General features: G+C 31.4%; 53 protein-coding genes and 1 other annotated feature (2 of these 54 running past the window's edge). Of the genes, 18 read left to right on the top strand and 35 right to left on the bottom strand.

What is annotated here, in order from left to right; translation table 11 throughout:
- Together BSD9I1_RS11520 and BSD9I1_RS11525 are read right to left on the bottom strand one after the other, a co-directional pair.
- Positions 1-79, bottom strand: partial view of a hypothetical protein gene (locus BSD9I1_RS11520; protein ID WP_186430428.1) — the 5' portion only. Its footprint begins 77 nt before the window's first position; the window shows 79 of its 156 coding nt (coding positions 1-79); the start codon lies at positions 77-79; its stop codon lies off the left edge, out of view.
- Positions 80-158: 79 nt separating this feature from the next.
- Positions 159-359, bottom strand: a complete 201-nt coding sequence (locus BSD9I1_RS11525) for a hypothetical protein (protein WP_186430429.1) — start codon at positions 357-359, stop codon at positions 159-161.
- A gap of 368 nt (positions 360-727) precedes the next feature.
- On the opposite strand from BSD9I1_RS11525, the gene BSD9I1_RS11530 reads away from it, so the two are divergent.
- Entirely contained in the window at positions 728-1,333 is a 606-nt protein-coding gene (locus tag BSD9I1_RS11530; protein ID WP_186430430.1) for an FMN-dependent NADH-azoreductase, read from the top strand.
- A 99-nt stretch (positions 1,334-1,432) separates the two neighbouring features.
- On the opposite strand, the gene BSD9I1_RS11535 is transcribed toward BSD9I1_RS11530, so the two are convergent.
- Together BSD9I1_RS11535 and BSD9I1_RS11540 are read right to left on the bottom strand one after the other, a co-directional pair.
- The gene (locus BSD9I1_RS11535; protein ID WP_186430431.1) at positions 1,433-2,089 is read right to left on the bottom strand and encodes a TrkA family potassium uptake protein; all 657 of its coding nucleotides are present in this window, start codon (positions 2,087-2,089) and stop codon (positions 1,433-1,435) included.
- A gap of 13 nt (positions 2,090-2,102) precedes the next feature.
- On the bottom strand, positions 2,103-3,449 hold the full coding sequence (locus tag BSD9I1_RS11540) for a TrkH family potassium uptake protein (RefSeq protein WP_186430432.1): 1,347 nt from the start codon (positions 3,447-3,449) through the stop codon (positions 2,103-2,105).
- Between the two features lie 312 nt (positions 3,450-3,761).
- On the opposite strand from BSD9I1_RS11540, the gene BSD9I1_RS11545 reads away from it, so the two are divergent.
- The 4 genes from BSD9I1_RS11545 to BSD9I1_RS11560 all read left to right on the top strand — a co-directional run bounded on the left by BSD9I1_RS11545 (position 3,762) and on the right by BSD9I1_RS11560 (position 8,280).
- A complete protein-coding gene (locus BSD9I1_RS11545) occupies positions 3,762-5,606 on the top strand; it encodes an ATP-binding protein (RefSeq protein WP_186430433.1) in 1,845 nt (614 codons plus the stop codon).
- Positions 5,607-5,625: 19 nt separating this feature from the next.
- Positions 5,626-6,201, top strand: coding sequence for a response regulator (locus BSD9I1_RS11550; RefSeq protein ID WP_186430434.1), 576 nt, complete (start codon positions 5,626-5,628; stop codon positions 6,199-6,201).
- Between the two features lie 225 nt (positions 6,202-6,426).
- Entirely contained in the window at positions 6,427-7,278 is an 852-nt protein-coding gene (locus tag BSD9I1_RS11555; protein ID WP_186430435.1) for a TerC/Alx family metal homeostasis membrane protein, read from the top strand.
- 153 nt (positions 7,279-7,431) lie between these two features.
- The gene (locus BSD9I1_RS11560) at positions 7,432-8,280 is read left to right on the top strand and encodes a TerC/Alx family metal homeostasis membrane protein (RefSeq protein WP_186430436.1); all 849 of its coding nucleotides are present in this window, start codon (positions 7,432-7,434) and stop codon (positions 8,278-8,280) included.
- A gap of 37 nt (positions 8,281-8,317) precedes the next feature.
- On the opposite strand, the gene BSD9I1_RS11565 is transcribed toward BSD9I1_RS11560, so the two are convergent.
- Positions 8,318-9,037 (bottom strand): response regulator transcription factor, encoded by a 720-nt coding sequence (locus tag BSD9I1_RS11565; RefSeq protein ID WP_186430437.1) that lies wholly within the window; start codon positions 9,035-9,037, stop codon positions 8,318-8,320.
- Positions 9,038-9,228: 191 nt separating this feature from the next.
- On the opposite strand from BSD9I1_RS11565, the gene BSD9I1_RS11570 reads away from it, so the two are divergent.
- Entirely contained in the window at positions 9,229-10,551 is a 1,323-nt protein-coding gene (locus BSD9I1_RS11570) for a YjiH family protein (RefSeq protein WP_186430438.1), read from the top strand.
- A 101-nt stretch (positions 10,552-10,652) separates the two neighbouring features.
- On the top strand, positions 10,653-12,557 hold the full coding sequence (locus BSD9I1_RS11575) for a sensor histidine kinase (RefSeq protein WP_186430439.1): 1,905 nt from the start codon (positions 10,653-10,655) through the stop codon (positions 12,555-12,557).
- A gap of 90 nt (positions 12,558-12,647) precedes the next feature.
- On the opposite strand, the gene BSD9I1_RS11580 is transcribed toward BSD9I1_RS11575, so the two are convergent.
- The 3 genes from BSD9I1_RS11580 to BSD9I1_RS11590 all read right to left on the bottom strand — a co-directional run bounded on the left by BSD9I1_RS11580 (position 12,648) and on the right by BSD9I1_RS11590 (position 15,868).
- On the bottom strand, positions 12,648-12,860 hold the full coding sequence (locus BSD9I1_RS11580; RefSeq protein ID WP_186430440.1) for a hypothetical protein: 213 nt from the start codon (positions 12,858-12,860) through the stop codon (positions 12,648-12,650).
- Positions 12,861-12,970: 110 nt separating this feature from the next.
- A complete protein-coding gene (locus BSD9I1_RS11585; RefSeq protein ID WP_186430441.1) occupies positions 12,971-13,528 on the bottom strand; it encodes an NADPH-dependent FMN reductase in 558 nt (185 codons plus the stop codon).
- A 162-nt stretch (positions 13,529-13,690) separates the two neighbouring features.
- Positions 13,691-15,868, bottom strand: a complete 2,178-nt coding sequence (locus BSD9I1_RS11590; protein ID WP_186430442.1) for a type IA DNA topoisomerase — start codon at positions 15,866-15,868, stop codon at positions 13,691-13,693.
- Positions 15,869-16,282: 414 nt separating this feature from the next.
- Here BSD9I1_RS11590 and BSD9I1_RS11595 point away from each other — a divergent pair, with 414 nt between their 5' ends.
- Positions 16,283-18,526 (top strand): UvrD-helicase domain-containing protein, encoded by a 2,244-nt coding sequence (locus tag BSD9I1_RS11595; RefSeq protein ID WP_186430443.1) that lies wholly within the window; start codon positions 16,283-16,285, stop codon positions 18,524-18,526.
- 109 nt (positions 18,527-18,635) lie between these two features.
- On the opposite strand, the gene BSD9I1_RS11600 is transcribed toward BSD9I1_RS11595, so the two are convergent.
- Together BSD9I1_RS11600 and BSD9I1_RS11605 are read right to left on the bottom strand one after the other, a co-directional pair.
- Positions 18,636-19,760 (bottom strand): radical SAM protein, encoded by a 1,125-nt coding sequence (locus BSD9I1_RS11600; protein WP_186430444.1) that lies wholly within the window; start codon positions 19,758-19,760, stop codon positions 18,636-18,638.
- A gap of 280 nt (positions 19,761-20,040) precedes the next feature.
- Positions 20,041-20,757, bottom strand: coding sequence for a DUF434 domain-containing protein (locus BSD9I1_RS11605; protein ID WP_186430445.1), 717 nt, complete (start codon positions 20,755-20,757; stop codon positions 20,041-20,043).
- 139 nt (positions 20,758-20,896) lie between these two features.
- On the opposite strand from BSD9I1_RS11605, the gene BSD9I1_RS11610 reads away from it, so the two are divergent.
- Positions 20,897-21,076, top strand: coding sequence for a hypothetical protein (locus BSD9I1_RS11610; RefSeq protein ID WP_186430446.1), 180 nt, complete (start codon positions 20,897-20,899; stop codon positions 21,074-21,076).
- 125 nt (positions 21,077-21,201) lie between these two features.
- Here BSD9I1_RS11610 and BSD9I1_RS11615 read toward each other — a convergent pair whose 3' ends face one another.
- Positions 21,202-22,842: a cell wall-binding repeat-containing protein gene (locus BSD9I1_RS11615; RefSeq protein WP_186430447.1), complete on the bottom strand. Its 1,641-nt coding sequence runs from the start codon at positions 22,840-22,842 to the stop codon at positions 21,202-21,204.
- A gap of 190 nt (positions 22,843-23,032) precedes the next feature.
- Between BSD9I1_RS11615 and BSD9I1_RS11620 the strand changes: the two genes are divergently transcribed.
- Complete coding sequence (locus BSD9I1_RS11620) at positions 23,033-23,680, top strand: flavodoxin family protein (protein ID WP_186430448.1); 648 nt, start codon at positions 23,033-23,035, stop codon at positions 23,678-23,680.
- 199 nt (positions 23,681-23,879) lie between these two features.
- Positions 23,880-24,737 carry a TerC/Alx family metal homeostasis membrane protein gene (locus BSD9I1_RS11625; protein WP_186430771.1) on the top strand — a complete coding sequence of 286 codons (858 nt, stop codon included), beginning with the start codon at positions 23,880-23,882 and terminating at the stop codon, positions 24,735-24,737.
- A 74-nt stretch (positions 24,738-24,811) separates the two neighbouring features.
- Here the strand turns inward: BSD9I1_RS11625 and BSD9I1_RS11630 are convergent, their stop codons facing one another.
- The gene (locus tag BSD9I1_RS11630) at positions 24,812-25,282 is read right to left on the bottom strand and encodes a type II toxin-antitoxin system MqsA family antitoxin (protein ID WP_186430449.1); all 471 of its coding nucleotides are present in this window, start codon (positions 25,280-25,282) and stop codon (positions 24,812-24,814) included.
- A 16-nt stretch (positions 25,283-25,298) separates the two neighbouring features.
- Positions 25,299-25,655, bottom strand: coding sequence for a type II toxin-antitoxin system MqsR family toxin (locus tag BSD9I1_RS11635; protein WP_186430450.1), 357 nt, complete (start codon positions 25,653-25,655; stop codon positions 25,299-25,301).
- Positions 25,656-25,837: 182 nt separating this feature from the next.
- On the opposite strand from BSD9I1_RS11635, the gene BSD9I1_RS11640 reads away from it, so the two are divergent.
- The gene (locus tag BSD9I1_RS11640; RefSeq protein ID WP_242966465.1) at positions 25,838-26,722 is read left to right on the top strand and encodes an N-acetylmuramoyl-L-alanine amidase; all 885 of its coding nucleotides are present in this window, start codon (positions 25,838-25,840) and stop codon (positions 26,720-26,722) included.
- Between the two features lie 54 nt (positions 26,723-26,776).
- Here the strand turns inward: BSD9I1_RS11640 and BSD9I1_RS11645 are convergent, their stop codons facing one another.
- The 6 genes from BSD9I1_RS11645 to BSD9I1_RS11670 form a co-directional block, all read right to left on the bottom strand.
- Positions 26,777-27,586 (bottom strand): alpha/beta fold hydrolase, encoded by an 810-nt coding sequence (locus BSD9I1_RS11645; RefSeq protein WP_186430451.1) that lies wholly within the window; start codon positions 27,584-27,586, stop codon positions 26,777-26,779.
- Positions 27,587-27,727: 141 nt separating this feature from the next.
- On the bottom strand, positions 27,728-28,708 hold the full coding sequence (locus tag BSD9I1_RS11650) for an ABC transporter ATP-binding protein (RefSeq protein ID WP_186430452.1): 981 nt from the start codon (positions 28,706-28,708) through the stop codon (positions 27,728-27,730).
- Positions 28,709-28,750: 42 nt separating this feature from the next.
- Entirely contained in the window at positions 28,751-29,722 is a 972-nt protein-coding gene (locus BSD9I1_RS11655) for an ABC transporter ATP-binding protein (RefSeq protein ID WP_186430453.1), read from the bottom strand.
- Positions 29,723-29,726: 4 nt separating this feature from the next.
- Positions 29,727-30,578: an ABC transporter permease gene (locus BSD9I1_RS11660; protein ID WP_186430454.1), complete on the bottom strand. Its 852-nt coding sequence runs from the start codon at positions 30,576-30,578 to the stop codon at positions 29,727-29,729.
- 5 nt (positions 30,579-30,583) lie between these two features.
- Positions 30,584-31,537, bottom strand: coding sequence for an ABC transporter permease (locus BSD9I1_RS11665; RefSeq protein ID WP_186430455.1), 954 nt, complete (start codon positions 31,535-31,537; stop codon positions 30,584-30,586).
- 80 nt (positions 31,538-31,617) lie between these two features.
- On the bottom strand, positions 31,618-33,189 hold the full coding sequence (locus BSD9I1_RS11670; protein WP_186430456.1) for an ABC transporter substrate-binding protein: 1,572 nt from the start codon (positions 33,187-33,189) through the stop codon (positions 31,618-31,620).
- A gap of 102 nt (positions 33,190-33,291) precedes the next feature.
- Positions 33,292-33,537 (bottom strand) — a binding site (T-box leader).
- Between the two features lie 426 nt (positions 33,538-33,963).
- On the opposite strand from BSD9I1_RS11670, the gene BSD9I1_RS11675 reads away from it, so the two are divergent.
- The gene (locus tag BSD9I1_RS11675) at positions 33,964-34,149 is read left to right on the top strand and encodes a DUF2922 domain-containing protein (protein ID WP_242966466.1); all 186 of its coding nucleotides are present in this window, start codon (positions 33,964-33,966) and stop codon (positions 34,147-34,149) included.
- A gap of 131 nt (positions 34,150-34,280) precedes the next feature.
- Here the strand turns inward: BSD9I1_RS11675 and BSD9I1_RS11680 are convergent, their stop codons facing one another.
- From BSD9I1_RS11680 to BSD9I1_RS11725, 10 genes are all read right to left on the bottom strand, one after another.
- On the bottom strand, positions 34,281-37,424 hold the full coding sequence (locus BSD9I1_RS11680; RefSeq protein ID WP_186430457.1) for a cell wall-binding repeat-containing protein: 3,144 nt from the start codon (positions 37,422-37,424) through the stop codon (positions 34,281-34,283).
- A 164-nt stretch (positions 37,425-37,588) separates the two neighbouring features.
- Positions 37,589-39,223 carry a PAS domain-containing hybrid sensor histidine kinase/response regulator gene (locus tag BSD9I1_RS11685; RefSeq protein WP_186430458.1) on the bottom strand — a complete coding sequence of 545 codons (1,635 nt, stop codon included), beginning with the start codon at positions 39,221-39,223 and terminating at the stop codon, positions 37,589-37,591.
- A 397-nt stretch (positions 39,224-39,620) separates the two neighbouring features.
- Positions 39,621-39,929 (bottom strand): hypothetical protein, encoded by a 309-nt coding sequence (locus BSD9I1_RS11690; protein ID WP_186430459.1) that lies wholly within the window; start codon positions 39,927-39,929, stop codon positions 39,621-39,623.
- Positions 39,930-41,211: 1,282 nt separating this feature from the next.
- Positions 41,212-41,577, bottom strand: a complete 366-nt coding sequence (locus BSD9I1_RS11695) for a hypothetical protein (RefSeq protein WP_186430460.1) — start codon at positions 41,575-41,577, stop codon at positions 41,212-41,214.
- 266 nt (positions 41,578-41,843) lie between these two features.
- A complete protein-coding gene (locus tag BSD9I1_RS11700; protein WP_186430461.1) occupies positions 41,844-42,314 on the bottom strand; it encodes a hypothetical protein in 471 nt (156 codons plus the stop codon).
- Between the two features lie 437 nt (positions 42,315-42,751).
- On the bottom strand, positions 42,752-43,942 hold the full coding sequence (locus BSD9I1_RS11705) for an ABC transporter permease (protein ID WP_186430462.1): 1,191 nt from the start codon (positions 43,940-43,942) through the stop codon (positions 42,752-42,754).
- Positions 43,935-44,663 carry an ATP-binding cassette domain-containing protein gene (locus BSD9I1_RS11710; RefSeq protein ID WP_186430463.1) on the bottom strand — a complete coding sequence of 243 codons (729 nt, stop codon included), beginning with the start codon at positions 44,661-44,663 and terminating at the stop codon, positions 43,935-43,937. Before BSD9I1_RS11710 ends, BSD9I1_RS11705 begins: the two co-directional genes overlap by 8 nt.
- A 174-nt stretch (positions 44,664-44,837) precedes the next feature.
- Positions 44,838-46,202 carry a SpoVR family protein gene (locus BSD9I1_RS11715; protein ID WP_186430464.1) on the bottom strand — a complete coding sequence of 455 codons (1,365 nt, stop codon included), beginning with the start codon at positions 46,200-46,202 and terminating at the stop codon, positions 44,838-44,840.
- A 13-nt stretch (positions 46,203-46,215) separates the two neighbouring features.
- Positions 46,216-47,394, bottom strand: a complete 1,179-nt coding sequence (gene yhbH / locus BSD9I1_RS11720; protein ID WP_186430465.1) for a sporulation protein YhbH — start codon at positions 47,392-47,394, stop codon at positions 46,216-46,218.
- Positions 47,395-47,398: 4 nt separating this feature from the next.
- Complete coding sequence (locus BSD9I1_RS11725) at positions 47,399-49,321, bottom strand: PrkA family serine protein kinase (protein ID WP_035308766.1); 1,923 nt, start codon at positions 49,319-49,321, stop codon at positions 47,399-47,401.
- Positions 49,322-49,513: 192 nt separating this feature from the next.
- Here BSD9I1_RS11725 and ltaE point away from each other — a divergent pair, with 192 nt between their 5' ends.
- Together ltaE and BSD9I1_RS11735 are read left to right on the top strand one after the other, a co-directional pair.
- Positions 49,514-50,545 carry a low-specificity L-threonine aldolase gene (gene ltaE / locus BSD9I1_RS11730; protein WP_186430466.1) on the top strand — a complete coding sequence of 344 codons (1,032 nt, stop codon included), beginning with the start codon at positions 49,514-49,516 and terminating at the stop codon, positions 50,543-50,545.
- A gap of 124 nt (positions 50,546-50,669) precedes the next feature.
- The gene (locus BSD9I1_RS11735; protein WP_186430467.1) at positions 50,670-51,746 is read left to right on the top strand and encodes a GerMN domain-containing protein; all 1,077 of its coding nucleotides are present in this window, start codon (positions 50,670-50,672) and stop codon (positions 51,744-51,746) included.
- 44 nt (positions 51,747-51,790) lie between these two features.
- On the opposite strand, the gene ppaX is transcribed toward BSD9I1_RS11735, so the two are convergent.
- The 4 genes from ppaX to BSD9I1_RS11755 all read right to left on the bottom strand — a co-directional run bounded on the left by ppaX (position 51,791) and on the right by BSD9I1_RS11755 (position 54,389).
- The gene (ppaX, locus tag BSD9I1_RS11740; protein ID WP_186430468.1) at positions 51,791-52,429 is read right to left on the bottom strand and encodes a pyrophosphatase PpaX; all 639 of its coding nucleotides are present in this window, start codon (positions 52,427-52,429) and stop codon (positions 51,791-51,793) included.
- A gap of 16 nt (positions 52,430-52,445) precedes the next feature.
- On the bottom strand, positions 52,446-52,949 hold the full coding sequence (locus BSD9I1_RS11745; protein WP_306345883.1) for an NUDIX hydrolase: 504 nt from the start codon (positions 52,947-52,949) through the stop codon (positions 52,446-52,448).
- A 92-nt stretch (positions 52,950-53,041) separates the two neighbouring features.
- Positions 53,042-53,725, bottom strand: a complete 684-nt coding sequence (locus tag BSD9I1_RS11750) for a hypothetical protein (RefSeq protein WP_186430469.1) — start codon at positions 53,723-53,725, stop codon at positions 53,042-53,044.
- A 4-nt stretch (positions 53,726-53,729) separates the two neighbouring features.
- Entirely contained in the window at positions 53,730-54,389 is a 660-nt protein-coding gene (locus tag BSD9I1_RS11755; protein WP_186430470.1) for a tetratricopeptide repeat protein, read from the bottom strand.
- Positions 54,390-54,579: 190 nt separating this feature from the next.
- On the opposite strand from BSD9I1_RS11755, the gene BSD9I1_RS11760 reads away from it, so the two are divergent.
- From BSD9I1_RS11760 to BSD9I1_RS11770, 3 genes are read left to right on the top strand one after another with little or no spacing between them, the layout of a single operon-like run.
- Complete coding sequence (locus BSD9I1_RS11760) at positions 54,580-55,614, top strand: FAD:protein FMN transferase (protein ID WP_186430471.1); 1,035 nt, start codon at positions 54,580-54,582, stop codon at positions 55,612-55,614.
- Entirely contained in the window at positions 55,601-55,999 is a 399-nt protein-coding gene (locus tag BSD9I1_RS11765) for a NusG domain II-containing protein (protein ID WP_186430472.1), read from the top strand. The genes BSD9I1_RS11760 and BSD9I1_RS11765 overlap by 14 nt, the downstream gene beginning before the upstream one ends.
- An 18-nt stretch (positions 56,000-56,017) precedes the next feature.
- Positions 56,018-56,530 (top strand): Gx transporter family protein, encoded by a 513-nt coding sequence (locus BSD9I1_RS11770; RefSeq protein WP_186430473.1) that lies wholly within the window; start codon positions 56,018-56,020, stop codon positions 56,528-56,530.
- A gap of 80 nt (positions 56,531-56,610) precedes the next feature.
- Here the strand turns inward: BSD9I1_RS11770 and rnfB are convergent, their stop codons facing one another.
- Together rnfB and rsxA are read right to left on the bottom strand one after the other, a co-directional pair.
- Positions 56,611-57,435, bottom strand: a complete 825-nt coding sequence (gene rnfB / locus BSD9I1_RS11775) for an RnfABCDGE type electron transport complex subunit B (RefSeq protein ID WP_186430774.1) — start codon at positions 57,433-57,435, stop codon at positions 56,611-56,613.
- A gap of 21 nt (positions 57,436-57,456) precedes the next feature.
- Positions 57,457-57,671 carry the final stretch of an electron transport complex subunit RsxA gene (rsxA, locus tag BSD9I1_RS11780; RefSeq protein WP_186430474.1) on the bottom strand. It continues 361 nt past the right edge of the window, so 215 of the gene's 576 nt are visible here — the last part of the coding sequence; its start codon lies off the right edge, out of view — the gene reads right to left on this strand; the stop codon is at positions 57,457-57,459.

The raw sequence follows: 57,671 nt of genomic DNA on the forward strand, positions 1-57,671 counted from the left end.
TCATTTCATTAAGTTTATTATTGATTTGTTTTACTTCTGATTGGATATTTAACAATACATCTTTTATATCTTTATCCATTTAATCCATCTCCTTTCATAGAATAGTTTTTTCTAAGGAGCTGGTTTTATTCAATAAATATATAACTCTCATTGCTTATTTATTTTACTTCTTCTAATTCAATAACATATTTACTATTTGGAAGATATCTTAACTTATAATTCTTATCCTTATGAATTTTATTGAACCAGGGATTATAATAATAAGTCTCTCCCTCTAGTACAAATGATGGAGTTGTACCCTTTGATTTAGTATTAACATTGCTGCACTCTCCACTAGTAGTTTTGTAATCTTTATTCATATAATAACTAACATCTTTGAAACGGGGCTTTAGTACATGGTTATAGGAGTAAGCTGTCCAAATCATAAGTAAAGGAATAAAAATTATTAAAAATAAATATTTCTTCTTATTCCTCTCCTTTATTAAAAATATTAAAAATGCAATTACCCAAAAAAACGCAAAAAATATTTGAAATAATGTATCTATTATAAAATCCATATGTTTCACATTCCCTTTACTAAAAACTTTCCATATATTCATTTTACTCCAAACACTTCTTATTATCAAAATAAATCTCATGTTTTAAATTTTGAGTATCAAAACTATATATTCACTAATACTAATAAAAAGCTCACTAAACATATATTAAAGTAAACTGGAGGTAAATCATGAGCAAAGTACTGTATATCAAAGCAAATGCAAAATCAGAAGAACTTTCTAGAACCTTTAAGATTTCCGAAAGCTTCATTGAAGCATATAAGGAAACTCATGCTGAAGATGAGATTATTACATTAGATTTGTATAATGAAGGAATAGATTTTCTTCCAAAAGGAAACCTTGACACTGTGAATAAGCCAAAAGAAGGAATAGATAAGAATCATCCAATATTAAAGTATGCATATCAGTTTTCAGAAGCAGATAAGTATGTAATTGCAGAGCCATTATGGAATTTAGGTATTCCAGCTATCCTTAAAGCTTACATCGACTATATTTCTGCTAATGGAATTACATTTAAGTATACTGAGTCAGGTCCTGTAGGCTTATGTAAAGGAAAAAAAGCAATTAATATTACTTCAAGAGGTGGAAATTATGATACTGAACCTTCTGCCTCCTTTGAGATGGGTGATAGATATTTAAAAGCTATATTTGCTTTTTTGGGTATAACTGATTTTACAACCATATCAGCTGACGGCCTAGATGTTGCTGGGAATGATGCTGATAAAATTATTGAAGAAGCCATAATGGTAGCTGAAACAACAGCAAGAAATTTTTAATCATCTTATAATAACTAAAAGTAAAAAGGGGCTTCTCAAAATTCACAGATATGTATTTTGAGAAGCCCCTTTTACCTATTTCTACCAGGGGCCTGACCCCTATGTTAGGGTTTGTATTATGCTTAATTCATTAGAGCCGCCTATAATTATAAGCGTGTCATTTGGCTCAATCTGCTCATCAGCGCTAGGAGACATAGTCACAATATTATCTCTTTTTATAGCCATAATATTAATACCATAATTTGATCTTATATCAAGTTCTCCTAAAGTCTTACCATGCCACTTTTCAGGGCTTATAATTTCAATAATGCTGTATTCTGGAGATAATTCAATATGATCTAGTATACTAGTAGAGATAAGATTATAAGCTACTCTTGTTCCCATATCTCTTTCTGGGAGAACAACTCTGTCTGCCCCTATCTTATTTAATACCTTAGCATGAAGACTGTTTTGAGCCTTTACAACTATATATTTTATTCCTAATTCCTTAAGAAGTATAGTAACCATGATACTTGACTGCATGCTTGAACCAGTAGCTACGATTGCCACATCAAAGTTTCCTATTCCTACACTTCTTAAAGACTTTTCATCTGTTGCATCCATTTGAATTGCATGAGTAACATGATGAGAAATTTCTTGTATGGAAGTTTCATCCAAATCAATCACTAAAACATCTTTACCAATGGTATACAATGTTTTAGCTACAGATGATCCAAACCTTCCCAAACCTATTACTACATATTGCTTCTTTTTCATTACTCTAATCTCCTCATCCAACTAAAATCTTATCTTCTGGATATCTAATTTGATTGTTTCTTTTAACCTTTGTAAATGCTAAAGCTACAGTAAGTGGTCCTAGTCTACCACTATACATAGTGAATATTAGTATTAACTTTCCTATGGAACTTAGCTTTGTTGTAAGTCCTAGTGACAGACCAACAGTTCCAAAAGCAGAAGTTACTTCATAAAAAATATATTCAAAAGATTGTCCTACCTCAGAAATCGACAATAACATAGTTACTACAACAATAAGAGTTGATGCAAGCGTAGTGATTACAAAGGACTTGCGAACAATATCACCTGCAATTCTCTTTTGAAAAACTTCTGTATCATCCTTGCCTTTAATTGCAGATATTATACTTAACACTATAATACTAAAAGTAGTTGTTTTTATTCCTCCCGCAGTAGATCCTGATGACCCTCCAATAAACATTAATATTGTTGTTAAAAAACGACCTGGCATAGTCATATCTGAAGTAGATATTGAGTTAAATCCTGCAGTCCTAGGAGTTACAGACGCAAATAGTGAATTTACTAATTTACCTTTTAAACTCATAGCTCCCAAAGTATCTGGATTACTAAATTCAAATAACATCATCAATATCCAACCTGCAGATAGCAACGCAGTGGTAGTAACTATTACAATTTTTGTGTGTAACGATAATTTATTAATGCTTCTATAATTGTATATTTCCGTCCATACTGAAAATCCCAATCCTCCTATAATTATAAGCACTGCTATTGTAAATATCACTACTGCGTTCTCTGAGAAAGACGTTAAACTTGTAAACCCTCCCATTAAATCAAACCCTGCATTACAAAAGGCAGATACAGAATGAAAAACACTATAGTAAATCCCCTTTCCCAAGCCATATATATGAATAAATTGAGTAGATAAAAGTAACGCTCCCATAAATTGAATTGAAAATGTAAAACCTAATATATACTTTACCATTTTTACAATACCTTCCAGATTTGAGCTATTTATTGCTTCCTGCATCACTAGTCTTTCGCTCAGCGTTATTTTCCTTCCAAGTATCAATGCTATCAATGCAGCAAAAGACATAAAGCCAAGTCCACCAATCTCAATCAATAAAAGTATCACTGTTTTCCCAAAATAATTCCAATGTGTTCCTGTATCTAAAGTTACAAGTCCTGTAACACAAACAGCAGAAGTTGATGTAAAAAGACTATCTATAAATGCTGTTCCCCTGCCATCTGCAGAGGAAATAGGCAAAGATAAAAGTATGGCTCCTATAAATATAACAATGGCAAATCCTATCGCTAATATTCGAACTGGTATCAATTTAACATTTTTAGCTATTCTAATTTGCATTTTATCTCTCCTTATAAGGAAAATCTTTGTTTTTTAATTTCTTCTTTTGTTTAACTTCATAAAAAAATAAATTCACCCCTATTTTTCTTATACTTCAACATATGAAATCTTAACATGGACATACCCTTCACTCAAACAACACATTTTTTCTTATCCTATATATTACTTAGTCATATAGACGATTAGTCTAATCCATCTTTTATATGCTTAGCTTTTCTCAAAAAAGCTATAAGTAATAATTTGAAAAATTGACTTTCAGATATTTAAAACTTATACTGAAAATAAAATTAACTATAATTAGGTGATTAATTTATGTTTAAAACATTAAAATTCAAGATGGCAATGGTTTATCTTATACTTGTATCAACTACAGCAATAGTAGGTGGTATTTCTTTCCTAAATATATACACTTTAAATAAGTCCATTAATGGGCTGATGGTTAATAATTATAAAAGTATAAGTGCAACTGCAAATATGCTTGAGGTACTTAATGAACAGAATAGCCAAATTTATAACTATATATATGTAAACCCTACATCCAGCATCGATAATATTCATAAAAATATAAATATATTTTATCAGTGGTACAATCTAGAATTTAATAATATTACTGAGGATAGTGAAAAAGAATTAGTAGCAAGCATTAACAATAATTACTCAACCTATCTGAGACTTTTTTCTCAAATTCAGGAGACTAAAAATTTGCAGGGAATTGAAGCAGCTTCTAAATACTATAATGATAATTTACTTCCTGTTTTTAATTCACTAAAAAAGGACTTAAAGCAGCTGTCTTTCATCAATGAAAAAGCAATGTTTAAGAATAAAGAAGTTGTAACTAAAGATGCTCATAAATCTCTTGACACCATTATATTCTTGTCTGTAGTATCTGTTCTTGGCGGCTTTATATTATCAAGATATTCCATAAAAAGAACTTTAAAACCTATTTACTCCTTAAGAGAAACAATGAAAGCAATAAAGGAAGGTAATTTATCACAGCAAGCTCCAATTATATCTGAAGATGAAATAGGCGAACTTACAATAGAATTTAATAATATGACTGATCGTATTCACAAATTGGAGGAGAGTAATATTGGAAAGCTTCTTACAGAAAAGACTAAATCTGATGCTATCATAAAGAGTATTTCTGATCCCCTCATTGTTTTAGATAGTAATTATAAAATAATACGTATTAATATGGCATGTGAAAAATTCTTTAACATTGAAGAGGCAAGTTCAATTAATAAATATTTTCTTGAAGTTATCAGAAGCGGAGAACTATTTGATTTTATTTATAACTCTTCAAAGCCAGACAGTATGAATTCTTCCCAAAAAATTATTTATTTTAATATTGATGAAGAGGATTATTACTTTAATATTATTGTGTCCATAGTTAGAGATACTGAAGCAAAGATAACCGGAATAATAATTTTGCTCCAAAATGTAACAAATTTAAAGCAGCTAGAGCAAATAAAAAGCGACTTTATATCTACTATCTCACATGAATTTAAAACTCCTCTTACCTCAATTATGATTGGTGCCAGTCTTATTCTTGACGAGAGCATTGGCAGCCTAAATGAAGGTCAACATCAAATAATTAACACAATACAAGAGGATGGCGAAAAGTTAAATACTCTAGTAAATAATTTGCTTCAGCTTTCAAAACTGGAATGCAGTGAGTCAATTTTTAATATAATGCCTTGTTCTATAACTAGTCTTGTAAATAATGCAATATCAGATTTTTATGAGCAGGCTTGCAGCGCTAAAATAAATTTACACTATACATCCAAGGAAAATCTTCCTTATATTAGCGCTGATCCAGAAAAAATAAGTTGGGTATTAAATAATCTTATATCTAACGCTTTAAAATACACTCAAGCTGGAGGTAATATAATACTAAATACTTTCACCAAGCAAAATAGCATGTATGTATCTGTGAGTGATACAGGTTCAGGAATACCTGAGGAATACCATGAAGAAATCTTCAACCGCTTCGTACAGGTAAGGGGTGAAAACTCTGATGTTAAGGGCACAGGACTTGGTCTCGCTATAGCTAAAGAAATCGTTAAAGCTCATGGTGGAGAAATCTGGTGTGAAAGCAAATTGGGCTACGGAAGTGTATTTACTTTTACTCTACCTTTGGCAGTTGAGAAAATATAAACTTAGGGATGTGATATTTGTGAAAAAGGTCATTGTCATTGATGATACTAAAAATATTAGAAACTTACTAACAACTTGCCTTCAAATTAATGGTTACAAAGTATCTACAGCCAGCAGTGGTGAAGAAGCTCTTAATTTATTTCTTAAGGAGCATTTTGATTTAGCATTTTTAGATATCAAAATGCCAGAAATAAGCGGTACAGAAGTGCTGAGGAGAATAAGGCTGATGGGATTTGACCTTCCTGTAGTTATAATGACAGCCTTTGCAACAGTAAAAAATGCTGTAGAATGCACAAAGCTGGGTGCTGTTGCATATCTGCAAAAACCATTCACATCAGATAAAGTTAAGACAGTTCTTGAGGAAATTAATCAATATACTGTCTGTGAAAAAAACGATGTAGAAAATAAACTTATTATAAGCAAAGAACTTCTTCAAAATGGAAAAATCGATGAAGCTTTTAGCTGCCTAAAGTCAATTCTCTCCATCAATCCCTCTTGTTCAGAGTGCTATGATTTAATTGGCAAGGTACAGGAACTTAAAGGGAATTTTGAAGAAGCTAAAAAGTTTTATACTGCTGCTAATCAATTTAAATAATCATTATTTATATTTTAAAGGCCTGCTAAAGCTTCATTAAAAGAAGCGGCAGGCCTTATTAATTATTTTCAGAATATTTACAGTTTATTATTATAATGTTTACAATTTAAATTATTGATGCTATACTAAAACCTGATTGTCACATGACATCAGCTTTTTAGTAGTACAAGTCATAGTTATGTTTGATTATTTTTCAGTACTAAAAAATATTGGAGGGACTTTAATTTGGAGACAAAACAAGCATTAAAATGGGTACTATTTTGGATTTGTGCCGCATTACTTTTTAACTTAGGAATTTATCTTACACTTGGTCAGCAAAAGGCTATAGAGTTTTTAGGCGGCTATGTTATTGAACAAAGTTTAAGCCTTGATAACTTATTTTTATTTATTCTTGTATTTTCTAGCTTTGGGATAAAGAAAGAATATCAAAGAAGAGTACTAAATTACGGAATAATGGGAGCAATTGTATTACGTTTAATATTTGTAGTGTTAGGAGTTGCGGTAGTTAGCAAATTCCATTGGGTACTATACATATTTGGAGCCATACTAATTATAAGCGGCTTAAAAATGATGTTTAAACAAGAAGATGAAGAAGAGCATAACTTTAAGAATAATAAGCTGATAAAGCTTTTAAATAAGATAATACCTATAACCGATGAACTTCATGGGGAGAAGTTCCTTGTGAAAATAAACAATGTGCTTCATGCTACTCCACTGCTTGCAATACTTGTAGTTATTGAAGGAACAGATATTTTATTTGCTATAGATTCTATTCCTGCAATATTTTCTATAACAACAGATTCATTTATAGTATATACATCAAATATGTTCGCTATAATGGGTTTGAGAAGTCTTTACTTCTTACTTGTAAAAATAAATGATGCATTTAAATATGTAAAGTACGGCGTTGCGTTAATATTAGTATTTACAGGCATAAAGCTTTGCATATTAATGTTCCATATTGAAATACAAGTTGCACTTTCTGTAGCAATAATATTTGCAATACTACTGGCTAGTGTGATATTTTCTATTATGATGAAGAAAAACGAAGAAAGCCAAGTTGGTGCAGAATCATAAAAAGTGCCACCCACGTGGCAAGTGGCAAGTTAATTAAAACTTGCCACTTGCCATGTGGGTGGCACTTTTGGCAAATTAGTGCTATACTAATAGTCGATTTAATTTTATATTTAGGCTACCTTTTAATACCAAATAATATGGGGGGAATCTAATATGGATACAAAAAAAGCCTTAAAATGGGTGCTGTTTTGGATTTGTGCGGCCATGATCTTTAACTTAGGAATTTATTTTACACTTGGCAAGCAAAAGGCTGTAGAATTTTTAGGAGGCTATGTTATTGAACAAAGCTTAAGTCTAGACAATCTATTCTTATTCATTCTCGTTTTTTCTAGCTTTGGAATAAAGAAAGAATATCAAAGAAGAGTACTAAATTATGGAATAATAGGAGCGGTAATCTTACGTTTTATATTTGTACTCTTAGGAGTTGCGATAGTTAGCAAATTCCATTGGGTATTATACATATTTGGAGCTATATTAATTATAAGCGGATTGAAAATGATGCTTAAACAGGAAGAGGAAGAGGAATTTGATTTCAAAAACAATAAATTAATAAAACTTCTAACCAACATACTCCCTATAACTGACAAACTTGACGGTGAAAAGTTTTTTGTAAAGATAAACAATGCCCTTCATGCTACTCCACTGCTTGCAATACTCGTAGTTATTGAAGGAACAGATATTTTATTTGCTATAGACTCCATTCCAGCAATATTTTCTATAACAACAGATTCATTTATTGTGTATACATCAAATATATTTGCTATACTTGCATTAAGAAGTCTTTACTTCTTACTTGTAAAAATAAATGATGCATTTAAATACGTAAAATACGGAGTTGCATTAATATTAGTATTTACAGGTGTAAAACTTTGCATATTAATGTTCCATATTGAAATACAAGTTGTACTTTCTGTAGCAATAATCTTTGCAATACTTCTCGCTAGCGTCCTAGTTTCTATTATAATGAAGAAAAATGAAGATAAAAATCAATTTAGTGTTTAATAAAGTGCCACCCACGTGGCAAGTGGCAAGTTGAACATCACTTGCCACTTGCCATGTGGGTGGCACTTTCTTGTCCATCAAAGATATATCCAATTGATCTAACTGATTTTATAAACTTGGGATTTTTTGCATCCTCTTCAATCTTTTTTCTAAGCCTTTTTGTATAAGTTGTAACAGTATTCTCATCATACATATCACTTTTCCAAACGTTATTTAATATCTGCTTTCTTGTAAGGACTTTTCCATCATTTTCAACAAAGTACATTAAAAGATTATATTCTGTTGCAGTTAAGTTAACTTCTGAATCTCCCTTTAAGACTTTATGAGAATCCTTAAAAATTTTTATTTCATCAAACTCTATTACTTCGTTATCATTGTTACTTGATGCATTTCCATATTGTTTATAACGCCTTATATGTGCTTTAACCCTAGCAATTAGTTCTACTGGATCAAAGGGCTTTGTTATGTAATCATCTGCCCCTATTCCAAGCCCTAGTACCATATCATATTGAGATGAATTTGCTGTTAAAAAAACTATTGGCACATTGGTTCTTTCCCTAAAAATCTTGCAAAGCTCAATACCACTTAATTTATTCATATTTATATCAAGTAAAATGAGGCTTATAGAATTGTCCAGCTTATTTATTGCAGTTTCGCCACTATATGCAGTTACCGCTTCTAAACCATATAACTTCATGAACTCTGAAATCATATTAACAATGGATTTATCATCATCAACAACTAGTACTTTATCCACAATATCGCCCCTTTTGACATAATTTGATATTTTATATCTTACCATAGTAAAAGTAATTATTCTATAATGTATCCTAAATATAATGACAATTTGGTGACAAATAAAAATCAAAATAGTGTGAATTGTTAAAATAAACATTCTTCTTATATATAATAAAGTAAAGGTTAACAAAATATAAGGAGGAGATATTAATGGATAATTTAAATCGAGAGACAGTTAAAGACTTAAATACAACTGCTGCCTTAGCTAAGTTTATCGGATACAGCTTAATAGGTATTTTTATGTTCTTCGTCCCATTAAAAATGTGGGGCCAATCCTCTATTCCAATAGATCATATTGTGACGGGACTAAAAAAACTCATGGGCCCTTTAACTTCTGTTTATGCTTTAATTATTATTATTGCAGGTGCTGCACGTCCATTTATTAAAAAAACTTGGAATAAAGATGCCGTAACCACTATATTTTCAATTTTAAAAATCGGCGGTGTAGTAGTTGGATTCATGGCATATTTTAAAATTGGACCAAGCTGGATGTTTGACCCTGATATGGTTCCATTTCTTTTCGATAAGCTTGTTATTCCAGTGGGAATGATAGTTCCAATAGGAGGAGCATTTCTTGCCTTTCTAGTTGGATATGGATTTTTAGAATTTGCTGGAGTATTTATGAGACCTATTATGAAGCCTATCTTTAAAACTCAAGGAAGATCGGCAATTGATGCTGTTGCATCCTTTGTAGGAAGTTACTCTTTAGCATTACTTATAACAAATAGAGTTTTTAAAGAAGGTAAATATACAATAAAAGAAGCATGTATCATTGCAACAGGTTTCTCAACGGTATCTGCTACATTTATGATAATAGTTGCAAAGACTCTTGGAATCATGAATATATGGAATACATACTTCTGGGTAACCTTTGTAGTCACTTTTGCAGTGACTGCCATAACAGTAAGAATTAGACCTCTTAGCAGAAAAAGTGATTCTTACATCACTGAAGTTGGAGATCCTGAACCAGAAATCAACAGCAACTATTTTCAAAGTGCATTAAATGAAGGCTTAAAGGTTGCAGCAGCTTCACCTAATATAGGAAAATGTGTATGGGATAATTTTAAAGACAGTCTTGTAATGGCAATGGGAATACTTCCATCAATCTTATCCGTAGGTCTTATAGGACTTATGCTTGCTGAGTTTACTCCTGTATTCGATGTTCTTGGATATATATTCTATCCATTTGTAAAACTTCTTCAAATACCAGAAGCAATGCTTACATCTAAGGCAGCAGCTCTTGGAATTGCTGAAATGTTCCTGCCAGCACTTTTAGTTAAAGATGCTCCTATGGTTACTAAATTTATAATAGGTGTAACATCAATTTCTTCAATACTATTTTTCTCAGCTTCAATACCATGTATTTTGTCCACAGAAATTCCACTTAAACTTTCTGATATTGTAATTGTATGGTTTGAAAGAACTCTTCTCACTATAGTACTAGTAACTCCTATAGCATTCATGCTTTTTTAAAACAATTTATTAAATATTTTTACAATTTATGATAGAATTAAAGTGTCTTTATTGCGTATTCTGCAATGTAGGCACTTTAATTTTGCTTTATGGGGGTTTTTATGAAATTAAGAACAAGAATTACATTAATTATATGTACTATGATTGTTATTTTAATGGTTTCCCTTGGGACAATCCTATATCTTAAATCTGTATCCATAATTAATAAAGACTCTGAAACTCTCATGGTTTCCCAGCTTGACAGAGTTCAAGAAAATATTGATTTACTTGTTAATATGAACAAGCTTGAAACAAATGAGCTTGCCCTTGATAAAAAGGTGGAAGCATTTTTATCTGGTAATGTAGGCCTATCTGACATAAATAAATATTTATTAAATTTAATGAATAAGAAAAATAAAACCTATGATTATTATATGGATTTTTTTATTTTAGATAAGAGTGGCCATATTATTGCTTCCTGTATCCCCTCTGCTATTAATATAGATTTATCTAGCAGAGATTATTTCATCCAAAGCTCAAGGACAAACTCTGTGGTTACAAGTGATATTTTAGTTGGTAAGGTAAATGGTCAGCTTATTGTAAATACGGCATCTCCAATATTAAATTTAAAGGGTGAAGTTCTTGGCTATGCAGGAACATCTATTTATGCTGAATATTTTTCAAAGCTTGCAGAAAACCTTACCTTAGACAAAAACGGATATTACGCTATTATTGATTCTAATGATTTAGTTTTATCTCACCCAAACAAAGATTTGATAGGAAAAGAATTCCCTTTTAATATCAATCATAAAAGTTTTGAAGGAAGCAGTGTAAATTTAATAAAACAAACAGTAAATGTTACTTCTAAAGAAAAAGAGTTTCAAATATTTAAGCTCATGAAAAATACAAATTGGATTTTGGTCGCCTCTCTACCTGTAAAGGATATGTATCATAAGTCAAAGTCATTCTTATACAGCGTTATTATAATAAGTATTATTGCTCTAATATTTTCAATATTTATTGGCGTATATGTAACCAATAAAATATCAGCTCCTATTGTTGCTACCACTGAATATCTTAATATTATTTCAAAGAGTAATTCAATTATAGGTAAATCTATATCAGAATCCATTGAAATACTAAAAAGCAGCTATAGAGAAGCCGATAAGTCTAACTCCTATGTAGAAATAAAAGATAATAATTATGATGAAATAGGACGATTTCAAAAATCCTTTAAAGATGCTAAGAAAATATTCTATATTTTACTTAAAAGATTTGAAAATGAAAGTGACCAGCTAATAAACTCATCAAAGCAGCTGGCGCTTACCATCGAAGATATCTCAAGTGGAACAGGAAAGTTTATTTCTACTCTGTCACATGAGTTAAAAAATTCAATAACTGTTATAAAGGGATATTCAATGGGACTTAAAGCTGGAATTACTAAAGATGAAGCTGTAAAGGCAAAATTTATTGATGAAATATATAATAGAACAGAAGAAATTGAAACAATTATATATGATGTTTTAGATTCTGCCTATGAGGCTAATAAGGATATAACGCTGCATAAGGAAAGGCTTGATTTAAAAAGTTTTGCTTTAGAACTTGCTGCTGATGCTAGAGAATATCTTAAAAATAAAGGGCTGACCTTACAGGATTATATGGATATTGATGATGCAATACTCAACATTGACAAAGTAAAAATCAAAAGAGTGTGGAATAACCTAGTGAGCAATGCTGTGAAATATTCTGAAGCTGGCTCAACAGTAATTATACGTATATCCAAACAATCTAGTATTGTAAAGTTTGAAGTTGAAGATGAAGGAATGGGTATAAGTGAAGATGATATGCAAAAAATTTATAATATGTTTTACAGAGGGACAAACGTAAAGCAAAAGGGCTATGGATTGGGGCTTTTTATCTCAAAGTCTATAGTAGAAGCTCATGGCGGGCAGCTTAATGCAAAATCTCAGCTTGGTAAGGGTAGTGTATTTTGCTTTTCTATTAATGTAGATGAAGATTCAAAATAATTATATGTTTATAAATATATGTAGAGAGGATAAATTTTCAGGTTTATCCTCTTTTAATTTGGTATATTTTACTACATAAGCTTAATTGATTTATAGTTTTTTATATTGAACCCTATTATCTGGATCATCTTCAGTGACTACCGCTTGAAACTTTCCATTTTGAACTTCTGCTTTAAATCTTTTTCCATCTGCTGTGTGTTCTTCAACAGGAAAGGCATCTTCAACTACATCTTTATATTCAAAAGGATGCCCAGTTGGAACTTTATTAAGCTTATCTATATCTACATGACTCTTTTGTGACATTAATATCACCCCTTATTATTAGATTTACTCCAATAATATTATGAGCACATTTTATATCGATTATTTATCTATATTTTTGCAAAACTTGCCACTTGCCATGTGGGTGGCACTTATTTGTTTTTAATAAAATTAATAAATGCATCCGCTTGTTTCTCTAGAAATGCTAAGCTTGTAGTCAATTCAAGTTTTCCATTCTCATTTACTTGCTGCATTGCATTGGGAATGGTAAGACGAGGCACATTCATGATATTCATATTTAAAAGGCTCAGCAAAGTAACTAAATGATCCTGAGCAATTCCTGTTCCAGACATTCCTGGAGTGATACCGCTGATTGCAGCTGGTTTTCTAGATAAAACCTGGCCTTCTGTTTTACTAACAGGTCGTGAAAGCCAATCAATTAGATTTTTCAATACGCCAGGAAAAAAATGATTATACTCTGGTGTAAAAAACCAAATCCCATCTGCCTTTTTTATTTTTTCTCTAATTTCCTTAACTTTTTCTGGTGCAGGATATTCCATATCCTGATTTAAAAGAGGCACCTCACTATAATCTATTATTTCTACGTTAGCCTTATCTTTTAGGTATTTTTTAACCTCCTCTGCAAGCTGAAGATTGAGAGAATCCTTTCTTAACGACCCAACAATTGCTACTATATTGATATTTTTCATTTGCTTCCTCCTTTCACCATCCACCATACTCTAATTTATTAATTAATATTAGTTATTTATGCCTATAATTATAGCATAATTTTACACTATCAGGGCCAGGAACTTGGGAATAATTTACTTATTCAACTTGCCACTTGCCATGTGGGTGGCACCAAAGTCTGTTTATTTTATAAATTCTATTTCCCAATTATAATATCCTGTTCTTTCATTTAGCACATATTTAAAATAAGCTGCAAAAGTTGTTCCCTTTTTACTTCTTAGATTTCTAAAGCCAACTTTGCCGTTTTTAAGCAGCAGTTCAACCATTACCCTTGAAACCTTCTTGCCAAAGGATTGAATATATTTATCATTCTTCCAAATTGTAAACTTACAACCATTTTTCCAATTAGTACATCCGAAGCTTTTTTCCCCTTCTACTATGTCATTTCCACAGGTAGGGCACTTGCCGATGCTCTCCATACCTTCAGGTAACTCAATCTTAAAAGTGCTTAGCACAGATGTATCATTTTTTATAGAATTTACTGCTGTTATAGTAAATTCCTTAATCATATTTAAAAAGTCTTCTTTTTTAAACTTACCCTTTTCTATATCAGATAATGTTTTTTCTAGTCTTCCCGTATACTCTAAATCCAATAGCTGTTTACATGGAAATATTTCAACTATGGTTTTTCCAAGATCTGTGCATGTAAGGCTTTTGCCCTTTGCTTTAATGTAACCCACATCTTTCAATTTTTTAATGGTCTCTGCTCTGGTGGCAGGAGTTCCAATTGAAAAGCCGCTCAAAATGGAGGTCATCATTTCTTCTGTATCTTCCTTATCCTGTTCATCTTCTTCATCTTTAAAATTCTTACCGCAGGTCTCCATAATCCTTAAAAGTGTCTTTTCAGTATGGAGCTTAGGGGGCTTTTTAGTAACAGCATTTACTTTACTATCTACTACATACACGATTTCCTTTTCTAATACCATTGGCAGAATAGTATCCTTGCTGTCCATTTTCTCAACAACACGCCATCCCAAAATCGTCTGTACCTTTCCCTTTGATACAAATACCCCCTTAACAGCAGCCTCATTTACCTTAGACACAAGTTTAGTTTCCTCATACTCAGCCACCGGTAAGAATTGCATTATAAATCTATTTTTAATTGCAGTGTATACAATAGCTTCATCACCGTTTAGTCCTGTTGGCTTCATGTAGGTTGGAACTATAGCACTATGGCTTTCCACCTTTGAATTATCAAATATTCTCTTATTATCAACAAATTTAATTTGATCTTCATATGCCAACCCTTTTTTTAATGTATCTAAAACTTTTTTAGTCTTATCTTTTAAACTTTCTTCTAGTGCAACACTGCCTGTTCTTGGATATGTAATAAATTTCTTTTCATAAAGGGATTGTGCAACCTTTAACACCTTGTCAGAGGTCCACCCCTTATACTTACTTGTAACATATCCTTGCAAATTTGATAAATTAAATAATAGCGGCGGGTAATCTTTTTTCTTATCTACTTGTTTTTCTATAATTTCTGCGTCTTTATCCTCTAAAAGCTTAACTATATTTTCTGGAGTTTCTTTATCATCAAATTTTTCATTGTCATTTTCATAATAAACTCCTTCAAATTCCTCATTATCTTTTGTTTTGAAATTTGCTACTAATTTATAATAAGTGGATGATTGAAAGGTTTCTATTTCCTTGTCTCTATCATAGATAATCTTTAATGTTGGCAGTAAAACCCTTCCTATGTTTAATGTCTTCTTGTCATTAAAGTTATATCTTAATGTTGCTACAGAAGTTAAATTTATTCCTATTATCCAATCGGCCCACTGCCTTCCAATACCTGCATCTTGAAGGGATTTCATTTGCTCGTTAGGCTTTAGACTCGAAATACCTTTTTTCACTTCTTCCGCAGTCCACTCGTTTAACAGCATTCTAAATACAGGCTTTTTCTCATTAAAATATAAGAATAATTCGTCTCCAATAACCTGTCCTTCTCTATCAAAATCTGTGGCAGAAATGATTCCATCCACATCGGGTCTATCTATTAAACTTTTTATTATATTAAGCTGCTTTTCGGCACCCTTATCCACAGAGTTTCTATTTACATTATCACATTTGACTTTATACTGAAATTTTTCTGGAATAAAGGGAAACCTTTCAAGTCTCCAAGCTCTCATATTTTCATCATAGTCTTTTGCATCAAATAACTGCAGCAAATGACCAAAAGCCCATGTAATAATGTAATCATTGCCTTCAAAATATCCATTCCCTCTTACCTTAACGCCAAGGGCATCAGCTATATTCTTTGCAACAGATGGTTTTTCTGCAATAATTATTTTTTTCAATAAATACATCTCCTATTTCATTTAATTCATGCTTAATTACTAGAGTACTAATTATATTATATACTACATTATCGTACAACTATTTATTAAGTTGAAACAACCCCAGTGCCATAAAAACACCAGGGTAGAAAACTAGAAATACTTTTTACTCTATATATTTTATCATTATTTCTGCCTTATTCAAACTTGCCACTTGCCACGTGGGTGGCACTTTTATAAAAAAGCTGTTGATAAAATAATTTTATCAACAGCTATATTGAATATTCTTTACAAATCTATGTATTTATTATATAATTAAATTTCGCACACAATTATAACAAGTATATCATACTTTTCTAAATTACACTATTATTATATCACAAAGCTTTTAATAATGTCAATAAATTTTATAAAAAATTATAGGAGCGTGATGATTTGAATACTTTCAATGAAAATCAACATGAAGAATTAGAGTACCTTGAAAAAACTTTATCTTTAATCAAAGAAAATTTACAAGAGGAAAAAGAATTGTTAAATTCAAAACTAAGCAGCGTTATAGCTACTGGAAGAGAGATGTGGGAAGAAGTATCTCATTCATCAGAGAACTTTGATGAAGTACCTGAAAGGAATCACTTTCTTAATGAATCCAGAATCAAAGCTAGAGATTATATTAGTACAGAAAATCAAATAAAAAAACTAAATAAATTGCTTAACTCCCCTTACTTTGGAAGATTTGATTTTATTGAAGACGACTTTGATGATACTGAAAAAATTTATGTAGGGTTGTCCAGTCTAATAGACAATGAAACCAGTGATATTTTAGTATACGACTGGCGTGCACCAATTTCAAGCATATATTATCGCAGCGAATTAGGTAAATGCTTTTATAAATCTCCTGCTGGAATTGTGAGCGGTAATATCTTATTAAAGAGACAATATAAAATCAAAGATTCAAAACTAAAGTACTTTTTTGACAGCAGTATTAAGATAAATGATGAAATGCTCCAGGAAGTATTAAGTCAAAATGCTTCTGATAAAATGAAAACCATAGTTCAAACGATTCAAAAGGAACAAGATATTATCATAAGAGATACGGAAAATGAGCTTTTAATTGTTCAAGGTGCTGCAGGAAGCGGCAAGACCTCCATAGCTCTTCACAGAATTGCATTTTTACTTTATGAAGGATTAAGCTCTAAGCTAAATACAAATAACGTTATAATAGTTTCCCCTAATTCATTTTTTAGCAGTTATATCTCAGATGTACTCCCTGAGCTTGGAGAAGACAATGTGGAGCAAATAACCTTTGATAACATTATAGTAAATTCCTTTGATAAAAATTATGTATTAGAGACACGGGAAAAGCAAATGGAACTTTTATTGACTTTGCAAAGCTGTAGCAGTGATGATTTCAAAACAAAACTTAACAGCATTAAATTTAAGGGTTCTCCTGAATTTATAAAAATTCTTGATAATTTACTAATATATTTAGAAAGAAAGCTAATCCCTTTTAAGGATGTTTACTTCAACGGAAAAATAATCCAAACCGGCCAGCAGATAAAGAGTATTTTTTTAAATAATAAAATAAACATGCCAGCAGCAAAACGCCTTAAGAGAATAGAAAATATGATACTTGATAAAATTCACCCATTAAGAAAAGAAAGACTTGAAATGGTTGAAGAAGTTGTCGAAAGAGTAACTGAAGATCATATACTTGAAATTAAATCCTTTAGCAGACTTTTATGCATTAAAGAAGCCGCTAAACTTATGGAGTATATTCACACTTTCACAAAAATTGATCATTTAAACTTATATAAGCTATTATTTAAAGATAAGAATTTATTTCTAAGGCTTTCTAAAGGTATAACCCTGCCAGAAAACATAGATAAAATACTGAAATACACTAAAGGCAACTTAAATAATGAAGCTATATCCTATGAAGATGCTGCTGCAATTTTATATTTAAAACTAAGTATTCAGGGCAATGAAGAATTTGGTGAAATAAAGCAAGTTGTTATAGACGAAGCACAGGATTACTACCCAATACACTACTATTTATTTAATTTATTGTTTAAAAATGCACGATATACAGTACTTGGGGATTATAATCAAACTCTTGAGAAATACGGAAATAAAACTATATATGATTGCATAGCGCAAATACTTAAAAAGAAAAAAACTGTAAAACTTAGCTTAAATAAAAGTTATAGGTCTTCCTTTGAAATCAATACCTTTAACCAAAGACTTTTAAGTACCACCCAGGAGGCAGTGTCCTTTCAAAGGCATGAAGCCGCTCCAGAAATTAAATTTGTAAAAGATACAAACGAATTAGATACCGCTATTTGTAAGGACGTTACTAAATACTTTGATTTAAACTATAAGTCCATTGCAGTTATATGTAAAAGCTCAAAGGAAGCTCTGGATGTAAAAAACAGATTAAGTAAATACATTGATGCAACCTTACTAGAAGATAATGATATGAAAAAGAACGACTCTGTATTAGTTGTTCCGTCATATTTAGCAAAGGGCTTAGAATTTGACGTTGTACTAGTATACGATGTTTCAAATAAAAATTATAAGAGCGATTTTGATAAAAGACTTCTTTATATAGCCTGCACAAGGGCTCTTCACGGATTAACTTTATATCATACAGGAGAAAAAAGTAATTTTATTAAGGATTAATCTAAAAACAAACAGCTCCCTATAGGTTTAGAGAGCTGTTTTTATTCATGCACTATTTTTTATTTTCCATTTTAGCCCAGGGAGTCTGCCTCCCAAAATTTGGTACCTTCTAAAAAATCATTTCTCCTGCTTTATACCCCTCAGGTAATTCTTCTTCACTTAAAAATTTAAAATTGTCATCACGTAGTATTGGTAAAAACGCTTCGTATGGAGTTCTAGTAAACTCTGAGGCATAATTACTAGCTCCAAACCACTTACCCTCTTTGCTACTCAAATTTAAATCTCTAGCAAATTTTGTATTGTTTGAGCAATCATGAACTGCTAAATCCCACTTTTCTTCATCAGCTATTTTCATGAATTTAAGAGTTAATTCCCTACTCCAAATCGGAGATATATATCCATGTCTGGAAATATACATGTTTTCACCATAATAATTATCTATGTTATTTTCATTTAAATGTAATTCTGCACAATTGATAAAATCCAGTTTCGTATCTAAAATCGCTTGTTTTTTCTTAAAAAAGGTTTCGAAAAACTCAGGAGTCATTGGAGTTTCAATACCTACATTTTTAATATATTTTTTTGCTATTCCAATGTTTTCAATAACTTTATCTGAACAATTGGAAGCACCCAGGTTAAAGCGTATCTCGTCAAGACCAGCTTCAGCTAATGCCTTCAATGTTTCTTCCGTTGCTAACATACCATTTGTATATAGATGTTGATGAATTTCAGCATCCCTAAATTTCTTTATTATTGAATAGTATTTTTCAATTTCCATGAATGGCTCTAAATAAACGTAGGAAATACCCGTTGGTTTCTTGTAGATGGAAAGAAGTAAATCAATATCCTTGTCATAGAATTTTGTACCTCCAATTTCCCACATACCTTCGCCAACTGGAGCAATATTATCTAGTTCTCCATAGTTATAGCAGAACTTACACTCTATGTTACATTTATTTGTTTTTCTAATTGCACTTAAACCAGTTCCCATCAAACAAGAACAACATCCCTTAGGGAATTTGCTTTCATTTCCCACAAAAAGAGTTCTGTTCCCCAAAGTTTTCAAACTTGTAATTTCCGACATTAACATATCATTTCTATGATCAATCGCTGCCTCAATTTGTGCAAAGGTAGCGTAAATGATTTCTTGTTGTTTTGTCATTGGTTCCTCATCCTCTGGCAACATTGCAAAGAATTCAAACCACATCAACGCATCTTTCTTTGAAATTTTCATAACATGTCCTCCTCTAATTAATCTTCCTGAAGACTCAATTCAAATCTTCCTCTGTGCTTTTCACATATTCTTCTTCAAAAGACATACGCGAACCTATTTAATTATATATCAATTGTATTGTTTTGTATGTAGATAAAGAGTTCAATTTTCAACATTATTCTTTAACACAATCCTAAATTTTAGCACATATGTATAACAATGTAAATAAAAACATGTCGACATTTGCTACATTGTTGACATGTTTGATCATATTGAGCACTAGGCACATATGCATCCGCAGTTAATATAAAAAGCTAAGGTCTATGTAATGTACATTAGGTAAATATTCTTTTATAATTTCGTATGCTAGATTAATCCAACTCCCACAAGTATTTAATATAATACCATCACTAGTCACTACATTATCCAAACTCTTCAAGATAAAATCTGCATTTGGCACAAGAATAACCTCCACATCAAAATCATACTTTGAAAGAATTTCTAATATCCTTGCTTTTAATCTTCCAGTGTTTGAAACTGGGGAATCTAAATAAAAGATTGCCTTTCCTATATTCACTTCCTTTAGCCTTTTACCAATAAGCTCAATAGCAGCATCTGTTTTATCAATTAGCTTATAAGTACCACGAAGACCAGCTAAATCCCTTATTGTACCGTCCATGCAATGAAGAATCGTAGATCCAGATAGGGCTACTTCTAGTGTAATAATTAAGTTTAATCCATCAATATGTATTGCAGCGTTTTCATAGCTCCCTTTCAACTGATGTTCTTTTCTTCTTTTAATATCTAAAGAAGAAGATAAAACCCTTTTTAAGGTTAATCTTTGTCTTGCAGAAAACAAAAAATGATTTCCTATAAAATCAATTACTTTATTAATTTCATATCCCCTGTCTAATAAAAAGCAAATATCCTGCTGGGCTTGTTTTAACAACTTTAAATTTTTATCATTAAACTCTATTTTATCCCTTTCAACATATCCTCGCTTTACTACTTGAGTCATAATATTCTCCTTTGTATAAGTTTTTTACTCTCTACATCAAAATCTATTTATATTATTCTTCAATAGGTAAATAAAATTATAGAATAGAACGCAATTCAATTTCCAATACTGCATATTGTAATTATTGGGGGAGATATATATGACTTTAAGAAACCTGTTTGAAAAGTTACTTCAGATATTACAGTTTATTGAAACGGAAGCAGATAAGCCTCTTAATAATGATAATTATGAAACAAAAATATATAATAAAGGATATAAAGAAGCTATGATTGCAGTTAGGGACTTTATCTGGAACATTTTTAATAGCGATGGTCCGTAAAATAATGCAAGGAATAGATATATTTATGAAAACGATGCAAAAATACCGTATAATTCACTTTTTGAATAATACGGTATTCTAGTAAAATATTCATCCTTAATATCAATATAATTAAAGTTATAATATTAGTAATTTACTTCCCATATTTCTGAGTTTTCTACAACGATTAGCGTCTCGCTTGTGAAATCTCCATTAGCTGGATCAATAGCTGATATTGACACTGTCTTAAGTTTCAATAAATCAACTCCTTTACTTGGCACTACTGTAATCAAACCATTCCTTGCTAAAACTGTACCACAGCTACATGTGAATCTTATGTTATTACTAAGGGACGAATCTGTTATATCATTGCCATATTGATCAATTACTTTAAATCTGGCATGCCCATTCCCTGGGGTCCCATCCTTACCCGGAGCATCTACAGCTAATGCAGTTGAAGTTATCTTGATTTTACTGATTTTTGTACTTCCACTTTCATCTTTTCCTCCAGGATCAAGGGGAGAATACTCCATTGTCCCAGCTATACCAGTTACATTATCTATTAGTGTAATAATAATTGGTTTATCAGCATCAGAAGATGACTTCAGTGTTATTGTACCTACTCCTGTCAATGGATTTAGAGTTATTGACGAACTTACAGATGCTACTACATCTATCTCTGATACTGGAATTGTTTTAGTAATATCTATACCATTTCTATCTAATACCTTGTATTGAAAATTGGCAGTATTAGCTCCAGTTTGGGTTAAATTAGTCGAAGAAAACAAAATTTTATCTACTATGGACGATGTATGCTTGCCAATAAGCTTATTAATAATTTCATCTGAAATTACTCCTGTGCCACCTAATATATTAATATTTGATATATTTGCAGCATTGCTATTAAAATAATCTTTTTGGGAACTTGAATCCTTCCCAACTAAAAGTAATGGATTAGAGTCTTTACCTGCCAGAATAGAACCACTTAGAGCATCAGGAAAATTCTCACCTGAGGCCACATATGTAGCGCTCAAATCTAAATCACTTTTAAATTTATCTATGATGTTAAAATTTATTTCATACTTGTCACTTCCTGTTATTAATTCTGTATTAGATAGTCCTTTAAGCACTTCGTTATCTAATGAAGTTCCTGAACCAATAACATAGGTTGTGGTCAATTTGTGACTGTTAATATAGTTCTTTACTACACTTGGAATTTTATTATGATTAACTAATATAATAGGCATATTCTTTTTTATAGCTATCGGTGATATCGATAAAGCATCGGGAAAGTTCTCCCCCGTAACCACTGCAATTTCATCAGTATCGCCCAGTTGTTCAGCTATCTTTATGCATGTTTCATACCTATCTTGACCAAATATTCTTGTTACTGCTAACCCAGAAGTAGTCAATTGTTTTTCAACCTTTGACGAAATACTTCCTGTTCCACCTATGATAATAATATTTTTGACTTTTAGTTTCTGAATTGCATCTAATGTTTCCTCAGGTATGGAATTAGTTTTAGATAAAAGTATTGGTGCATCATATTTTTTAGCCAATGGTGCAGCACTTATAGCATCAGGGAAGTTTTCTCCACTGGCTAGAACTGCATAGCTTGATTGAGTCCACCCACTTAATGCAATTACCCCAGAAGTAACATATCTATCAGCTCCTGAAAATCTATTAATTGTGTGCGTAGTATCCGCTGCAAAGGCTGTAATTGAGGAAAATGGCAGTAAAGCTAACACTGTAAAAATTAGTAAGAGTCTAAAAAACTTTTTAATCACAGTAACACCCCTTTCAAGTTATATTTTACCATATACTGAAGATTTGTGTTAATAGTTCTTCCCTACTCTACAGGCGCATCTTCATCCCCCCTTTGTGATATACTATTTAAATATAGAATTTAAAACTTAATTAAATTATTATAAAAGTTTAATGTAATTATTGCCTTAAAGGATGAAAGGAGAAAAAGATATGAAGATACTTGGAATTAACGGGAGTCCTAGGAAAAATTGGAACACAGATATTCTTATAAATAAGGCTTTAGAAGGAGCTGCATCCCAGGGAGCAGAAACAGAAATTATCCATCTATATGATTTAGAGTTTAAGGGATGTATAAGCTGCTTTGCTTGCAAAAGAATCAATGGTAAAGGCTATGGAAAATGTGCTGTAAAGGATGATTTAGCACTAGTTTTCGAAAAAATAGAAAAGGCAGATGCTCTTGTTTTAGGCTCTCCTATATACTTTGGCGAAGTAACTGGAGAAATGAGATCCTTCGTTGAAAGATTATTTTTTCAATACTTAGTATACGATAAGGAAAGAACTATTTTAACACCGAAAAAAATTTCTACAGCCTTTATTTACACTATGAATGTGCCAGAGGATTTTATAAAGGAAGTAGGATATGAAGAAAAATTTAAAAAGTATGAAGATTTATTTCAGCGCTTTTTTGGTTCTTCTGAGTCATTAATAGCTGCAGATACCCTCCAATTCAATGATTATTCCAAATACGTTTCAACAATGTTTAATGCAGAAGAAAAAGCTAAAAGCCGAAGTGAATTGTTCCCAATAGACTGCCAAAAGGCCTTTGATATGGGAGCTAAACTAATTAAAAGAACGTAGTACTTATGCTTGTTTAAGCAATTTTTTTAACTTGCCACTTGCCACGTGAGTGGCACTTTTCTTTTTTATCATAAAAAATAATAATCGAACATAAAAATATCTATGTAGTAATTAAGTAATTTTATTAATGTAGGTGCGCACTATGTATATCAAATCATCCTTCATTACTAAAGAAAAGAATTGAAGGGAGGAATTTAATATAGATACAAAACAAGCATTTAAATGGGTACTATTTTGGATTTGTCTAGCTTTATGTTTTAACTTAGGAATTTATCTTATATTTGGTCAGCAAAAGGCTTTAGAATTTTTAGGAGGCTATGTTATTGAACAAATTTTAAGCCTGGATAATTTATTTTTGTTTATTCTTGTTTTTAAAAATTTTGGAATAAGTACAAGGAATCAAAGAAGGGTATTAAATTATGGGATAATGGGCGCAATAGTCCTGCGCTTAATTTTTGTAATCTTAGGAGTTACAGTAGTTAGTAAATTCCACTGGATACTATATATATTTGGAATCACACTAATTATGAGCGGCCTTAAAATGATGTTTAAACATGAAGAAGAAAGTCATGACTTTAGAAACAACGGGCTGGTGAAACTTCTAAAAAAAATAATTCCTGTAACTGATAATCTTGTGGGCGAGAAATTCTTTGTAAAAATAAATAATGTGCTTCATGCTACCCCTCTGTTTGTAATACTTGTAATTGTTGAAGGCACAGATATTTTATTTGCTATAGACTCCATCCCTGCAATATTCTCTATAACCACAGATGCCTTTATTGTCTATACATCAAATATTTTTGCAATACTGGGATTAAGAAGTCTTTACTTCCTGCTTGTAAAAGTAAATGATACCTTCAAATACGTAGAATATGGAGTAGCGTTAATATTGGTATTTACAGGTGTAAAACTTTCTATATTAATGTTCAATATAGAAATAGACATTGCATTTTCCATAATAGTAATTGCTATAATACTACTCACTAGCATTTTAGTTTCCGTTATATCAAAGATAATTACAGGAAAAAAATACACCGCCCACGATTATAAAGCCTAATAGTTAAAAGCAGAATCCTAGATGATCCTGCTCTTTTTATCTTATTCAACTTGCCACTTGCCATGTGGGTGGCACTATTTTAAAAGCTGAGTTATCTTCTCTCTTAATGTCTTTTCTTTTAAAGGCGTTAAAATACCGCTGTTCTTTTCTAAGATATTTAGCATATTCTCTGGATTCCTAAGAAGTATAAGAGTATTGTTGTGGTCCTTATCTTGGACAGCCCCCATTTCATATCGATTTAAAGTAACTCCTCCCCAATTTAAGAGCTTGGAAAAAGCTCCTTGACTTAAACCATAGCTCTCCCTGATAGCTTTAATTTCCTCAGGAGATAATAATTCATGTTTTTTTCTATATATATCAAAGGCTCTTTCAATATTTAATTCATCCAATTCCTTATCAAATAATTCTTCACCGCAGCCTTCACAAATACATATCTGTACTTCTATTTCTATAGGCTCACCCTTAACTACATATATTTCATTTCTTTTTATTATATCCACAGTGTTGTACTTATCACAATTATAACAATATAATTCCTTTTGCAAGATTAACACCCCTTTCCTATTTGTATGAATATTCAATTGGGGAATCTGCTCTGTGAAATCCCATAATGCAAAGCAATTCTCCCCTACTGGTGTCTTTAATCTTTAATTTAATGTATATTTGATACTTTTCTTCATCTACACCAAACTCCCATATAAACCCTATAAAATTAGGGTTATTATCCTGCTCTGGTCCGTTAAAATAGTTCTTATATGTTAAATTTAATATAATATCTAAAGCAATTTTTAAATTTATACCAAGACTCGTTAAGTTATTCTTAGGTCTAGGAACAAAATCATAATCCCCAGATTTCACAAGAGATTTAACCTCCTCAAGGAAGTTATTTACTTCTGGTATAGTTGATTGAACCCCCATTCAAATCAGTCCTTCCCTGAAATAATCTGATATATAATCAGTATATTTTATATTATGGGCAAATTCAACAAAGTGCTATCATGCATAACACTTTTATATTAAAGTTCTTTCTAAGCCTTAGAACGTATAGCTGATTTGTAAAAACCTAACAATTCATGTTACAATACCTTTGGGGTGAGGAAATGATTAAAAAATACATAGTTCCTTTAATAATGTCTGCTGTTATGATGGTAAATTTAAGCGGCTGCACTAATAATATTTTAAAGAAGAGCACTGCCTCTGTAATTACTTCAAGCATACAGAATAAAGAATCTAAGTTAAAAGATAATACAAACGCTAATTCTAATAAACAAATAAATAGCGATACTCAAAAGAAAGATATCGTTGATGCGAAAGCTTTAAAGGATATAAAGAAAAATGAAGTGAGTAAAGAAAGTAAAGTTATAGTTATTGATGCAGGCCACGGAGGAAAAGCTACATCAGAGAAAGAGCCTATTGCTCCAGGTTCGACAGTTATGAAAGAGAAGGACGTTGCAGGGGCTACTGGAGTATCTACTGGAACTCCAGAATATGTTGTAAATTTAAATGTAGCTGTAAAGCTTAAAAACTATCTAAGCAAAGCTGGATATAAGGTAATAATGACTAGAACATCAAATAATCAAACTATAGGAAATATAGCTAGAGCTGAGGTAGGAAATAAAAATAATGCAGACTTAGTTATAAGAATCCATGCCGATTCCTTTACTAGCCCATCCGCTAAAGGAGCATCCATGCTAGTACCTGGCAGTATTGGTTATTCAAAGGATATATCTGGTATTAGTAAAAAATATGGAGAAATTATTTTTAACACCTTAGTAAATCAAGTTGGAATGAAGAGCAAAGGAATTATAACTCGAACGGATCTTACAGGCTTTAACTGGTCTAAGGTACCAGTAATTCTCATTGAAATGGGGTTTTTGTCTAACCCTGACGAGGACAAGCTGTTATCCTCTGATAGTTATCAAAATCAAATAGCTGAAGGACTCTTCAAAGGTATCCAAAAAGCCCTTTTAGAAGCAGAATCTTAGCTGATTCTGCTCCTTTTATTGCTGCTCAACTTGCCACTTGCCACGTGGATGGCACTAATCAATAAACTTCATCAGTTCCTCATTAAACCTATCTTTTTCATCATAAAATGAAGCATGGCCACTGAACTTAAAGGGTATAAGCTTTGAATTTTTTATGCACTGTTCTTGTACCTTACCTAATGTAAATGGAACAACCTTATCATGAATGCCGTGAATAATTAAGGTTGGAACCTTTATTTTTCTTAAATCGTCAAATAATACCTCAGCTATCCATGTCTTAGCAACGGATGCAGTTGCCCATCCCGCTGCTTGTAAGCCCAGGTTAAAAAACCAATGAGAAAATGATTCACTTATATACTGAAAGAAAAATATATCTCCAAAATCTCTCAGCATTTTAGGGCGGTCAGTGTATGTTCCCTGAATAATTTTAATAACCTCTTCCTTTTCTAAACCATATGGGAAATTTGGACGTTTAATAAGACTAGGAGCTGCTGCTGCAAAAAGAGCAAGCTTAGATACTCCATGCCCTTTGTGGCGAGCCATGTATCTAATAGCTATAGCCCCACCAGTTGAATGCCCTGCTAAAGTAAAATCATGCAGCTTTAATGCATCAACTACACATCTAACGTCATCTGCTAATCTATTATAGTCGTAACCTTCATAAGGCTTATCTGACTTTCCAAATCCTCTAGTATCTATCCCGATACACCTATATCCCATCCTTGGAAGCTGATCAAATTGATATTCAAACAACTCATGACTTCCAGGCCAGCCGTGCAAAAATACAATTGTCTTATCTCCCTTTGGATTAAGATCCTCCACATAAACTTTAACATTTGGTTCTACATTAACATAGTATCCCATTCATATCCTCCAATAAAGAACTATGCTAATAAGTTATTCTTACAAGTATAAAATTGTGAATAATTTAGTTCTTTGCCACCTAGTGTAAAATCATCTTTTAAATCTTGCTGTATTTTAAGAACAGTATTTAAGAACTTGTCCTTAAAATAAATGGCATGCTACAGAATGTCCACTTTCTACTTCCTTCATTTCAGGTGAAATTTCTTTGCATTTTGGCATTGCATATGGGCATCTAGTGTGAAACCTGCAGCCCGAAGGAATATCCATAGGGCTCGGTATATCTCCTTCAATAATCTTCCTTACAGATGCTTGTGCCTTCCTAGGGTCAGCTATAGGTATAGCTGATAAAAGAGCCTTTGTATATGGATGAAGTGGATTCTTATACAAATCATTGCTCTTAGATATCTCTACAATATTACCTAAATACATTACCCCAATTCTATCTGAAATATGTCTTACCATTGATAAATCATGAGCTACAAAAAGATATGTTAAACCCATTTGATCTTGCAAGTCTTCTAACATATTTACAACTTGGGCTTGTATTGACACATCTAATGCTGAAATTGGTTCGTCACATAATACAAAATCAGGTTCCGTTGATATTGCTCTTGCAATCCCTATTCTTTGGCATTGTCCACCACTGAATTCATGTGGGAATTTTTCCATATCAGCTTTCTTAAGTCCAACTATTTCAAGCAAGTGTTCTGTTTTCTCTAGTCTCTCTTTCTTTGTAAGAGTGGTATGCAGTGCTAAAGGTTCATTAATTAATTCCTCAACATTCATATTAGGATTTAATGATGAATATGGATCTTGAAAGATAATTTGCATCCTTTTATTATACTCTTTCATCTGTTTCTTATTAAATTTAGCAATATTAGTACCTTCAAAAAATATATCTCCCTCTGTTATATCATAAAGCCTGGTTATAGATCTTCCAAGGGTGGATTTACCGCATCCGGACTCTCCAACTAATCCAAAGGTCTCTCCTTTTTTTATTTCAAAGGAAACACCATCCACAGCTTTTATAAACTTTTTTTCTCCTCCTAGAAACTGGCTTTTTACTGAAAAATATTTTTTTAAATTTCTTACTTGTATTAATATATCATCCGAATTATTCACTGTTTTTCCTCCCGCCTAACAACTTAAATTGCATAATATTTTCTATTCTGCTAAGAAACACATGGCCTTATGAGTTTTACTAAAACTTTTATATTCGGGCATTTCACTAAAACATTTTGAATTTGCAAATTCGCATCGTTCTGCAAATGGGCATCCCTTAGGAGGATTTAAAAGGGATGGTGCTGAACCATTTATTGGCTGAAGTCTTACCTTTTCATCCCCTTGAATTTTTGGTATAGAGTTTAATAATGCCTTTGTATATGGGTGCTTGGTTTCATAAAATATCTCTTCTGTAAGTCCCTCTTCCATTATTAATCCACCATACATAACTTCTATTCTATTACATAAACTGGCTACTACTCCAAGATCATGTGTTATAAGAATAATAGACATGTTATTATCTTCTTTAAGGGATTTTAAAAGCTCTAATATCTGCGCTTGAATTGTAACATCAAGGGCCGTTGTAGGCTCATCTGCAATTAAAAGCTTAGGACTACATGCAAGAGCCATTGCAATTAATACTCTTTGTCTCATTCCACCGCTAAATTCATGTGGATATTGATTTATTCTTTTTTCTGGCATAGGTATACCTACATCATGCAGAAGGTCCATTGCCACTTTCTTTGCTTCTTTCTTATTAATACCTTTGTGCCTAATTAATATTTCTACAATGTGATCTCCAATTTTTTTCAATGGATTTAATGCTGTCATAGGGTCTTGGAAAATCATAGCTATTTCCTTACCCTTAATTTTTTGAATTTCTTTAGGGGATAACTTGGCAATATCTTTTCCCTCAAAGTAAACTTCTCCTGAATCTATCTTTGCATTTTCTGGCAGTATGTTCATTACTGACTTCATAAGAACACTTTTACCACTACCAGATTCTCCCACAATTCCAAGAATATCACCGGTTTCAACCTGAAAATTTGCCCCTCTTACAGCTTCTATCTTTTTATCTTTACTGTAAAATGTAGTTCTAATGTTATTAACTTTAAGAAGTGTTTCTTTAGCCATAATATCATCTTTCACCTCCTGCAATCTTAGGTTCAACAAATACTCTTAAAACATTGCCTAATTTATTGAATGAATATATTGTTAGTATTATTAATACTCCTGGTAAAATAGCCATGTATGGAGCACTTTGCAAATTTGTTTGAGCATTTTGAAGTAAATTTCCCCAAGAAGACATTGGCTGCTGAATTCCAAGGCCTAAAAAACTTAGTGAGGACTCTGTCATTATAGCGTTAGCAATACTTGATGTAGAAGCTATTATAATAGTAGGAAATACACTTGGAATAATATGTTTAAATATTATACTTTTAGATGATTGCCCAATGGAAATTGCATAAAGCACATATTCTCTTTCCTTTATTGAAAGAGTTTCTGCACGAACTAATCTGGCAGTTTCCATCCAAGAAAATAATCCTATTACTATGATTATGGCCTGAAGTCCTGGTTTCAAAAATATACTAACTACAGTTATAAGTATCATCCATGGAATAGATGATATTATATCAACAAATCTCATAAGAATATTATCTATTTTACCTCCAAAATACCCACTTATAGTACCCACTCCTATTCCTATGCTGGTAGATATAATCATAGCAAGAACTCCAACTATAAGAGACACTCTTCCTCCATATATGGTTCTTGTTAAATAATCTCTGCCTAATTCATCTGTACCAAATAAATGAGCTAAACTAGGAGGTTGTAAAATATTTAATGTATCTACGGCATCTGGATTTATAGGTATTAAAAAAGCAAATGCTGAAATAATTATTATAAAAATTAAAAAGGCCACTGAAAATAAAGCACTTTTATTACCTTTTAGCTCTTCTTTAACATTCTTTACTCTTCTATTTTTCATATGCCTTACTCCATTTCCTTTATTCTAGGGTCAATTAGACAGTATAGTATATCTGACAATAAATTTCCGATTATAACTAAAGATGATGATAATATTAAAATTGCCATAATAACAGGATAGTCTAACCCTTGAACAGCCTTTACAAAATATGGTCCAACTCCCGGCCATCCAAATACAGTTTCTGTTATCATTGCTCCTGTAACTAACATAGGTAATGCCATTCCAATTTTTGTTATGATAGGTAAAAGTACATTTTTACACACATGTTTAAACAATATCTCTTTCTTGCTTGCCCCAAAGGCATTTTGCACCATTACATATCCTTCGGAAACTTGTCCTATTGTTGATGACCTTACATATCTTATAAGCTCTGGTAAGTATGCAACAACCAAAACAGTACATGGCATTATAAAATGAAGTAAAAAATCTGAAAATGATTCATCTACCCCTATAGTGCCTATTCCTAATATTGGCAAAATGGCAAATTTATATCCAAATATAAATATCATAATCATTGCAAACCAAAAACTAGGTATAGCTATACCTATTGAACAAAATCCATCTATTATTTTATCAACTAATTTATTCTTATTTGCTCCTGCTGTTAATCCAAGGATTATTGAAATTACAAGTGCAATTAAATATGCTGGTAATACCAATACAATGGTTGCTGGTAACCTTGCAGCTAAATCATTAGAAATACTCTCATGGGTAACTATTGAGTATCCAAAATTACCACTTAGTATGCCTTTAAGCCATAAAAAATACTGCACATATACAGGTTTATCAAATCCATACTTAGCCTTTATAATATCAACTGTGGCTTGGGGCATCCTTGGAGTCGTCATTGCATCAACGGCATTGTATGGGGCTAACTGAATTAATGTAAAGCATGCTATAGAAATTATTAAAAGCAGCGGTATAGCTTGAAGAATTCTTTTGAATATATATTTTGCCACTCTTTTCTCACTTCCTTAATTAATAAATTATACATGGGAAATAAATCTCTTTATTCCCCATGTATTAAAATAAATTGCTCTTATTTAAAATAAAGCTTAGACATATCTTCAAAAGTATATACTGGCACTAATTGAGCTTCATCTACCCCAGCTAGTTTAGAACTCATAACTACAATTCTCTTATTTTCAAGAATTGGATAGAAGTATGCATTAGCTTGAATCTTCTTCTGAATCGCGTTATATATCTCTTTTCTCTTTGCTTCATTTGTTCCAACTCTTCCAGCATTAAATAAATCATCAATTTCTTTATCTTTGAAATGACTGTAATTATATTGGCTGTCAGATGCAAATAATGAATTAAATGTATCAGGATCTATACCCATAATGTATCCACCAAGGAACATATCATAATTACTTTTTTCATTTCTCATTTGTGCACTTATTGCAGCATCTTCACCAGCAGCAAGTTCAACGTCTATTCCCACAGCTTTAAGATTTTGTTGAATTATAGCTGCTTCTTTTTTGTAAGGTACATTGCTTCCAGGGTATCCAAGTTTAATTTTAAGTCCTGAAACCCCTGCCTTTGCTAAAAGTTCCTTAGATTTTGCTTGGTTAAACTCATATTTTTCAACATCATCTGAGTGAAACTTATTTTCATTTGGAAGGAATGAGTAAGCTTTCTTAGCATATTCCTCTGATCCAAAAGCAGCATTAATCAAATCTGTTCTGTTTAATGCATAAAATATTGCTTGTCTTACGTTTGCGTCCTTAAGTTTGTTAGAGTTAGAATTAAGTACTAAGTATGCTACTCTACCCTCATCATATTTGTAAGGAGTTAAAGTGTCATTTTTTATTAAGTCTTTTAAATCACTTGATTGAACAGATAATGCATTTATTTCTCCCTTTTGTAAAGAAAGTTTAGCAGTATTAGCATCTGGTACTACTCTAAAAATAACATTTTTGATCTTTGCTTTTCCTAAGAAGTAATCGTCATTACTAACAAATTTCACATATTGGCCTGCCTTATATTCTTCTAATTTATATGGTCCAGTACCTACTGGTTTTGCATTCTTTTCACTATTTTCGAAATTAGTTTCTCCTTCATATATATGCTTAGGCATTATGAATATATTTGCTAAAAGTTCAATTCCAGGCGCACTAATTTCTGGAAGTGTAAAGTTAACTGTATAATCATCAACTTTTGAAACTTTTACTGGTTTTCCATTAAATATTAATTGGCTATAAGCCCAACCAGCATTTTTTTCTTTTAACATTTCATTGTATGTGAATACTACATCATCTGCAGTGAATTTAGTTCCATCACTCCATTTGACATCTTTTCTAAGTTTTGCAGTATAAGTTAATTTATCTTCTGATTGCGTCATGCTTTCTGCAAGGAAATAATTAATTTTGTCTGCATTATACATATATAACGGTGAATATAAAGCCTTTATTTCCATCAGTCCATAACGATCACTTGTTGTTATTACATTTACAGAATTACCAGGATCTCCATCAATACCATATATAAATGTATCTGATTTAGCTGGAGCTGCATCAGTAGTAGTGTTTTTGGATTTTCCACAAGCACTTACTAATACTGCCACAGCCATTACTGCAATTAAAATTTTTGATAACTTTTTAAATTTCATTGTTAATTCTCCTTTATAATATATAATTAGTTATTTAAGAATTATTGAAATTTTTATTCCTCAAACTCCGGATTTTGAGAAACAAAAAAACTCCCTCTCTTGTTCAGAGACGAAGTTTAATACTACGCGGTTCCACTCTGATTACCATTCATTTGAATGATACCTCATTAATTATATTGGTACTAATATACCTCAACGCTTTAACGGGCGTTCCCGCTGAAACCTACTTCTTTTCAATTCAGAGCTCAGAGATGCACTTCCATTAAGATCTACTTAAAACCTCTTCCACCCAAGGAGGTTTCTCTCTGTAAGCTTTTCTTAACTTACTCTTCTCATCATAGCATTATTCATATCTTACATATATGTTTCATACGTTTTAATTATATGTGGTCTTGTCCACATTGTCAATATGTGTTAACTATATTTTTTCAAAAGTATAAAACACTAATTTCTTTACTCAAATAAAGCATATCTTTTATTATAAAATTAATCCTTATATACCATTATATCACAAATCAATTCACATTGCTAAGCATCTTATATAAAATTCACCCTATAGTTATTTTCTTTTCCTTGAATTTCTACCACCTTTCCTCTGGACATCTCAAAGACATGTTAATGTCTGATTCTGTAACCATTCCCTTTTCTCCACATTAAATATTGAAACATCTTAATTAATTGAGATGTGTCTATGACCAGTACTTAAAAATCCAGTTCTATATACTAAAAAACAAGAAGACAGCGTTTTAGGCTAATAAAAAGGAGGAATGATTTATGGCTAAAAGTTTAGTTTTATCCTTTGTAAATGTTGGAGGAAAAAAGACCAGCATAACTGTAAACAATATAAAAGATGCGGTAACTGCTGCTGAGGCAAATACCCTTATGGACACCATAATTGCCCAAAATGTCTTTGAAACAAAAGATGGAGATCTAGCTAGAGTAAAAGCGGTGCATATATAGTAGACAGAGCACGAACTGAAATAGAATTATAAAGTATCCCTGTATCCCCTTGTAACCTCTCCTAAAGTTAAAAGAGCTTCCTATATGGAGGCTCTTTTGCATAAATAAAAAAGAGCATTTCTGCTCTTTTTTTAATTCAAAATACCCCTCATTAAACTTTGAGGTACTGCTCCTTCCCCACCTAGTATATACTTCATAATGAACAAATTTTGATTATATCTTATTCCATCTGCTGAATCCTTACCCATATTATTATCTACTAAGATAATAGGTGAGCTGGTAAGTGCCGCCATAGCACAGCCAGAAAGTGCATCTGCAAATCCTAATCCTGATGAAAAATATGTGTAGGTAAAATCAAATTCTAAGTTTGAGAGTACTTGAAAATTTGTCTCATATCTATTTTTACCACTAAACCTTTGATGCTTAAAAGGTATACTATCCTCCAAAGCTTTGCTTATAACTCCTGTACCTCCAACTATGTAAACTTTTCCTATTGTTTTATCCAAATTATTGCTCATAAATTTTGTTAATCCATTTGGTAATTTATCCTTTTCTGTTAATATAATTGGCATTCCATTATAAGCTGCATATGATGCAATTGAAAGTGCATCAGGAAAGTTTGCACCAGACACTAAAACAATTCCTTTCTTTTCAGATACACCCATATGTTCTGCAACATTCATAGAGGTTTCGTAACGATTTTTTCCGCTGATACGCTCAACTTCTATTCCTTTAGATATAAGCTTATTTTCTATTTCTTTACTTATAGATCCAGTTCCACCTATAATAAAGATTTTCTTTGGATTTAACCTATCTATTTCCTTTTCAGTATCACTTCTAAGATTTTTTGATTCCGATAAAAGAAGCGGTGAATCATATTTTTTTGCCAATGGCCCAGCACTTAATGCATCAGGAAAATTTTCACCACTAGCTAGTACAAGCACTGGTGAGTTATACCAACCCTCTTGTGATATTTTTATAGAAGTTTCATACCTAGTTTGTCCTGATAATCTTGTAACCTCACTACCTATACGAAATATAACACTGTAATCCCTAGGCATTACAGATCCTGTACTACTTTTAACTGCATTATAAGGTAACTTTAACACATACTCAGTATCATATTTTAACTTTACAAGGGAAAACATCTTTAATATAGTAGGATTTCCATTTTCATCATTAATGATTGAAGCATGAGCAGTATGTTCCTCTCGCCCATTAGTATCAGCAACAGTTATTTGATTAAATCTATCTCCTGGCACTATATTTTCTGTAAAACTTACAAATACCTCCTGATTTAGTGGTACGGAATAATCTGCATTACTTTGTGGATAAACACCATTAATCATTAATGGCTTAGAAGTATTATGAACATTTAGTTCTTTAGTCATCCTATTCTCTAATTCATCTGCTGTAGATACTATTATTTTGCTATCCCCGGATTTTATATTTCCTACAGTAATTCTACCTACAGGTTTATCCTCTCTTTGTGCAACAGTTTCATGCACTCTTAAACCTGCATTAGGAATTAGTGCATAATCAACTTGTATATTTGGAGAATCCGTTGATATATTATCACTAGGATTCATATAAAGAATTGGTGAAGGATACTTATCATATATCTCCGAATTAATGCTGCTATTTTTTCCCCTAAAATAGGTTGCAACATATTGATCCCTATTATTAACCAAATCTTTTATATCTCTACGTGCATATACTTTACCATTAACTTCTATATTTCCAAGGTTTATTAATTCGCCATAGATAATAATGTCTCCATTAACTTTTAGGGTGACTTCTGGCCCTACAACTATCTTTCCATTCTTTCCTATTACAACACTAGTGTTTATTGTATCGCTACTTGAAAATATTTTTGTTTCAATAAGATATTCAACTGATTTATTATTAATATCTTCCTTTGCTTTAGTTGAAAAATTAGCATATACATAGTCAGTAAGAAACTGCCCATTCTTATCTGAAATAGCTTTATAATTTATACGAAGCTCATAATTCTTAAGATTTTTTATATTACCTAAAGTTTTTATTATAAGCTTATTCCCTACCGCTGATACCTCTTTATCAACATAAACCTTATCATTAACATTATATAAACGAATACCATCTAAATCGCTAACAACTATATCCTTATTAAATTGAAAAGTAATTTCATCAGGAATATCGATATTTACTGCATTCTTTATACTTGATTTAATTAAATATGGTCTTTTAAGTAACTCTCCAGTATGGGACATTTCTATATAATTTTTACCTTTATCATCATGAGTTAAAGCTATAATTTTATTATTATAATAAAAAATATTATCAACAGTGTAATTAGTTTTATAGGCTTTAATTGCAGCCATTGTCTCAGAATCAAAAGCTCTTACAACTAACTGATCAGCTAAATAAAAATTATTATTTTGGTAATCAAACACAGCTTTTTGAAAATATCCCATGCTCTTTCCTAAATCCTTTTTAAGAATTAAATCCCTCATATTATTTTCACTACATAAATAAGCGGCTCCAGCACCTGTAATAATAAATTTATCATCTGGTGATATCTCCATGTAAGCTCCTGTGGATGAGGATGTATCAGTATTTTTCACTATTTTATTCATTACACCATTATTAATGGAATAAGCTTCTACAAATGTTGAAAAACTATACCCGTCAAAGTCCGCACCATTTATATATAACTTATCTAAAGTATTGTTTATAACTGCAGAACGTCCATGAGCTTGTACACCGGAAATTATACTCTTATTTTTTCTATCATAGCTGGTTAAAGTTCCATTATACCCTGTGCCGCTATAAACATATATGTAATTATTTTTGTCAATATTAATAAAGACAGGCTCAGATTCCGTATCAAACTTTTCTTTTATTATAGGATTATCAGTATTAAGGCTTGCTGTATCAATTATTGCTATAGAACCTTTCTTTTCTTCACTAGTATTATCATTAGATAAACATATAAATAATTCGCCATTGTTTAAAGTAAGCCTTTTAGGAGTAGATTCCATAGCCAAAATCTTTTTTGTACCCGTTTCAAAATTATATGCTATTACTTGTTTATTATTAGCATCAGACATATAAAGAATTGGATAAGTTTTGTCCTGGACTACATCAAATGGTTTAAAATCAAATGCTACTTTAGTAAAGGTACTTTGTACTTCTACATCATCTACTGCTAACATAGCTTTTACGGGTATAGCTATGTTAGATATAAACAGAAAAATAACAATAGATGATATAATTTTATTTTTGCTTGTCATAATCATATACTCCTAATTTATAGATTTGTCTTCATTATTATCTTATTTATTTTTACATAATAATTTACAATTTTCCATCCTAAATTATTGGATTATATGGATTAAAATTCAACTACTTACTTTTTAAACTTGCCACTTGCCATGTGGGTGGCACCAAAAATTTTTTAGTTATATATATCAGAGAATTCTATGTTAATTTTTTCAATACAATCTTTATATATTGGATCATCAAAGTCTTTTTTAACATAATCTTGGCTTTCAACTAATTTACATGGAATATGTATAATAAATTCAGTTCCCTGTCCCTCTTTGCTTGTTACGGATATTTTTCCGCCATGTAACTCAACTAGAGATTTAACAAGGGAGAGCCCTATTCCGCTTCCTTCATGATTCCTTGTAAGGGACTTATCAACTTGTACGAAACGTTCAAATATTGAATTTAGTTTGTTATCCGGTATACCTCTTCCAGTATCTTTTACCCTTATACATATATCACTAGTATTATCTTCTATTTTAACAAGTATGTTACCATCTTCAGGAGTAAATTTCACTGCATTTGATAACAAATTTAGCATAATTCTTTCTATCTTTTCTGGATCGTATGCAATAACCTTTTCCTCAACATCTGTATCAAATGTAATAGAAATACCTTTGTTCTCAATATAGTCCGCTACAGATAAGGTAATATTTTCAATTAAATTTATAATATCCTGATTGCTTTCATCTATGTTAAAATAATCATTATCAATTTTTGTTATATCAATTAAATTATTTATCAGTCTTAGAAGACGATAACAATTTTGCTTCATCATCTTTATATATTTAAATCTACCTATAGAACTATTCTCACTTGAACAATTTTTCAACATAAGTTCTTCCATCTGTAAAGCTGAAAAAATAACATTTATTGGAGTCCTTAACTCATGAGAAATATTAGTGAAAAATTCTGTTTTAATTCTATCCGCCTCTTTTACTTCATTAAGCCTTCTTCTTTCCTCTTGAATACTCTTTTGTAATTCTTCTTTTTTACTTCTTTCAGTGATGTCTCTGCTTACCCCTATAAGTCCCAAAATATTACCTTGGGCATCATAATAAGGTGTTTTTATTGTATCTACTAAAACACGTTTACCATCGGGATACTTAATCCATTCTTCTTTTCTAAGGTGGTTTCCCTGCTGCATCGTTGTTAAATCCATCGCTCTAAAATGTTCTGCATATTCCTTATCCACAATATCAAAATCAGTTTGCCCAATAATATCTTTTTCCTTAATTCCTATAAAAGCTTCAAAAGCTTTATTGCATCCTAAGTATGTACTATTAACGTCCTTATAGAAAATCAGGTCTGGAATTAAATTAAGGAGAGATTCTAAAAAAGCTTGTTTTTCTTGAAATTTTTTATAAAGCTTTTTATATCTTTCTTCGCTTTTCTTAAGTTCACTAATGTCGTGAATAGTGCCTACTAATTTTTCTGGCGTGCCGTACTCATCAAAGTATGCCTTTCCTTTTACTACTACCCATTTTTCAGTTCCATCAGTTTGATGTACTATCCGATACTCTTTATTGAAATATTCCCCACTTCCAATTACTTGATTAGCGTATATCTCAAACTCTTCTCTTTGACTTGGGTGAATAATATTTGACCAGCCTTTAAAATCCTTGAAATAACTATCATCTATTCCAACCAATTCGTCAAATATCTCCGAACTAGTCCATATATCATTTTTTATATCATAGATAAAAAACCCAAGTTCTTCAAACCTCTGTAATTCATTTATCAGAAAATCATTCTTTAAGTCCATAATTAATCGCCCCATTTCGTATAAAATCATTTAGACAAAAAATTTTCTGCTTAATCCATTTAACATTTATATACATTATAACTTTAATTTTTATATATTTCCACATTTTATGTTATTTTTGAATTTTCAGTATAAAAGCAAAATGTAATAAAACTTCAAAATAAAAAAAGCACCTATCACTGAAGTGTACCCACAGAGATTAGTGCTTTAACTCTTTTAGCAAAACAAATTGCGTTCACTTTTAACATCTCCCGAGGGTTATTGCGAGCAAATCTCATCTCTTGTAAATCATTTTACATTTTTAAGCTAATCAGTCTATACTATTACAAAAACTAAAACCTAACTAATTTACTTAGCTAGGTTTTGCAAAACTTACATTATTTTTCATTTAATTTAGCTATTGTGGTATTACTCCAGATTTTTTTAACACTACTAATATTATTAATAATACTACTCCTCCAAATATTATTAATGATAATGCTTTAGAAAATAACATTATTACAACTGAAGCTATAGTTAACTTAAATCCCATTTTATTATTTTTACTTCTAATTGCATAAATCGAAAATATAACCCCTGAAAGAATTAATACTGTAGCATATATCCATGTAGAGATTTTATTAACTCCAATTAATTTCAAAAGGACTTGTGTAGCTATAACAGTTATTAACCCTATTACAGCACCATATTCTTGTTTATTATTCAAATTACCACTCCTAGTCTGTCCCCAGTCCATCATTAGCAACCAATGATTTCATAATTACATCAGCTGCACATACCAAATTATTAGTACAATTCATTGCTATTTTTTCTATATTTTAATTTATAAAGGCGTATATAATAGAAGATATAATTGAGGATATAAAAGCCCATTTAAACATATCTTTAACTGAACTGTTCTTTTCTTTATTTAACTTTATGAACATATATATTATTGAAAGTAATATAATGAACCTAATAAACATCATAAATATAAATTCAATTAATAAATTCAATGAGCTATCTCCTCCTAAATTATGTAACTTATCAGATATATATGGTCAAATTTTATTGCAAATTATGCTCTATTTGAAAAAAGCCAATAAGATTTTCCCTTTGACTTACAAACAAAATAAAACTTACTAGAACTACTTTTTGCCATGGTCTATATGCTTTAATCCTATTATTAGAATTATAATCATTAATAAAAATAGTATAGTTATTAATATTATGAAAGCTAATTTAACCTCATTAAAAGTTTGTGGTTTTTTTTCTTGAATTACAATCATTATTCCAATAAATATGGCAATAATTGTAATCATTACCATTGCACATATTAAGTGTTTAGTTTTATTCTTATTTTTTATAATCCTCCATATTTACTCTGAATTATTAGAACAGCAGCAAATACACTATCCATTTAATAATACTTCCGTATTAGCTTCTAATTTATATTAACATTTTCAGATGCATATATTAAGGAGTAAATATTTCCTAGATTCACTTAAATTTTATTATATCTGAAAGAAAATAAGGCAATAGAACCTTGGTTTGTCCTATTGCCTTATTTTAAATTTTTATAAGTTTTTTCTAATTTATGCATGCAAGCTAGATTATAACTTTCTTTTTACAAATTTTTATACTTCCTTTTTAAAATAAGATATACTATAACTATTATAATCATTACTAATTTTGAATATTTTTGTGGGAAAATATTTATAAATTCTGTTAATAAATAAAGTATGAACAGTCCACTTATTATCAACAATATAATTTTCAAGATATCTTTTATTATATCTATCATATACTAACTCCTTTTAATTACTCTATTAACATCATTATCTCACAATAAGCAAATGTATTATGTGCAAGTAATTCTCTTGCTTAGCCTCATCATTTCTTATTTAAAAAGAGAAGTAAGCAAGCATTCCTTATACCTGCTTACTTATAATGGTATCTCCTACTACTTTGGGTTATATAGTAAAAAAGCTTCAACACTTCCTAGTAGATTACTTTCTCTTTGTTTCATGAACTATTCTATAAATAATTATAAAAAGCCCTAGTGCAAAATAACTTACTAACGATACTATTACAAGGAGTTCTCCATATCTATCCATTAAAGCAGGATATCCTTTAAGTATTATGAACATTACAGATACTGATATGCTTGCTACTACAGACAATATTGCAATGATTGTATTATATCTAATGCCAAATCCCTTTTTTCCATCCTTATACGTTCCGAATATTACTAAAGAACATGCAATTGCTAAAAGAGCTACGAATGCTTTTACCGAAATATTTTCTATTCCTATGCTTCTTATGATAACTTGTGTAATAAATAATATAATCAATGTTGTAATACTATATTTCACCCTAAATCATTCCTTTTTAGTATTGTTGTATTTTAATTATTTTGCTTGGCTTTTAAAATACCTTATTAAGTAAACTTACAACCTGCGTTCCTGTCTTATTAAATAATCCTGTGATATCTTATAGGGCATTTCTTATATAGTAATAGTTATCTGAATCATATAATTCAATGCTTTTGGCACTGTAACTGCCTTTTTATATTGTTTTTGTGATTGCAAATCACAATGTTTCCCATGGTTATCTTGTATTGTCTAATATTTGTATTATACTAAAGATATAATGCTGCATAACCCATAATCAAAAATATAATTATAAGTATAGGTATACCAATTAAAACTTTTACTCTAACCTTTTCAATTCTTTCCTTATCTTCTGATTTTAATATATGCTTATACCCTGATATCATTAACGCCATAATCAATATTGGTATTAATGGCATAATTAAATCATTATCATTTCCCCTTATATGCAAGTAATTCAACATAATTATAAATATTGCTATCATCTCACCTATCACAAGTACCATAATCTGTCCTTGTCTGCTATGTTCAATCAAAAGCTTGATAATATATATTAAAAAACTTAATGCTAAAATAATACCTACCCATACTCCATATATTGAGTTTATATTATCACTAACTACAAAGGCAACTATTGCAATAAAGATAAATATACTTTTATCCACCTTATATGACGGTTTCATTAAAGCACTTTTAATTACATTAAACCACTTTTTCATTTCTTACCCTCCAACTATATCTAATTGCAATCTAAAACTATGAATATTTCTAATAAGATTACGTCTGCTAGTACGATTTACACCAGAACTTTTCAATATTGTATTGGCCTCATTTGTGCTCAATGGTTTTAATGCTGTATTACTTATATAATTGTCCGTGGCTCCTACCCATCCATTTGTTATAGGAGAAACAATTATTGTAATTGTTTAATATTTGACGATTTCATTAAAGCATCTATAATCACGCCACGCTATTTTCCATTTCTTATTCTCCAACTATATCCACACCGGCTTCTAATTTATATTAACATTTTCAGCTTCATATATTAAGGAGTAAACATTTCTAGTTATACATGAATTCTCTTTAGTTTTGAATCCATAAAAAAGGATTTGCACTATAAAAGCATTGAAGCTTTGTTAATGCAAATCCTATAATACTAAGTTCTAAATATAACTTCTTCCTTGCTAAACATATATCTTGCAAAGAATATTGCTGCCATAATGTATATTAAAACCCATCCGAAGGTCATTAATATATGAGATGTATTAAACACTCCTGCTAAAAATTCTTTCATCAAGCACACTGTGTTTGCTACAGGTATATGGAAATAAAAGGTATCTATATTTCTGGCATCCAGCATATAAGTTGTATAAACTGGAACCAATGCTATTATATTAAGGGGTGCTAAATAAGTTTGTGCTTCCTTAAAGGAGCGGGCATATATGCTTATAGAAAGCTCCAATGCTCCAAAGGTCATGTTTAAAAGTATTATCATTAAAAATACCAAGGCAAAGGTTGAAGCTCCTAGATTTAAGCTAATGGCTCCCCCTTCAGTTCCAAGACTTTCTCCAAATTTGGTTAGGGATATTAAAAGTCCCAGCATTGACGCTCCTGTGGTCATAAGTCCTACTACAGCTATTGCAAAGAACTTACCCCATAAAAGTGACATTCTTCCTGCCTGAGTGGTTAAAAGCGGCTCTAGTGTTCCTCTTTCCTTTTCTCCTGCTCCCAAGTCCACCGCTGCCCCCATAGGCCCTGTTATACTGTATATAACAAGGAAAAGTGGAAGAAGCATAGAAAGCATTATTTTACCCATGCTGTCCTTATCTGTGGTTGAGGTTTGATATTCTACACTGACAGGATTTAATATGGATATATCTATATTTCTCTTTTGAAGTCTGTGGGATACCACCTGCTTATTATAGTCTTCAATGGTTTTCTCTATCATACCTTGAGCCATAGATGACTGCTGGCTTGTATTGTCAAATATAATCTTAACAGAAGTTCCCTTTTCTTCTTCTAAAAGCGCATCTACATTATCAGGAATTTCTAGTCCAATTAATATATTGCCATTTTTAACATCTTCCTGAATATTACTTGAAGGAGTGATTTGTACCTTAGGGTAATTTTCTATAACCCTTCTAAATTGTGTATGTTCTCCTCCCTTTATTGCTACTTTAAAGTTATTTTCCACCTTTTTTACGTTATCAGATCCGGTTTTTCCCATGGCATAAAACATTATAGGAAATAAAATTAAAGGGATTAATACACTTACTAAAAGTGTCTTTTTATCTCTGAATATATCCCTAAGCTCTTTTTTAAATACCGTAAATGCTATACTACTCATTTTTATCACCTACCAAACTTATAAATATCTCTTCCATGTCTTCATTGTTGTATTTTTTCTTTAATTCCTCCACAGTTCCTTCTTCTATTAACTTGCCTTTATGAATTATTATAATTCTATCGCAGAGCTTTTCTACTTCTCTCATACTGTGGCTTGAGAATATTATGGACTTATTTTCTGCCTTACAGCTTAATATAAAGTCCTGTACTATTTTTGAAGCAGTGACATCTAGTCCTATGGTAGGTTCATCAAAGAGCATTACAGAAGGCTTATGAACTATGGATCTTGCTATGGCTACCTTTTGCTTCATTCCTCTGGAAAACTTGCCTACTCTTCTGTCTATAAATTCCTGCATTTGAAGCATGGAAGTTAAATTTTCTATGCTTTCTTTAGATTCTTCGTCATTCATTCCATTAAGTCTTGCAAAGTACATCATATTTTCCCTTGCTGTAAGTCTGTCATATAATCCGACTTCTCCTCCAAAGAGTATGCCTATTTCCCCTCTTACCTTTGAAGGCTCCTTTGTTATACTGTATCCTTCAATTACTGCATCTCCTGAAGTAGGTTTAAGCATTGTTGCTATCATTCTAAGTGTAGTTGTCTTTCCTGCTCCATTTTCTCCAAGAAGCCCCAATATTTCACCTTTATTTACTTTAAAGTTTACATTATCAACTGCTTTTATATTCTTGAATTGTTTTGATAAGCTATTAACTTCTATCATAAAATCCTCCTAAGTATACTTTATACTAATATTATTTTAAATTATATTTGCAATTATGTAAAACCTATTTATTAAATTTTTGTATTTTTCTTACAAATAAGAAAGGAACATAAGTGCAATTATAATACACTAAATGTTCCCTAATGATTTTTAAATGAAAAACCTTAATAAAATCTATACATAAGTTATGCTCTTATCTATATTGCAAACTATGTCCGTATCCTTTCCGTCTATGCGAGTCTTTAAAATTACCTTGTGTCCCCATAAGTCTACTATATATTTTAATGTTTCCACACCATAAATTAAATCTAATTCTCTTCCATCAAAGGTATGGGTAAGTACTAGGGTCTTATTGTAAAGGCTCATGTCTGTTACTGCAATGGCAGGTATACTTCCCATGCCGCAGGAGCTGCAAATTGTATTTCTTATTTGCTTAAATCCATCATCATCGGATACTTCTTCTATTACATAATCTCTATCATGTTTTCCAAACTGAAATAAATTCATTTCACTGCATAGCTCCTCTGTAAGATATCTTCTTATAAAGGATGCATCTCTCTCAAGCTCTCTTACTTCAAATATTTTCTCTCTGCCATACCTTTTTTCTAAATCCTCAAATATTTTAAAGCCCATATAATAAGGATTTATTCTGCCCTCAAGAGGAGTTATTACATCATTATGCCTTTTTATAAATTCCAAGTGAAGGGATGTAGGCAGTTCTAGTTCCTTTAATATATTGTAGTGCCAATAACTTGCCCAGCCTTCATTCATAATCTTTGTTTCTATTTGAGGAAGGAAGTATTCTGTTTCCTGTCTTACAATATCTACAATGTCTTTTTGCCAAGTAGTAAGATCTCCATATCTTATTACAAATCCTAAAATATCCTCATCCGGTTCTAGTGGTATTTTTTCTATATTATTTAAGCTTTTCTTTTCCCAAGGTTTTAGTACATCTGTGGTGTCTTCAGTTATATAATCCTTAATTATTCTCTGCTTTACCTCTTCATTGGACATCTTTTTAATACCTATACTTCTTTCCCTTTGAAGCTTTACAGCATGGGCTGCATTTAGCATCTTTTCTACTTCTTCATATCCAATGCTTGGGTCATTTATATAGTCTCTTATTCTATCTGCATGACTTTTAAACATTTCAATGGTATAGGACGCATCCGTTGCTGTTTTAAAAAGTCTATTATTCTTGAAAAAATCATTGTGTCCATATACATGGGCAATTGTTAGTATTTGTAGCAAAAGAGTATTATCCTTCATTAAATAAGCTAAGCATGGATTTGAGTTTATAACCATTTCATAGGGAAGGCCTGTAAGGTTATAGTTATACATTGTTCTTAGCTTATCATACGCCTTACCAAAGCTCCAGTGAGGATAGTGGGCAGGCATACCCACATATACCTCATAAGCCAGCATATCATTATGATCTATTATTTCAAACTCCTGAGGATAATAATTAAGTCCAAATTTCTTAACTACTTTTTCTATCTTTTCATTCCACTTTTCAAGTTCATTTATAGTATAATCCATGCTGCCACCCCCCTTATTCTGCAGATTGGCTCATTTCTGCCTTTAGCATATCCCTAATGGCATTCCATAAATCCTCTTTCTTCTGCATAGCAACCATTGCAAAATTATCTCTCTTTATATCTTGAGAGTATTTCTTTTTTATAGTGCTGGAATATCCATAAGTCATTATTTCTGCATATCCAAACAAGTTACACACATCACATAATTCATTTACTGATTTTATAGCCCTTTCATTGTCTTCGCTCCAGTTATCTCCATCACTTGCATGGAAGGCATAAATATTGTACTGAGATGGATTATACTTTTCGCGTATAAGTTCTAATGCCTTTTGATATCCACTGGATACATAGGTTCCCCCTGACTCTACCTTATGGAAAAACTCATCTTCAGTTACAACTTTTCCTACAGTAGAGTGTGCTATAAATTCTACCTGCGCTTTTTCATATTTCATCTTTATGAAACTATAAAGCATAAAGAAAAATGAGCGGGCAAGATATTTTTTGGTTTGATCCATAGATGCAGAAGTATCCATTATGCATATTACCACTGCGTTATATTCTTTTTTCATTCTAGGCTTTACTCTGTAATATCTTATATCATCCTTCTTAAATGGGAATCTTTCTATTACTGCGTTTTCATTACTTTCTCTTAATGCCCTTTTCATGCCTTGCTTTCTTTTTAGCTTTTCCACAACTGTTCTCTTCTTAGCAAGTCTTGGTGGAATTCCATTTCTTTGATATCCTGATTTCTTCTTGGAGCCTTCCATAAGGATTTCGGAGATCTTTTTCTTTTTTAAGTTTGGCAGTTCTAAGTCATCGAAAATATATTGGAAGATATCTTCTAGTGTGATTTCAGTTTCAAATATATCTTCTCCTTCTTCATTTCCTGCACCCTTGTTGCCCTTCCCCTTTGCATTGCCTTCCTTTTCGCTGCCAATTACATCTCCTCTTTTTTCAGACCCATCTCCACTTCCAACTCCAGAAGTATTCTTACCATATACAAATTGATATTCCTTTATGCCCTTTATAGGAATCTTTATTTTTTTCTGGGAGTTTTGTCCTATTAAGCTCTCTTCAGAAAGGATATCTACTAAATTTTTCTTTATGGAATCTTCCACAAGCTTTTGATGTCTTCTTCTATCCTCCGCTGTTCTATCGTGAGGGATAGGATTAAACTCTCTAAAGATTGCCATAATATCAATCCTTCCATAGGTTATTAGCTGCGTATTTAAGTATTACATCACAGCACTCTTCACAATATCCATTTTTCTTCATTTCTTCTACCATTGTATTGTATTTTTGATTTTGCTCTTTATCTCTAACTCTAGACTTGGTTATAATTCTAGACATTTCTCTTACGGAATAGGTTAATTTCTTTTCTACAGCTTCTTTTAGTGGTTCATAGGAAGTGTAATCTATCTTAGCTCCCTTTCTTACCAAATAGAACATATAAGAAGTTACATCGGATCTAAATCCCTTTGCAGAGCTATCTGAAATTCCTATTTGTTCTTCTATGGAACGCATAAACTTTTCGTCTGGCTCAAGCTGCTCACCAGTTGCCTTATCCTTAATCTTTGTCTTGTTAACAAAAGCTTCAGCATGATCTAAATAGTTATTAAATAAGCTTTCTGCCTGTTCTCTAAAGCTTTGGATAAATGCCTTAGTGATTTCTTTTTCTAAAACCTTATTGTATTCTTTTCTTATTGTATCTTGAAGAAGCGCTAGATATTTCTTTCTTTCATCATCTGCTATATCTAAATCTTTAACGGATTTTATAATGCTTTCCATTACACTTAATGGGTTTATGCAGCCTTCCTTAGATTCAGATAATGCATTATCTATTGCCTTAACTATAAATCTAGTTGAAATACCACTCATACCTTCTCTAAGGCCTGCCTCTTCTCTAAGCTCTGTGATATCAATCTTTTTAGTGGTTCCCTTTTCTACAATTTCTTCGCCATTATAAATTTTAAGCTTAGTTAAGAGGTCAACTTTATTAGATGGCTGAAGTCTTGTAAGTATAGCAAACATAGCCGCTATATCTATTGTATGAGGTGCAATGTGAGCTGCAAAATTACTCTTACCAAGTATCTTTTTATAAATCTTTTTCTCTTCATTTAGCTCCATGCAATATGGCACTTCTATTTTTACTATTCTATCTAGTATTGCTTCGTTGGTATGGTCTGATTTAAATTTAGTCCATTCTGCTTCATTTGAATGGGCAAGGATTACTCCATCGAAATATATCATAGAGCCCTTTCCTGGTGATGGTATAGATTTTTCCTGAGTAGCTGTTATTATAGTGTGAAGATATTCAACATCATTTTTAAATACTTCAATAAACTCTACAAGTCCTCTATTACCTACGTTAAAAGCTCCATTAAGTGCAAATATTCTAGGGTCGTCTTCAGAATAAAGATCCATCTTTGAGATATCCACAGAACCAATGAGGACAGACGTGTCTTGATTATTTGGGTCAACTGGTGGCACAACTCCTATGCCTTTTCTTGATCTGATTGAAAAGTCTACTTTTTCTACTGGGAATTTTTCATATTCTCCCTTATATTCATGAAGTAATTTGTATCTACATACCGGGCATAAATCTCCCTCTATTTTTATTCCAAGCTCTTCTTCAAATTCTTTCCTTAAATGTTTAGGAATTAAATGAAGTGGTTCTTCTCTCATAGGACATCCCTTTAAGCCATATACTGATTCTGAGGTTTCAAGTGCCTTTTTAAGAGATTCAACTAGAGAAGACTTTCCTGATCCTACAGGTCCTACAAGGTATAACACCTGTCTTGATTCTTCACCTTTCATAGATGCGGAGTAAAAATAATTAACAAGTTTCATTAAAGTTTTGTCTATTCCAAAGAAGTCATTTTTAAAAAACTTATAACTTTTAATTACTTGATTTCCATATATCTTTCTTATTCTTATATTTTCTTCTGGATCTAATACTTCTACGCCTTCACGAGTTATTATCTCATGCATTCTTTCATGAGCTAATTTATATACTTCAGGATTATTTTTCAATATTTCCAAATAGTCAAGGAAAGTTCCTTCAAATTTATCGCTTTTTCTTCTTTCTCTATCCTTCTCTATCAACTCTTTAAAATTCATAATTCCCTCCATACTAAATTGATTAATTATTCGCTTCTATTCTATTGTTGTATTTATTTATATTAGAAAAAACACATATTTAGAACCTCAATAATGTTGTAATCCACTGGTAATATTATGAACATTTAAGTTTATTTAAAATTAATTTTAAGTTATAATAAAAATAAGACATTTTGTATTGGGGGTATTTAAATGAATTTTATTGATTTGAGAAGTGATACAGTAACAAAGCCAACAGAAGAAATGAGAAAAGCTATGTATAATGCTGAAGTTGGCGATGATGTATATGAAGATGATGCTACTGTTAAAGAATTAGAAGAATATGCAGCAAAGTTAGTTAACAAAGAAGCTGCACTATTTGTTCCTACTGGAACCTTTGGAAATCAGCTTGCATTGTTTACACACTGCCTTCGCGGAACCGAAGTTATACTGGAGGAAAACTGCCACATTCTTCAACATGAAGTAGGCGCACCTGCAATCATTGCTGGTGTTCAGATAAGACCTTTAAAAAGTAATAAGGGTGAAATGAATCCTAGCGAAGTTGAAAAAACTATAAGAGGTGAAGATATTCATTTTCCTGAAACCAGCTTAATATGTGTAGAAAATGCTCATTCTAATGGAAGAGTTATATCTACTGAAAATATGAAAGAAATATATGAAGTAGCTAAAAAGCACAATTTACCTGTTCACTTAGATGGTGCAAGACTTTTTAATGCGGCTGCTTCTTTAGACGTTGAAGCCTCTGACATAACTAAATACTGTGATTCCGTTATGTTTTGTCTTTCAAAAGGGTTATGCGCTCCTATAGGCTCCATGGTTGCAGGTTCCAAAGAATTTATTGCAAAAGCACGTAAAAAGAGAAAAATTATGGGCGGTGGAATGAGACAAGCTGGAATACTTGCTGCAGCAGGACTAATTGCCCTTAAAGATATGAGACAGCATTTAAAAGTGGATCATGAAAATGCTAAATTTTTAGGAGAAGAGCTATCTAAAATTCCAGATATCAATGTAAACCTTGACCAAATTCACATTAATATGGTATTCTTTAGCATAGAAGATTCCTCTATTGACGGTAAACTTATAGTAGATGAGTTTTATAAAAATGGTATAAAGATAAATCCACCTGAAAATGGTGAATTTAGATTTGTTACTAACTACTGGGTTAACAAAGAACACATTGTTAGGTGCGTAGATATTTTAAAGGAATTACTAAATGTAAAATAGTTAGGACAAGCACTGCTTGTCCCTTACTTTTACTTTATTTTTAATATTTATTTTTTACATATACACCTAATTTTTTATATTTTTAGTATAATTAAAGTAATAATTAACTTAAGGAGGTATATTTATGAAGAACTTAAAAAAGATTTGTATATTATTATGTTTGTCCTTTGTATTCCTCGCTTCTTGCAGCAAAAATAATGTAAATAATAATCCAACTGGAGATAAAACACCAGCAGATAATCCTACTGAGCAAACTACAAATTACACTATAAAAGATTATTATCCTTTTAAAGAAAATGTAACTTTGAAATATGAGGGAATTGGAAATGAATATGCTGAAAAAACAGTATATACAGATTTTATAAATGTAGATAAAATTCAACTTAGAAGTATAAATGGTGGTACTACTTTAGCACAGGTATTACAGTATACAAATGGAGAACTAAGGAGCTTAGCTTCTGAAGGCGAATTTTACTACAGAGATAATTTAACTAATAATGAATATAGTAAATATGAAGTGCTTTTAAAGGAACCTTTAAAGAAAGGAACTTCCTGGACACTATCTGATGGTAAAAAAAGATACATTTCCGCTGTAGATAAAGAAGTAAAGACCCCTTCCGGAAACTATAAAGCTCTAGAAGTAACCACAGAACATGGAGATTCTACAACTTATGACTACTATGCTTTAAATCAAGGCTTAGTAAAAAGCATATTTAAATCAAATGGTATGGAAGTTACAACTTCACTAGAAAAGATAACTAAAGATGCTCCTGTAATTCAAACAACTAAATTCTATTATCCTGATTATGCAAATGATAGAATGGTTTTTCATAAGGTAGCATTAAAATTCAATACAAATGATGATACCAAAGCAGTTTTTGAAAAATACTTTAAGGAAAGTCCAAATAAAGATTTAAATTCGTTAATTGGAGAAAAGGTAAAAATAAATAAGCTTTATTTAAATCAAAAATCCAATACAGTAATGGTTGATTTCACAGGAAATTTAGTTACTGAAATGAATGCAGGAAGCGGCTTAGAGGCAGCTATATTAAAGGGAATAACAAACACCCTTGGAGATTATTATAACACTACTAACGTAATAATAACTATGGATGGAAAACCTTACAACTCAGGCCATATTCTTCTTGAAGAAGGCGAAGTTCTTAAAACAGATTATAAAAACATAATTGAATATAAATAACTTAAAAAGGAAATTGCAACTGATGCAATTTCCTTTTTTAATCCTTAAATATTAACCAATTCTACTATCTCTTCAATAGAATCTATTACAAAGTCAGGCTTATGAGCTAATATTTCATCTACAGAAAGAGCTGTATATTTCACAAGGCATGTTAGTGCTCCTGCATTTTTACCACAAAGAATATCATTGTGGCTGTCCCCCACCATTAAGGCTTCTTTGGGAGATACATCTAACATTTCACAGGCCTTTAAAACCGGCTCTCCCTCTGGTTTATGTTTTACTGTGTCTTCTGGAGTTATAACCACATCCATAAAGCTATCTAAGTTAAATAATTTAAGCCCCCTTAAAGCTATAGATCTTCTTTTAGAAGTAACTATTGCAAGCTTAAATCCCTTATCCTTTAAAGCTGTTAAACCTTCTTTAACTCCCTTTATTTCCTTTGTTAATTCATCATGAATTGCTTCATTATATTTTATGTATGTATCATATAAGAATTTTGCTCTATCCTTATCATATCTTTCCATTACTCCCATCAAAGGCTCTCCAAAGGTTTTAACTATTTCTTCATCTTCTATAGTTAAATGCCCTAAATGAGTGTCAAAAACATGCCTAAAGGATTTTAATATTAAATCATTGGTATCTATAAGAGTTCCATCTAAGTCAAAAAGTATTGCCTTTATCATTGTCCCCTCCTATTACCTATTTAAGAGACTTTAAATAAAAATATGCCATTATGGTTTTGTCGTCTATTATTTCTGCGCTTGAAACCATGTTTTCAAATGTGCTGAAAGGTACCCATTTACCTTCTAGTACATCTTGATCTTGTATTTTATTTGTATCAAAGTCATCCTTATTTATATTTACTAAAAACATATTCATAGTACTTGCGCTAAATCCTAGTATAGGTTTATAGGAAACTATTTTCTTAACATCAGTCTTTTTTACATTTAGTGCCGTTTCTTCTTGAAGCTCTCGTATCAGGCAGTCTTCTATTGCTTCCCCTTCTACATCTAGGACTCCCGCTGGAATCTCATAGGTTTCTTTCATTACTGCAGGCCTAAATTGTCTTACTAAAAGTATTTCATTATCTTCATTTAATACTATAGCTGAAACTGCATCATGATTTTTAACTATTTCATATTCCCTATCTTTAACTTCCCTTTTATAAAGTTTTAACCATCCATCATATATTAATTTATCCATGATTAATTCACCCCTTGCATGATTTGCATGATTTATAGAAATCTTTGATTTCGTCATAAATCAGCACATCTCACTTTGGTGAGATGTTTCCTTTAAAAGTCGTGCTCTATTCCTAGTTCATTTAAAAGCTCAACTTTTTCATTATATATTTCCTGTCTCTCTTTTATGATAGCATTCATTGGAGTATCATCGCATATGTCATTATAAGATAACTGCCATACTCTTAAAAATTCTATTGCTCTTATAACAGCTCCCCCTTGAGTATGAAAGGTTTCTTTTCCTACTGCTTCTGTAAGTTTTTTCCCGAAGTCAAATAAAAGTTCTTTTTCAACCTTTCCGCCGCCTGCCCATACGAGCTTTGGTGAAAGTGCACTATAAAGTTCTGAAGGAGTATCAATCCATGCATCTATAGCTTCTTTTCTATTTCCCTTTTTGTTTGTTAACTCTTTTAAAGTATTATCCATGGATTCCTTTATTTCTCCATAAAATAAATTAAGTACTCCTCCTGTTTTCTTATAAACAGATTGATATATAAAATCGGACTTATGTAATGGAAGCATTTTTTTATATTCATCATGTATTGGTGATTTTTCAAGCTCAGGCATTACCTTTAGTATTCCTGATGCATCTTTATTTATAACCGTATATTCATAAAGTGTTTTTCCATCTAAAGCTTCAAACTTTTCATTTAAAGAACATTCTATTTGCGTTAGAAATAATTTTACTGCTGTAAGTTGATCTGGTAACCATATATCATGAGTATTGTTATTTTCCATAATATTATTCTCCTTTCAATCTATCTAACATTTGTCTTGCATTACTGTAATCTGGATTGATTGCTAGCACTTCATTTAATACAATTTCTGATTTTTCATCATCATTTTTCACTATAAGATAATTCTTAGCCATGTTATAAAGTGCTTTCACTTTTAACTCTTCTCCATTAGGTGCATCATCACTAAAGAAGCTTGATTTTTGATAGTTTTCTAAGGACTTATCAAACATTCCTAAAAGATTATATATATATCCTAGGTTATAGTATGACATTGGATCGTTTTTCTTTAACTCAAGTGATTTTAAAAACTTTTCCTTACTTTCAAATATGTTTCCGTAATATCTTAAGCTCATGTCTGCTAATACATATTCTATATAATAATTATCAGCATATATTTTTAATCTCTTGCTGTAGTTTTCTACTGCTTCTACATCCTTCTTTTCTGATGCTCTTATAAATAAGAACATTTCTAATGACCATAAAACGTTAAGATTATCCTTATTTTCTTCTATGTACTGTTTAAAATAATTATGTAATGAAGCATTTTTTTCTACTTCATTTAAAATTGACTCAATATAATTTTCTTCATTTATGTTTGTGTTATATTCCTCTTGTACCAACTGTTGAAACTTTTTTATGGTATGATAATTGCTTTGACTTTTCATAAAGTTCACTCCTTCTTAAAAGATTAACATTTTTATTATATATCTTACCCCATATAAAAATCTACCCTTTTAATACAAATGAATCAACTAATCCCTATAATATACTATAATTCATACAAATATAAGTGCATTTATGTTATAATAAATATGTTTTTATTTTTGACAATAAACGTAACAAAGGTGGGATAATATGAAGAAAAAAACACTAGCAAGTATAATTGCAGCTTTTTCTTTAACTTTTATACTTAGTTCTTGCAGCAGCGATTCAAATAAAGAAGTAGTTAAGCAAAATTATCTTTTAGGAACAATTGTAGAAATCAAAGCCTATGGTAAAAATGCTGAAAAAGCAACAGATGAGGCTATGAAAAAGATATCTGAAGTTGACGATAAAATGTCTGCTACCAAACCTACAAGTGAAGTTTCTCTTATAAATAAAAATGCAGGTAAAGATTATGTAAAAGTTAGCGATGATACCTTTTATGTAATAAAAAAGTCCCTTGAATACAGTAAGCTTTCTAAGGGTGCCTTTGATATAACAATAGGACCTTTAAGCAGCCTTTGGGGAATAGGAACAGATAAAGCTAATCTTCCTAAGGACAGTGATATTAAGGATAAACTAAAGCTTGTTAATTATAATGATGTGTTAATTAATGAAGATACTAAAGAAGTTAAGCTTAAAAATCCTAATCAAGCTATAGATTTAGGTGGGATTGCTAAGGGATATACTGCGGATTTGGTTAAAGACATTCTAGAAAAAAACAAAGTAAAAACAGCCTTTATTAACTTGGGCGGCAATGTGTTAACTGTTGGTAACAAATTAGATGGATCTCTTTGGAACATTGGTGTGCAGGACCCTTTAAAAGAAAGAGGAGAATATTTTGCTATAGCTAAAGTTGGCAGCAAATCTGTTGTAAGCTCAGGAAATTACGAAAGATTTTTTATAAAAGATGGTAAGAAGTATCATCATATTTTAAACACTAAAACAGGGTATCCTTCTGAAAGCGGAATAATAGGAACTACTATTATTTCTAATAAATCCGTTGATGGAGATGCACTTTCTACTAGTACCTTTGTACTTGGTGTAAATGAAGGAATGAAGCTTATAGAATCTCTAGATGGTGTAGAAGCAGTATTTGTAACAGCTGATAAAAAAGTATATTATACCTCTGGATTAAAAGATCATTTTAAAATAACAAACGAGGAGTATAAGTATGAAGAAAGGTGATAAAATATTATTTGTTATAGTAATAGCAGTTTTACTGATTATGAGCGCTGGAACTTATGCCTATAAATTAGCCTTTAAAGATAAAGATAAAATAGCTGTAATTAAAGCAGATGGAAAAGTCGTTAAAACTATAAACCTTTCAAAATTAAAAGGAACTGAAAAATTTGATATTAAAGAAGGCGAGCATTTTAATACTATAATTGTAGAGAAAGATAAAATTAGTATAATAGATGCAGATTGTCCTGATAAAGTTTGCATAAAAACTGGATGGATTTCCGATGCAGGAGAGTCTATTGTCTGTCTTCCAAACAAACTTATAGTAAGTATTGAAGGTGGGGAAACTTCTGATAAAGCTCCAACTGATATAGATGGTGCTTCATATTAAGATCATTGAGGTGATTGAATGAAAAAAACAAGAAAAATGGTCCTTTTAGGTCTTCTTACAGGTATTGCTCTTGTAGTATATGTGATAGAAGCTCAAATTCCAGTAATACTTCCTGGTATAAAACTTGGACTTGCCAATGCAATTTCACTTTTAGCTTTAATTATAATGGGCCCTAAAGAAGCACTGACCATAATGCTCTTAAGAACCTTACTTGGAACTTTCCTCGGAGGAAATATGTCCGCCTTTTTATATAGTATTTCTGGCGGAATACTTAGCAATATCGTAATGATAGTACTTTATAAAAAGTTTAAGGAAAGCTTTAGTCTTTGGAGTATAAGTATAGCTGGAGCAATATTTCATAATATAGGGCAGCTTTTTATAGCCGCACTAGTTGTACAGGATTTTAAAATATACTTTTACCTCCCTGTTCTTATGATTTCAGCCATAGCAGCTGGATATTTTATAGGACTTGTTACTAATTTTTTATCAAAGCATTTAGAAAAGATACCATTCTTAAAAGGAATATCTTAATGAACTTAAGATATTCCTTTTATAATAAAATTATAAAAAGTACATAAAAAGCATGTAGTTTAAACTACATGCTTTTTATATTAAGCGTTTGCTGCTTTTGTTTCTAACTTTTCATTTAAGTTTGCAATGGCTTTTGTTGGGCATTTTGCCACACATACTGCACACTGAGTACACTTGTCATAATCTATAACTGGTAAGTTATTAACCATTGTTATAGCCTCACTTGGGCAGTTTCTTACGCATAGTCCACAGGAAATACATCCAGTAGAACATACATTTTTAACTTCTAATCCCTTGTCATGAGAGTTACATGCAATACGTACTTTTTTGGACATAGGTGCTAATTCAATAACACTCTTTGGACAAATATTTATACAAGCACCGCAAGCAACACAAGCTTCTTCATCTACTACAGCTATTCCATCTACTACATGGATAGCATCAAATGCACAAACTCCTACACAGCTTCCAAGTCCAAGACATCCATATGAACAAGACTTTGAACCGCCGCCTGGAGTATTAGCTGCATCTATACAATTAGTTGCACCATAATACTCATATTTTTCTTTTGCTTTTCCACAAGAACCTTGACATTTTACATATGCCTTCTTTGGTTCTGAAGAATCAACTGTTACTCCCATTATTTCAGCAATTTTAGCTGAACATGCTGCTCCACCAACTGGACACTTATTTGCTGCTGCACCTTCATTAACAACTGCATCTGCATAAGCGTCGCAACCTGCAAATCCACAACCACCACAGTTAGCTCCTGGTAACGCTTCTCTAACTAGTGGCACTCTTTCATCAACTTCTACAGCAAACTTCTTTGAGGCATATCCTAAAAGAAGTCCAAATACTACACCTAATCCCCCTAAGCTTAAAACAGGGAATACTAAGCTATTCATTTCCATGCTAACACCTCCTAATTAGATTAAGCCCTGGAATCCTAAGAAAGCTATCGCCATTATACCTGCTGTTATTAAAGTTATTGGCAAGCCTCTTAATGGCTCAGGAATATATTCATTAGTTTCAAATTTTTCTCTTATACCTGCAAGTAAAACAAGTGCTAATGTAAATCCAAGTGCTGCTCCTACAGAGTTTACAATAGATTGTATAAATGTATATTGTTCTTGGCTATTTA

This window comes from Clostridium sp. BSD9I1, assembly GCF_900185645.1.
GTDB lineage: Bacteria > Bacillota > Clostridia > Clostridiales > Clostridiaceae > Clostridium_AK.

Bases quoted from the DNA above. Each gene is read 5' to 3' on its own strand.
- BSD9I1_RS11525 (WP_186430429.1), bottom strand. From the start codon at position 359: ATGAATAAAGATTACAAAACTACTAGTGGAGAGTGCAGCAATGTTAAT.
- BSD9I1_RS11530 (WP_186430430.1), top strand. From the start codon at position 728: ATGAGCAAAGTACTGTATATCAAAGCAAATGCAAAATCAGAAGAACTT.
- BSD9I1_RS11535 (WP_186430431.1), bottom strand. From the start codon at position 2,089: ATGAAAAAGAAGCAATATGTAGTAATAGGTTTGGGAAGGTTTGGATCA.
- BSD9I1_RS11540 (WP_186430432.1), bottom strand. From the start codon at position 3,449: ATGCAAATTAGAATAGCTAAAAATGTTAAATTGATACCAGTTCGAATA.
- BSD9I1_RS11545 (WP_186430433.1), top strand. From the start codon at position 3,762: ATGTTTAAAACATTAAAATTCAAGATGGCAATGGTTTATCTTATACTT.
- BSD9I1_RS11560 (WP_186430436.1), top strand. From the start codon at position 7,432: ATGGATACAAAAAAAGCCTTAAAATGGGTGCTGTTTTGGATTTGTGCG.
- BSD9I1_RS11570 (WP_186430438.1), top strand. From the start codon at position 9,229: ATGGATAATTTAAATCGAGAGACAGTTAAAGACTTAAATACAACTGCT.
- BSD9I1_RS11575 (WP_186430439.1), top strand. From the start codon at position 10,653: ATGAAATTAAGAACAAGAATTACATTAATTATATGTACTATGATTGTT.
- BSD9I1_RS11580 (WP_186430440.1), bottom strand. From the start codon at position 12,860: ATGTCACAAAAGAGTCATGTAGATATAGATAAGCTTAATAAAGTTCCA.
- BSD9I1_RS11585 (WP_186430441.1), bottom strand. From the start codon at position 13,528: ATGAAAAATATCAATATAGTAGCAATTGTTGGGTCGTTAAGAAAGGAT.
- BSD9I1_RS11600 (WP_186430444.1), bottom strand. From the start codon at position 19,760: ATGAAAATTTCAAAGAAAGATGCGTTGATGTGGTTTGAATTCTTTGCA.
- BSD9I1_RS11605 (WP_186430445.1), bottom strand. From the start codon at position 20,757: ATGACTCAAGTAGTAAAGCGAGGATATGTTGAAAGGGATAAAATAGAG.
- BSD9I1_RS11610 (WP_186430446.1), top strand. From the start codon at position 20,897: ATGACTTTAAGAAACCTGTTTGAAAAGTTACTTCAGATATTACAGTTT.
- BSD9I1_RS11620 (WP_186430448.1), top strand. From the start codon at position 23,033: ATGAAGATACTTGGAATTAACGGGAGTCCTAGGAAAAATTGGAACACA.
- BSD9I1_RS11635 (WP_186430450.1), bottom strand. From the start codon at position 25,655: ATGGGGGTTCAATCAACTATACCAGAAGTAAATAACTTCCTTGAGGAG.
- BSD9I1_RS11640 (WP_242966465.1), top strand. From the start codon at position 25,838: ATGATTAAAAAATACATAGTTCCTTTAATAATGTCTGCTGTTATGATG.
- BSD9I1_RS11645 (WP_186430451.1), bottom strand. From the start codon at position 27,586: ATGGGATACTATGTTAATGTAGAACCAAATGTTAAAGTTTATGTGGAG.
- BSD9I1_RS11655 (WP_186430453.1), bottom strand. From the start codon at position 29,722: ATGGCTAAAGAAACACTTCTTAAAGTTAATAACATTAGAACTACATTT.
- BSD9I1_RS11660 (WP_186430454.1), bottom strand. From the start codon at position 30,578: ATGAAAAATAGAAGAGTAAAGAATGTTAAAGAAGAGCTAAAAGGTAAT.
- BSD9I1_RS11670 (WP_186430456.1), bottom strand. From the start codon at position 33,189: ATGAAATTTAAAAAGTTATCAAAAATTTTAATTGCAGTAATGGCTGTG.
- BSD9I1_RS11675 (WP_242966466.1), top strand. From the start codon at position 33,964: ATGGCTAAAAGTTTAGTTTTATCCTTTGTAAATGTTGGAGGAAAAAAG.
- BSD9I1_RS11680 (WP_186430457.1), bottom strand. From the start codon at position 37,424: ATGACAAGCAAAAATAAAATTATATCATCTATTGTTATTTTTCTGTTT.
- BSD9I1_RS11685 (WP_186430458.1), bottom strand. From the start codon at position 39,223: ATGGACTTAAAGAATGATTTTCTGATAAATGAATTACAGAGGTTTGAA.
- BSD9I1_RS11700 (WP_186430461.1), bottom strand. From the start codon at position 42,314: ATGAAAAAGTGGTTTAATGTAATTAAAAGTGCTTTAATGAAACCGTCA.
- BSD9I1_RS11705 (WP_186430462.1), bottom strand. From the start codon at position 43,942: ATGAGTAGTATAGCATTTACGGTATTTAAAAAAGAGCTTAGGGATATA.
- BSD9I1_RS11710 (WP_186430463.1), bottom strand. From the start codon at position 44,663: ATGATAGAAGTTAATAGCTTATCAAAACAATTCAAGAATATAAAAGCA.
- BSD9I1_RS11715 (WP_186430464.1), bottom strand. From the start codon at position 46,202: ATGGATTATACTATAAATGAACTTGAAAAGTGGAATGAAAAGATAGAA.
- yhbH (WP_186430465.1), bottom strand. From the start codon at position 47,394: ATGGCAATCTTTAGAGAGTTTAATCCTATCCCTCACGATAGAACAGCG.
- BSD9I1_RS11725 (WP_035308766.1), bottom strand. From the start codon at position 49,321: ATGAATTTTAAAGAGTTGATAGAGAAGGATAGAGAAAGAAGAAAAAGC.
- ltaE (WP_186430466.1), top strand. From the start codon at position 49,514: ATGAATTTTATTGATTTGAGAAGTGATACAGTAACAAAGCCAACAGAA.
- BSD9I1_RS11735 (WP_186430467.1), top strand. From the start codon at position 50,670: ATGAAGAACTTAAAAAAGATTTGTATATTATTATGTTTGTCCTTTGTA.
- ppaX (WP_186430468.1), bottom strand. From the start codon at position 52,429: ATGATAAAGGCAATACTTTTTGACTTAGATGGAACTCTTATAGATACC.
- BSD9I1_RS11745 (WP_306345883.1), bottom strand. From the start codon at position 52,949: ATGGATAAATTAATATATGATGGATGGTTAAAACTTTATAAAAGGGAA.
- BSD9I1_RS11750 (WP_186430469.1), bottom strand. From the start codon at position 53,725: ATGGAAAATAACAATACTCATGATATATGGTTACCAGATCAACTTACA.
- BSD9I1_RS11755 (WP_186430470.1), bottom strand. From the start codon at position 54,389: ATGAAAAGTCAAAGCAATTATCATACCATAAAAAAGTTTCAACAGTTG.
- BSD9I1_RS11760 (WP_186430471.1), top strand. From the start codon at position 54,580: ATGAAGAAAAAAACACTAGCAAGTATAATTGCAGCTTTTTCTTTAACT.
- BSD9I1_RS11765 (WP_186430472.1), top strand. From the start codon at position 55,601: ATGAAGAAAGGTGATAAAATATTATTTGTTATAGTAATAGCAGTTTTA.
- BSD9I1_RS11770 (WP_186430473.1), top strand. From the start codon at position 56,018: ATGAAAAAAACAAGAAAAATGGTCCTTTTAGGTCTTCTTACAGGTATT.
- rnfB (WP_186430774.1), bottom strand. From the start codon at position 57,435: ATGAATAGCTTAGTATTCCCTGTTTTAAGCTTAGGGGGATTAGGTGTA.